61 protein-coding genes and 1 tRNA gene (1 of these 62 only partly in view) are annotated in these 55,212 nt (G+C 64.3%); 21 read left to right on the forward strand and 41 right to left on the reverse strand.

Annotated elements, in window-relative coordinates; translation table 11 throughout:
• Positions 1-400: 400 nt before the first annotated feature.
• Positions 401-1,444 (reverse strand): IS110-like element ISKpn4 family transposase, encoded by a 1,044-nt coding sequence (locus PA6_RS06445; protein WP_021700089.1) that lies wholly within the window; start codon positions 1,442-1,444, stop codon positions 401-403.
• A gap of 163 nt (positions 1,445-1,607) precedes the next feature.
• Complete coding sequence (locus PA6_RS22425) at positions 1,608-2,474, reverse strand: AraC family transcriptional regulator (RefSeq protein ID WP_021700090.1); 867 nt, start codon at positions 2,472-2,474, stop codon at positions 1,608-1,610.
• 415 nt (positions 2,475-2,889) lie between these two features.
• On the opposite strand from PA6_RS22425, the gene PA6_RS06455 reads away from it, so the two are divergent.
• Entirely contained in the window at positions 2,890-3,750 is an 861-nt protein-coding gene (locus tag PA6_RS06455) for a poly(ethylene terephthalate) hydrolase family protein (protein WP_043216370.1), read from the forward strand.
• A gap of 58 nt (positions 3,751-3,808) precedes the next feature.
• On the opposite strand, the gene PA6_RS06460 is transcribed toward PA6_RS06455, so the two are convergent.
• Positions 3,809-5,014, reverse strand: coding sequence for a PilT/PilU family type 4a pilus ATPase (locus PA6_RS06460; RefSeq protein WP_021700092.1), 1,206 nt, complete (start codon positions 5,012-5,014; stop codon positions 3,809-3,811).
• A 135-nt stretch (positions 5,015-5,149) separates the two neighbouring features.
• Here PA6_RS06460 and PA6_RS06465 point away from each other — a divergent pair, with 135 nt between their 5' ends.
• A complete protein-coding gene (locus PA6_RS06465; protein WP_021700093.1) occupies positions 5,150-5,428 on the forward strand; it encodes a peptidylprolyl isomerase in 279 nt (92 codons plus the stop codon).
• A gap of 9 nt (positions 5,429-5,437) precedes the next feature.
• Here PA6_RS06465 and PA6_RS06470 read toward each other — a convergent pair whose 3' ends face one another.
• A complete protein-coding gene (locus PA6_RS06470) occupies positions 5,438-5,878 on the reverse strand; it encodes a YqaA family protein (RefSeq protein ID WP_043216371.1) in 441 nt (146 codons plus the stop codon).
• A 235-nt stretch (positions 5,879-6,113) separates the two neighbouring features.
• Here PA6_RS06470 and sph point away from each other — a divergent pair, with 235 nt between their 5' ends.
• The 5 genes from sph to PA6_RS22715 all read left to right on the forward strand — a co-directional run bounded on the left by sph (position 6,114) and on the right by PA6_RS22715 (position 10,135).
• On the forward strand, positions 6,114-7,625 hold the full coding sequence (sph, locus tag PA6_RS06475) for a sphingomyelin phosphodiesterase (protein WP_021700095.1): 1,512 nt from the start codon (positions 6,114-6,116) through the stop codon (positions 7,623-7,625).
• A gap of 372 nt (positions 7,626-7,997) precedes the next feature.
• A complete protein-coding gene (locus PA6_RS06480) occupies positions 7,998-8,849 on the forward strand; it encodes a hypothetical protein (protein ID WP_021700096.1) in 852 nt (283 codons plus the stop codon).
• A 68-nt stretch (positions 8,850-8,917) separates the two neighbouring features.
• Positions 8,918-9,268, forward strand: a complete 351-nt coding sequence (locus PA6_RS06485) for a hypothetical protein (RefSeq protein ID WP_021700097.1) — start codon at positions 8,918-8,920, stop codon at positions 9,266-9,268.
• Positions 9,269-9,505, forward strand: a complete 237-nt coding sequence (locus PA6_RS06490; RefSeq protein ID WP_021700098.1) for a hypothetical protein — start codon at positions 9,269-9,271, stop codon at positions 9,503-9,505. It begins immediately after the preceding gene.
• Between the two features lie 54 nt (positions 9,506-9,559).
• The gene (locus PA6_RS22715; RefSeq protein WP_021700099.1) at positions 9,560-10,135 is read left to right on the forward strand and encodes a DNA translocase FtsK; all 576 of its coding nucleotides are present in this window, start codon (positions 9,560-9,562) and stop codon (positions 10,133-10,135) included.
• 22 nt (positions 10,136-10,157) lie between these two features.
• Here the strand turns inward: PA6_RS22715 and PA6_RS22430 are convergent, their stop codons facing one another.
• From PA6_RS22430 to PA6_RS06635, 28 genes are all read right to left on the reverse strand, one after another.
• Complete coding sequence (locus tag PA6_RS22430) at positions 10,158-19,289, reverse strand: LPD38 domain-containing protein (RefSeq protein WP_021700100.1); 9,132 nt, start codon at positions 19,287-19,289, stop codon at positions 10,158-10,160.
• A gap of 36 nt (positions 19,290-19,325) precedes the next feature.
• Entirely contained in the window at positions 19,326-20,558 is a 1,233-nt protein-coding gene (locus PA6_RS06510; RefSeq protein WP_021700101.1) for a hypothetical protein, read from the reverse strand.
• Between the two features lie 10 nt (positions 20,559-20,568).
• The gene (locus tag PA6_RS06515) at positions 20,569-20,820 is read right to left on the reverse strand and encodes a hypothetical protein (protein ID WP_021700102.1); all 252 of its coding nucleotides are present in this window, start codon (positions 20,818-20,820) and stop codon (positions 20,569-20,571) included.
• Between the two features lie 3 nt (positions 20,821-20,823).
• On the reverse strand, positions 20,824-21,258 hold the full coding sequence (locus PA6_RS06520) for a hypothetical protein (protein WP_021700103.1): 435 nt from the start codon (positions 21,256-21,258) through the stop codon (positions 20,824-20,826).
• Positions 21,258-21,920 carry a hypothetical protein gene (locus tag PA6_RS06525; RefSeq protein ID WP_021700104.1) on the reverse strand — a complete coding sequence of 221 codons (663 nt, stop codon included), beginning with the start codon at positions 21,918-21,920 and terminating at the stop codon, positions 21,258-21,260. The genes PA6_RS06520 and PA6_RS06525 overlap by 1 nt, the downstream gene beginning before the upstream one ends.
• Positions 21,917-22,387 carry a hypothetical protein gene (locus PA6_RS06530; RefSeq protein WP_021700105.1) on the reverse strand — a complete coding sequence of 157 codons (471 nt, stop codon included), beginning with the start codon at positions 22,385-22,387 and terminating at the stop codon, positions 21,917-21,919. Before PA6_RS06530 ends, PA6_RS06525 begins: the two co-directional genes overlap by 4 nt.
• 40 nt (positions 22,388-22,427) lie before the next feature.
• The gene (locus tag PA6_RS22435) at positions 22,428-23,330 is read right to left on the reverse strand and encodes a hypothetical protein (RefSeq protein WP_021700106.1); all 903 of its coding nucleotides are present in this window, start codon (positions 23,328-23,330) and stop codon (positions 22,428-22,430) included.
• A 349-nt stretch (positions 23,331-23,679) separates the two neighbouring features.
• Positions 23,680-24,891, reverse strand: a complete 1,212-nt coding sequence (locus tag PA6_RS06545; RefSeq protein WP_021700108.1) for a phage tail tip fiber protein — start codon at positions 24,889-24,891, stop codon at positions 23,680-23,682.
• A 20-nt stretch (positions 24,892-24,911) separates the two neighbouring features.
• A complete protein-coding gene (locus PA6_RS06550; RefSeq protein WP_021700109.1) occupies positions 24,912-26,537 on the reverse strand; it encodes a hypothetical protein in 1,626 nt (541 codons plus the stop codon).
• Between the two features lie 210 nt (positions 26,538-26,747).
• Complete coding sequence (locus tag PA6_RS06555) at positions 26,748-28,232, reverse strand: hypothetical protein (protein ID WP_021700110.1); 1,485 nt, start codon at positions 28,230-28,232, stop codon at positions 26,748-26,750.
• Entirely contained in the window at positions 28,229-28,510 is a 282-nt protein-coding gene (locus PA6_RS06560) for a phage fiber-tail adaptor protein (RefSeq protein ID WP_021700111.1), read from the reverse strand. Before PA6_RS06560 ends, PA6_RS06555 begins: the two co-directional genes overlap by 4 nt.
• The gene (locus PA6_RS06565; protein WP_021700112.1) at positions 28,511-29,656 is read right to left on the reverse strand and encodes a hypothetical protein; all 1,146 of its coding nucleotides are present in this window, start codon (positions 29,654-29,656) and stop codon (positions 28,511-28,513) included.
• Between the two features lie 10 nt (positions 29,657-29,666).
• A complete protein-coding gene (locus tag PA6_RS06570) occupies positions 29,667-30,095 on the reverse strand; it encodes a phage tail fiber protein (RefSeq protein WP_021700113.1) in 429 nt (142 codons plus the stop codon).
• Positions 30,096-30,137: 42 nt separating this feature from the next.
• On the reverse strand, positions 30,138-30,698 hold the full coding sequence (locus tag PA6_RS06575) for a hypothetical protein (protein WP_021700114.1): 561 nt from the start codon (positions 30,696-30,698) through the stop codon (positions 30,138-30,140).
• On the reverse strand, positions 30,695-31,366 hold the full coding sequence (locus PA6_RS06580) for a phage adaptor protein (protein WP_021700115.1): 672 nt from the start codon (positions 31,364-31,366) through the stop codon (positions 30,695-30,697). The genes PA6_RS06575 and PA6_RS06580 overlap by 4 nt, the downstream gene beginning before the upstream one ends.
• Positions 31,367-31,369: 3 nt before the next feature.
• Positions 31,370-31,960, reverse strand: coding sequence for a hypothetical protein (locus PA6_RS06585; RefSeq protein ID WP_021700116.1), 591 nt, complete (start codon positions 31,958-31,960; stop codon positions 31,370-31,372).
• 54 nt (positions 31,961-32,014) lie between these two features.
• Positions 32,015-32,959, reverse strand: coding sequence for a phage major capsid protein (locus PA6_RS06590; RefSeq protein WP_021700117.1), 945 nt, complete (start codon positions 32,957-32,959; stop codon positions 32,015-32,017).
• Between the two features lie 44 nt (positions 32,960-33,003).
• Positions 33,004-33,969: a hypothetical protein gene (locus PA6_RS06595; protein ID WP_021700118.1), complete on the reverse strand. Its 966-nt coding sequence runs from the start codon at positions 33,967-33,969 to the stop codon at positions 33,004-33,006.
• A 149-nt stretch (positions 33,970-34,118) separates the two neighbouring features.
• The gene (locus PA6_RS23730; RefSeq protein ID WP_162149674.1) at positions 34,119-34,268 is read right to left on the reverse strand and encodes a hypothetical protein; all 150 of its coding nucleotides are present in this window, start codon (positions 34,266-34,268) and stop codon (positions 34,119-34,121) included.
• The gene (locus PA6_RS06600) at positions 34,231-36,408 is read right to left on the reverse strand and encodes a portal protein (protein ID WP_021700119.1); all 2,178 of its coding nucleotides are present in this window, start codon (positions 36,406-36,408) and stop codon (positions 34,231-34,233) included. The genes PA6_RS23730 and PA6_RS06600 overlap by 38 nt, the downstream gene beginning before the upstream one ends.
• A complete protein-coding gene (locus tag PA6_RS06605; protein ID WP_021700120.1) occupies positions 36,401-36,754 on the reverse strand; it encodes a hypothetical protein in 354 nt (117 codons plus the stop codon). Before PA6_RS06605 ends, PA6_RS06600 begins: the two co-directional genes overlap by 8 nt.
• Positions 36,751-38,364, reverse strand: coding sequence for a terminase (locus PA6_RS06610; protein ID WP_081693956.1), 1,614 nt, complete (start codon positions 38,362-38,364; stop codon positions 36,751-36,753). Before PA6_RS06610 ends, PA6_RS06605 begins: the two co-directional genes overlap by 4 nt.
• A 53-nt stretch (positions 38,365-38,417) precedes the next feature.
• The gene (locus tag PA6_RS06615) at positions 38,418-38,984 is read right to left on the reverse strand and encodes a hypothetical protein (RefSeq protein ID WP_021700122.1); all 567 of its coding nucleotides are present in this window, start codon (positions 38,982-38,984) and stop codon (positions 38,418-38,420) included.
• Between the two features lie 232 nt (positions 38,985-39,216).
• The gene (locus PA6_RS23350; RefSeq protein ID WP_162149675.1) at positions 39,217-39,360 is read right to left on the reverse strand and encodes a hypothetical protein; all 144 of its coding nucleotides are present in this window, start codon (positions 39,358-39,360) and stop codon (positions 39,217-39,219) included.
• Positions 39,347-39,724, reverse strand: a complete 378-nt coding sequence (locus PA6_RS06620; protein WP_021700123.1) for a hypothetical protein — start codon at positions 39,722-39,724, stop codon at positions 39,347-39,349. Before PA6_RS06620 ends, PA6_RS23350 begins: the two co-directional genes overlap by 14 nt.
• On the reverse strand, positions 39,721-40,143 hold the full coding sequence (locus PA6_RS06625) for a M15 family metallopeptidase (RefSeq protein WP_021700124.1): 423 nt from the start codon (positions 40,141-40,143) through the stop codon (positions 39,721-39,723). The genes PA6_RS06620 and PA6_RS06625 overlap by 4 nt, the downstream gene beginning before the upstream one ends.
• A complete protein-coding gene (locus PA6_RS06630) occupies positions 40,140-40,514 on the reverse strand; it encodes a hypothetical protein (RefSeq protein WP_021700125.1) in 375 nt (124 codons plus the stop codon). The genes PA6_RS06625 and PA6_RS06630 overlap by 4 nt, the downstream gene beginning before the upstream one ends.
• A gap of 510 nt (positions 40,515-41,024) precedes the next feature.
• A complete protein-coding gene (locus PA6_RS06635) occupies positions 41,025-41,462 on the reverse strand; it encodes a YfbU family protein (protein ID WP_081693953.1) in 438 nt (145 codons plus the stop codon).
• Positions 41,463-41,524: 62 nt separating this feature from the next.
• Here PA6_RS06635 and PA6_RS23830 point away from each other — a divergent pair, with 62 nt between their 5' ends.
• A complete protein-coding gene (locus tag PA6_RS23830; RefSeq protein WP_021700127.1) occupies positions 41,525-42,181 on the forward strand; it encodes a hypothetical protein in 657 nt (218 codons plus the stop codon).
• On the forward strand, positions 42,174-43,514 hold the full coding sequence (locus PA6_RS06645; RefSeq protein ID WP_021700128.1) for an ISL3 family transposase: 1,341 nt from the start codon (positions 42,174-42,176) through the stop codon (positions 43,512-43,514). Before PA6_RS23830 ends, PA6_RS06645 begins: the two co-directional genes overlap by 8 nt.
• A 17-nt stretch (positions 43,515-43,531) precedes the next feature.
• On the opposite strand, the gene PA6_RS06650 is transcribed toward PA6_RS06645, so the two are convergent.
• The 9 genes from PA6_RS06650 to PA6_RS06690 form a co-directional block, all read right to left on the reverse strand.
• The gene (locus PA6_RS06650) at positions 43,532-43,756 is read right to left on the reverse strand and encodes a hypothetical protein (protein ID WP_021700129.1); all 225 of its coding nucleotides are present in this window, start codon (positions 43,754-43,756) and stop codon (positions 43,532-43,534) included.
• 57 nt (positions 43,757-43,813) lie between these two features.
• Positions 43,814-44,236: a phage protein NinX family protein gene (locus PA6_RS06655; protein WP_043216381.1), complete on the reverse strand. Its 423-nt coding sequence runs from the start codon at positions 44,234-44,236 to the stop codon at positions 43,814-43,816.
• Positions 44,233-44,835 (reverse strand): hypothetical protein, encoded by a 603-nt coding sequence (locus PA6_RS06660; RefSeq protein ID WP_043216382.1) that lies wholly within the window; start codon positions 44,833-44,835, stop codon positions 44,233-44,235. Before PA6_RS06660 ends, PA6_RS06655 begins: the two co-directional genes overlap by 4 nt.
• A 123-nt stretch (positions 44,836-44,958) precedes the next feature.
• Positions 44,959-45,399, reverse strand: a complete 441-nt coding sequence (locus PA6_RS06665; protein ID WP_021700132.1) for a RusA family crossover junction endodeoxyribonuclease — start codon at positions 45,397-45,399, stop codon at positions 44,959-44,961.
• Positions 45,392-46,114, reverse strand: coding sequence for a replication protein P (locus PA6_RS06670; protein WP_021700133.1), 723 nt, complete (start codon positions 46,112-46,114; stop codon positions 45,392-45,394). The genes PA6_RS06665 and PA6_RS06670 overlap by 8 nt, the downstream gene beginning before the upstream one ends.
• Positions 46,062-46,871 (reverse strand): DnaT-like ssDNA-binding domain-containing protein, encoded by an 810-nt coding sequence (locus tag PA6_RS23735; RefSeq protein WP_021700134.1) that lies wholly within the window; start codon positions 46,869-46,871, stop codon positions 46,062-46,064. Before PA6_RS23735 ends, PA6_RS06670 begins: the two co-directional genes overlap by 53 nt.
• Positions 46,872-47,055: 184 nt before the next feature.
• The gene (locus PA6_RS06680; protein ID WP_043216384.1) at positions 47,056-47,253 is read right to left on the reverse strand and encodes a hypothetical protein; all 198 of its coding nucleotides are present in this window, start codon (positions 47,251-47,253) and stop codon (positions 47,056-47,058) included.
• A gap of 28 nt (positions 47,254-47,281) precedes the next feature.
• The gene (locus PA6_RS06685) at positions 47,282-47,635 is read right to left on the reverse strand and encodes a hypothetical protein (protein WP_021700136.1); all 354 of its coding nucleotides are present in this window, start codon (positions 47,633-47,635) and stop codon (positions 47,282-47,284) included.
• Between the two features lie 52 nt (positions 47,636-47,687).
• On the reverse strand, positions 47,688-47,933 hold the full coding sequence (locus PA6_RS06690) for a helix-turn-helix transcriptional regulator (RefSeq protein WP_021700137.1): 246 nt from the start codon (positions 47,931-47,933) through the stop codon (positions 47,688-47,690).
• Positions 47,934-48,045: 112 nt separating this feature from the next.
• Between PA6_RS06690 and PA6_RS06695 the strand changes: the two genes are divergently transcribed.
• The 12 genes from PA6_RS06695 to PA6_RS06740 form a co-directional block, all read left to right on the forward strand.
• Positions 48,046-48,684: a LexA family protein gene (locus tag PA6_RS06695; RefSeq protein ID WP_052520140.1), complete on the forward strand. Its 639-nt coding sequence runs from the start codon at positions 48,046-48,048 to the stop codon at positions 48,682-48,684.
• A gap of 27 nt (positions 48,685-48,711) precedes the next feature.
• A complete protein-coding gene (locus tag PA6_RS06700) occupies positions 48,712-48,903 on the forward strand; it encodes a hypothetical protein (RefSeq protein WP_021700139.1) in 192 nt (63 codons plus the stop codon).
• Positions 48,904-49,038: 135 nt separating this feature from the next.
• Positions 49,039-49,293 carry a DUF1654 domain-containing protein gene (locus tag PA6_RS22725; RefSeq protein WP_021700140.1) on the forward strand — a complete coding sequence of 85 codons (255 nt, stop codon included), beginning with the start codon at positions 49,039-49,041 and terminating at the stop codon, positions 49,291-49,293.
• A gap of 517 nt (positions 49,294-49,810) precedes the next feature.
• Positions 49,811-49,996 (forward strand): carbon storage regulator CsrA, encoded by a 186-nt coding sequence (gene csrA / locus PA6_RS06705; protein WP_021700141.1) that lies wholly within the window; start codon positions 49,811-49,813, stop codon positions 49,994-49,996.
• A gap of 341 nt (positions 49,997-50,337) precedes the next feature.
• A tRNA-Thr gene (locus PA6_RS06710) sits at positions 50,338-50,413 on the forward strand.
• A gap of 82 nt (positions 50,414-50,495) precedes the next feature.
• The gene (locus tag PA6_RS06715) at positions 50,496-50,831 is read left to right on the forward strand and encodes a hypothetical protein (RefSeq protein ID WP_021700142.1); all 336 of its coding nucleotides are present in this window, start codon (positions 50,496-50,498) and stop codon (positions 50,829-50,831) included.
• Between the two features lie 210 nt (positions 50,832-51,041).
• Positions 51,042-51,185: a hypothetical protein gene (locus tag PA6_RS23355; protein ID WP_155948007.1), complete on the forward strand. Its 144-nt coding sequence runs from the start codon at positions 51,042-51,044 to the stop codon at positions 51,183-51,185.
• A 3-nt stretch (positions 51,186-51,188) separates the two neighbouring features.
• On the forward strand, positions 51,189-51,998 hold the full coding sequence (locus PA6_RS06720; RefSeq protein ID WP_021700144.1) for a RecB family exonuclease: 810 nt from the start codon (positions 51,189-51,191) through the stop codon (positions 51,996-51,998).
• An 18-nt stretch (positions 51,999-52,016) separates the two neighbouring features.
• Complete coding sequence (locus PA6_RS06725; RefSeq protein WP_021700145.1) at positions 52,017-52,829, forward strand: hypothetical protein; 813 nt, start codon at positions 52,017-52,019, stop codon at positions 52,827-52,829.
• 6 nt (positions 52,830-52,835) lie between these two features.
• On the forward strand, positions 52,836-53,036 hold the full coding sequence (locus tag PA6_RS06730; protein WP_021700146.1) for a hypothetical protein: 201 nt from the start codon (positions 52,836-52,838) through the stop codon (positions 53,034-53,036).
• A gap of 9 nt (positions 53,037-53,045) precedes the next feature.
• On the forward strand, positions 53,046-54,098 hold the full coding sequence (locus PA6_RS06735; RefSeq protein ID WP_021700147.1) for a DNA translocase FtsK: 1,053 nt from the start codon (positions 53,046-53,048) through the stop codon (positions 54,096-54,098).
• 5 nt (positions 54,099-54,103) lie between these two features.
• On the forward strand, positions 54,104-55,212 hold the 5' portion of the coding sequence (locus PA6_RS06740; protein ID WP_021700148.1) for an AAA family ATPase. It continues 631 nt past the right edge of the window; only the first 1,109 of its 1,740 coding nucleotides appear in the window; it begins with the start codon at positions 54,104-54,106; its stop codon lies beyond the right edge, outside the window.

A 55,212-nucleotide genomic window follows, 5' to 3' on the forward strand; every position in this document is an offset into this window, starting at 1 on the left:
TTTCCCTAGACACACCCTATTCATATTGCTATGCGTGGGAATGTTCGGAGTGGGGAGATATTTTGGCGTTGTAAAGCCAATACCGCACTACTGGAACCGAGTCAAAAACGCTCTTGGTTGAGCAAGCCCTAACAAGTGGCATATGGACTCTCCCCACAAGCAGTGAGGAAAGCTTTTTTCGATCCTGTCGTCAGCGCGGTTGCAGTCGCATATCCGGCCTTGCGTGGGCTAGTGCCCGGGCCATTCTGTAGTTCGCGCAGCGGGGGCCAAGCGTTCAAACGATCCCGAGGATCATGATTGTTATCGGCCTTGTTCCGCTGCAGGACTCGCCTGTTCCGACAGTCTCGCTTCTCACCACAACCGCAGGAAGATCACCTCGTCTTGCTGATTACCCCCGCCGTCAGGCGGGCCTGGCACTCTGCCAGTCGCCGCTGAAGCGGCGTTCATGACACCACACCGCCCAGCAGATCCTCACCAGTTTGTTCGCCAGGGCCACCGCGGCTTTGTTGTGGCCGATACGTTCGGCCGTTTGCAGAGCCCAGCGCTGCAGCTGGGTCAGGCGCTCGGGCGTTCGCGTCTGGCAGCGCTTGGCGGCCAGCAGCGCCGCGCGGGCGCCGTGGATCAGCAGGGTGCGCACGTAGGTGTTGCCTTTGCAGCTGATGCACCCGAGTCTGCGCCGTTCGCCGCTGCTGTATTCGTTGGGGGTCATGCCGAGCCAGGCGCTCAGGTGCCGGCCGCTGGCGAAGCGTTCGGGTTTGCCGACGGCAGTTTTCAGGGCGCTGGCGGTGAGCAGCCCGATACCGCTGACTTCGTCGAGTTTGTGCACGATGTCATCGTCGGCATGCCAGCGCGCCAGTTGTTCTTCGCTGTCGCGCATCGCCTGTTCGCACAGGCTGATTTCGCCCAGCACCATCTGCAGCGCGCCGCGCAGGGCGCAGACTTCGGGACGCTCGATCAGCTCGCAGGCCTGGCGTAGAAAGGCCTGGGTGCTACTCGGCGCCGTCACGCCCAGTTCGCGCAGGATGCCGCGCAGCAGGTTGATGTGCTGCACCCGGGTCTTTTTCCAGGCTTCGCGCAGGTTGTGCAGCTGCTGCACTTGCTGCTGCTCATGACTTTTCACCGGCACCGGGTGCATGTCGGCACAACGCGCCGCTTCGAGGATGGCATCGCAGTCGTTGCGGTCGGTCTTGTTGCGCCGGCGATACGGCCGCACGTAGCGCGGGTGCAACAGCACCACCCGATGACCCTGAACCTGCGCCACCCGCCCCCAGTAATGCGCCGTACCGCAGGCTTCCATCACCCACTCGACAGGCTCCGGTTGCTCCTGTACATATCGCCGGAATGCCTCCGGATCGAGCCGTCTGCGACGATCCACCCGGCCGACATGGATACTTTCGGCAACCTGGTAAACGGACTTGGCCAAATCGACTGCTATGCGCTTCATTGCCACTCTCCCAGCAAACAGACACCTCGGTCTTATAGAAGAAACGCGGTGCGGGGAGAGTCCATTACAGCCTTCAAGCCGCTCGCTTCGCTCACTCGGGACCGGCTAAAGCCGGCCCCCTAACCAAACGTTATGTTCAAGCGCAAGAGATCGCTCACCACCATCAAACCGGGCTTCTTAACCGCACTGTAGTTACCGGCAGAAGTCGATGACATGGCGAATCGCCTGCGTCGCGTTCGGCAGGCGTGATGTAGCGGACATGTGTCTTGTGCGAGAAGGCGTAGGAATGATGGACGCCGAAGAACCCGCTGTAGCAGCGGGACAGATGTGCCGCATCGCTGAATCCCGCAAGCCTGATTGCCTCCGCGACGGGAACCCCAGCCAGGCTGAGCCTGACGAAATCGAGCAGTCGGTACCAGAGCCGGTGCCGGCGTAGCGGTACCCCCACCTGCAGGGCGAATAGCTTGGTCAGCCCGGACTCGGAGAGCCCCACCTCTGCTGCCAACGCGCCGACCGATGTGTTGAGCGCAGCATTGCCACGCAGGCGCTCGACCACTCGAACCACCCTTAGGTCGACCTGGGGCAGCGCCGCGCCAGCGCCCCGATAGATCATGGTCTCGACACGCTGCTGGGCCTCGGTGTGGCCCGGCGCGTCGTCACGCAGGTTGGTCAGGGTCTCCACCAGGTAGCGAGCCTGTCGGTGGTGATAGTGAATGCCCTGGCAGGTCGCCGCCATCTGTCGGCGCAACACTGCGAAGTCGGGCCTGGCCGCGTCCAGATAGCAGGCCGCCAGCACGGCGTCGCGGTTGTCGATGGCAATGCGGCTGCCTGCGGGAATCAGAACGCTGGCGCTGCTGAGCCACAACTCATCTCCCGGCGTGCGAAAGCGCACCTCCCCCTCCAGACAGACAAGCAAGGACGCCGCTCCCGAATGCAGGTCGCGGATAGGTAGGCGGCCGCGCCCCAGATACAGGTAGCGTCGGTTCGAGACATACACCAGTGCAGGCAATGAGTTTCGCTCGACGGGCATTCGAGAGTGCTCTTTTAACGAGTAGAAACATGCGACCAGATTCCAGATGGCAAGTTTGTTTTATTACTGAAAGCTGTCAACGAGACGATTACCGGACACTCTTGCAACACATATAAATGCAGCCTAAAGAGTGACAAACAGAGCTGCACTAATACTCAGGAGCTACACAGCTCTACTGACGCGCGCCATCCCTAGGCACCGAGGCAACCAGCGCACATACGACACAGCGCCATCAATTTCTCAACACTGCATTTCTTGTATGAATCGGGACGACTCGATTGTTGTTGCGCAACTTCCTCGTTGTTAGTTTCCAGCCGCGCTTGCAAATAAGCCGAAACCAATCGTCATGACGTAACAACAAAACCAACGAGGTAATGACATGGGAATCAAAGTAACGACTGCCAAGGCAATAGTGATGGCCGCCACGCTATTGGCGAGCACTTATGCCTTTTCCGCCCCCGGCCCCTCCGCGCCCTGCAGCAACTGCACCCGGGGCCCGGCACCAACGGCTAACGCGCTGAAGGCCTCAACCGGCCCCTTCAGCACGGCCAGGTTCTCGGTGTCCGGCTTCCTCAAGGGCTTCGGCGACAGCACCGTGTACTACCCGACCAACACCACCGGGAAAATGGGCGCCATCGCCGTCATCCCCGGCTATCTCTCCTATGAGAGCAGCATCGAATGGTGGGGCCCGCGCCTCGCCTCCCACGGTTTCGTGGTGATGACCATGAACACCGAGACCATCTACGACCAGCCGGACAGCCGCGCGAGCCAGCTCAGCGAGGCGCTGGACTACCTGATCGCCCAGAGCAAAAGCTCCTCCAGCCCGCTCTACAACAAGATCGACAGCACCCGCCTGGGCGCCATCGGCTGGTCCATGGGCGGCGGCGGCTCGCTCAAGCTGTCCACCCAGCGCTCGATCAACGCCATCATTCCCCAGGCTCCCTGGTACTTCGGCAGCAACAGCTTCAACACCATCAAGACTCCGGCGCTGATCCTTGCCTGCAGCGCCGACACCGTCGCTCCGGTCGCCGCGCATGCATCGCCGTTCTACAATCGGATCCCGGCCAGCACGCCGAAGGCCTTCCTGGAGATCTACGGCGGTTCGCATTTCTGCGCGAACTCCGGCTATCCCAACGAAGACCTGCTGGGCATGTACGGCATCGCCTGGATGAAGCGCTTCATCGATTTCGATAGCCGCTACAGCCAGTTCCTCTGCGGCCCGAACCATGAGGGCGACCTGGCCATCTCCGAGTATCGTGAGAACTGCCCGTACTGATCCTCGCCCATGAAAAAGGGCAGACCTAGGTCTGCCCTTTTTTATTGCCCTGCAGCCGTCAAAGACCCTGGCGCCCCGGGTCCTCCGGTGGGGCCTCTTCCTCGATATCTTCCAGCTTGAGCTCCATTGCCCAGTTGGCTGGCGCTGCGGCCGGTACGGCCTCGGGAGTAGGAGTTGGTGCGGCAGCCTGCGGGGCGGCGGGGTTGTCCTTGTACAGCTTAAGCTTGAGGCGCACGTTGTTGGCTGAGTCGGCGTTCTTCACTGCCTCCTCCTCGTCGATGACGCCTTCATGGACGAGGTCGATCAGCGCCTGGTCGAAGGTCTGCATACCTAGGTTCTTCGACTTCTCCATGATCTCCTTGAGCTCGGAAAACTCGTTGCGCTTGATCAGGTCGCGCACGGTCGGCGTGCCGAGCATCACCTCCACGGCGGCGCGGCGCTTGCCATCGACGGTCTTGACCAGGCGTTGGGAGACGAAGGCGCGCAGGTTGTTGCCGAGGTCGTTGAGCAGCTGCGGGCGGCGCTCTTCGGGGAAGAAGTTGATGATGCGGTCCAGCGCCTGGTTGGCGTTGTTGGCATGCAGGGTGGAGATCGCCAGGTGGCCGGTGTCAGCGAAGGCCAGGGCGTGCTCCATGGTTTCGCGGTCGCGGATCTCGCCGATCAGGATCACGTCCGGCGCCTGGCGCAGGGTGTTCTTCAACGCAGCGTGGAAGCTGCGCGTGTCCACGCCGACTTCGCGCTGGTTGATGATCGACTTCTTGTGCCGGTGTACGTACTCCACCGGGTCCTCGATGGTGATGATGTGGCCGCCGCTGTTGCGGTTGCGGTAATCGATCAGCGCCGCCAGGGAGGTCGACTTGCCCGAGCCGGTACCACCGACGAACAGCACCAGGCCGCGCTTCTCCATCACCGTCTGCAGCAGCACCTCGGGCAGCTTGAGGTCCTCGAACTTGGGAATGTCCATCTTGATGTTGCGCGCGACGATGGACACCTCATTGCGCTGCTTGAAGATGTTGATGCGGAAGCGGCCGACATTGGGCACCGAGATGGCCAGGTTCATCTCCAGCTCCTTCTCGAACTCGGCGCGCTGCTCGGCGTCCATCACACTATTGGCGATGGCGGCGACGTCACCCGGCTTGAGCGGCTCCTGGCTGAGTGGCTTGAGCACGCCGTTGAACTTGGCGCAGGGCGGTGCCCCGGTGGACAGGTAGAGGTCGGATCCGTCCTGGCTGGACAGGATTTTCAGCATCTGGGAAAGGTCCATCGCACGCGCTTCCATCTGGGTGGAGTTAACAAGGTAGGCCAGCTTTGCCCGGCCGATCAGCCTGAAAAATGGCGCCATTCTGATGGCGCAACGAATGCTGGCACAATAGCGCCATCGCAAAATGAGGACCCCGTCATGCCCAAAGCCATGGCCCGCCACATCCTGGTGAAAACCGAAGCCGAAGCCGCCGCCCTGAAAAAACGTATCGCCGCCGGCGAAGCCTTCGATGTGCTGGCAAAGAAGTACTCCACCTGCCCCTCCGGCAAGAAAGGAGGCGACCTGGGCGAGGTGCGCCCGGGGCAGATGGTGCGCGCCGTGGACCAGGTGATCTTCAAGAAGCCCCTGCGCGAGGTGCACGGCCCGGTGAAGACCCAGTTCGGCTACCACCTGATCCAGGTGTTCTACCGCGAGTGATCCCGCGGCTTAGCCGGCCCAGCCGAGGGTGATGGCCGCCAGCACCAGGTAGCGGCCGGTCTTGGCCAGGGTCACCAGCAGCAGGAAGCTCCACCAGGGCTCGCGCATCACCCCAGCCATCAGCGTCAGCGGATCGCCGATCACCGGCACCCAGCTCAGCAACAGCGACCAGCGCCCATAGCGCCGATAGGTGTGTTTGGCCTGCTCCAGGCGTTGCGCGCTCACCGGGAACCAGCGGCGCTCATGAAAGCGCTCGATGCCACGGCCCAGCGCCGCATTCAGCACCGAGCCCAGCACATTGCCGACACTGGCCACCACCACCAGCACGGCCGCAGGCTGAGCGCCGCCCAGCAACAGGCCGACCAGCAGCGCCTCCGACTGCAGGGGCAGCAGGCTGGCGGCACCGAAGGCAGAGAGAAACAGGCCGAGGTAGACGGAAAAGTCGAACACAGGTGCCATCCGGCAAAGGTCGGGCCTGCGTTATAGCCTGTTCCGCCGCGCAGGCGAAGCCCGCACCTGGCCTAGTCCAATCCGCCTGCATGCCGCCATGGCTCTGTCATGGGCCTATCCGTGCTGCCTTGCAAAACTGTAACAGTGCTCCAGGATTCTTCTGGCGTCTGGTCTATTCCACAGACCGGGAATGCCCACCACAAGAGGCCGTCAAGGCCACCCAGGAGCCTTCAGGATGAAGTTCACCCCGCTCGCCTGCTGCACCCTCGCCCTACTCCCCTTCGCCATGCCGGCCCCGGCGGCCGCCAGTGACCAGTTCAAGCTGCTGGCCCACAACGTGTTCTTCCTGCCCAGCACGCTCAAGCCGGGCTGGGGCCAGGAGACCCGCGCTCGGCTGATCGCCCAGGCCGATTACATGAAGGGTCAGGACGCGGTGATCCTCAACGAGCTGTTCGATAACCCGGCGGCGGCCATCCTGCTCGACGGCCTGAAGCACGAGTACCCGCACCAGACGCCGGTTCTCGGCCGCTCGCGCAACGGCTGGGACGCGACCCTGGGGGCTTACGCCGAGACCACGCCGGAAGACGGCGGCGTGGCCATCGTCAGCCGCTGGCCCATCGTCGAGCGCATCCAGTACGTCTACGCCCAGGGCTGCGGTGCCGACTACCTGTCCAACAAGGGCTTCGTCTACGTCCGCCTGGATCGCAACGGCCAGCCGCTGCACGTGATCGGCACGCATGCCCAGGCCGCCGACACCGGCTGCCCGGATGGCAAGGGCACGGCCGTGCGCGCCAGCCAGTTCGACGAGATGCGCACCTTCATCGAGGCCAAGGGCATCGCGCCGGACCAGATCCTGTTCATCGGCGGCGACTTCAACGTGATCCGCGACAGCGCCGAATACCGCGACCTGCTCGAACGCCTGCAGGTGAATGCCCCGGACAGCTACGCCGGCAGCGACACCACCTTCGACACGCGGCGCAACGGCATCGCCCACTACCAGTACCCGAACCACGCGCCCGAGTACCTGGACTACATCTTTGTCTCGCGCAATCACGCTCAACCGCCGTTCTGGCACAACCAGGCGCTGGATACCCCCTCGCCACGCTGGAGCGTCAACCTGGCAGGCGCCACCTGGCAGTTCCAGGACTACTCCGACCACTCGCCGGTGGCCGCCTTCACCCGCGCCGACGCCGCCACCCCGACCCGCGCGGCCAAACCGACGGCCAACCGCTATGGCCAGGTCACCCTGCGCAGCAAGAGCAATGGCAAGACCCTGCGCACCGGCGCCAGCAAGGCCAACGACTGGCTGCGCGTCAACGGCAACGGCAGTGAGCCGGAAAGCCTGTTCAGCCTGCGCAACTGGCACTACCCGGTGAGCTTCTGCATCCGCAGCGGCGACTACCTGGAAATCGAGTCCGTGCGCCATCCCGGTCACTGGCTGAACTGGTGGCTGGGCGGTGGTGGCGGCAACTATGCCTACTACCCCAAGGCGGGCGACTCCTCCAACCAGTTGCGCATCGAGCTGCCGAACAAGCCCGACGGCTGCCTGGCCGACGGCGATCTGGTGCGCCTGCTGGACCGCGACACGGTGCGCGGCAGCGACTATTACCTGCTGCGCTGGCCCTCCGGCAGCTGGAAGGACCACCTCTACTTGTGGACCGGCAACCCCGCCGAGGCCGAGCAGTTCCGCGTGCAGCTTAAGCAACCGGCCGAGTATGCCGACTGGAGCGACCAGCTGCGCTACTGAGACACCCCGGCCGATCGGATACGATCGGCCGGCCGGCCAACGGACGAATCACGGCTGCCTTGCCTGGCGGAAACCGCTACAATCGCGCCCTTTTGCGCGCAAGCGCCCGCCTTTCAGGAATTCCGCCGTGATCTCCACCGCCAACATCACCATGCAGTTTTTCATGGTGTTTCTTGGTGGCTCCTGCGTGGATTTATAAGGCCTCCGGCCCACTCGCCCCACCAGAAACACCCCGCAAAACGCAGCTTTGCCCCAAAAAATGCCCCAAGCTGCTGCCCCTCCTCGCCCGTTCTGGGCAGCTCTCCACTCTCGCCTCCCACGCTCACGACCAGCTACTCTGCAGCATCCTCATTGCCTGCCCAGGATGGCCCCATGCACGACCTGCGATTCAGTCGAACGTTTTCCCTGCTGCAACAAGAAGGACACCTAGCCAGAACGTCTCTATTGTCAGGAATTGATTTGCTTTTAAAGGCGAACCTCGACGAGAAGAACGTTGGAAAGTTCTACTCGGCATTCTTCCAACTCACAATTGGAATCGAGCGAATACTAAAGCTCGTCGTGATCACCAATCACATGCTCGAAAACAGTTACAAGCCCCCAACTGATGACGAACTGAAAAAGAAGTACGGACACAATATCAAGGCGACCTATTTTCATGCGCTATCTGTGCATGACAAATGGGCACATCAGAAAGCCTCTACCCCAGCGACTGGAAGCATTGAAGAAAAGATACTGGACTTTCTTCAAGACTTTGCAAACAAGGCTCGCTACTACAACCTGCGGGAGCTGAGTAACACCACAGCAGCCCGCGGCCCTCTGGGTGACTGGTACTCAATCTGCAAGAAGATCGCCGGAACAGAGATAGGGCATGTGAAGCTAAACAAGCATGCTGAGCGCCTTATGCACCAAATGGATCAAGCCGGGATGGTTGGTTACTCCCCGAGATTTGATTTTGACGGGCACCCAATGACGCTATTCGACGACTATTGGAGGATGCACTTAATCCAGATGTCCGCCCCACATCTGGTTTGGAAACTCGTCCAGCTCATTACCCCACTATATAACTCCCTGAGATATATCACTTATGAAGCAATGAACTACGAGGACACCGAGCAATTCAAGCTGCCGGTCATTCCCCACCTGTATGAGTTCTTTGTTTTCGCGCTGGCAACGAAGTCTGACACTCTGCGGAGAAAGTCATGGACTCGTATTTTCCTTGATTAACTAGGCCCTGGCAGATGGCCATGATCCGCCCTATTCTCAGCAGCTCCACCACCAGCAAGGAGCACCCCATGAAACGAATCCTCGCCGGCCTGGCCATCTGCTTCGCGACCGCCACGCCCGCCTTTGCCGCCTGTTACGGCTCCGACAGCTTCAGCACCTGCACCGATAACGCCGGCAACACCTACAACGTCCAGCGCTTCGGCAACACTACGAACGTGCAGGGGTACGGCGCCAACGGCTCGACCTGGAACCAGACCAGCAACACCATCGGCAACACGACTTACCACAACGGGACCGCGGCCGACGGCGGGAGCTGGAACGGCACCAGCACCAACATCGGCGGCACCACTTACAACAGCGGCACCGACTCGGATGGCAACGCCTACCAGTCGACGTGCAACCAATTCGGCTGCTACTGAATGACCTTGATCGACTTCGGGGCCGGGGTAACCGGCCTCCTGTTTCTGGGCGGCCTGGTGATGGGCCAGATGCCCAGACACTGGCAGACCACCCGCGGCTGGCTGCTGATCAGCCTGGCCGGAATCCCCCTCTTCTGCATGGCCATCGCCATCATGGTGAAGGTGCCGATTCTCCTGTTCGGCGTCATGGCCATGGTCTGCTTCCATGCAGGCCGCAGCAGCCGCTGGGGGCGCTAGTTCTCACCCGAGCGCTCACGGATTACTATCGAGGCCTAATCCAAGGAGGGAAGTATGTCTTGGTGGAAAAACCTCTTTTCAGCGCCCGCCCTGGTGGTGCCTCCCCTCAGCCCAAACGATGATCCGCTCTACCGCGATGCGGCTATCTACGTGATCGCGTCAGGAAGATGCAGCGCTATCGCGATTCAGAGACAGCTCTCTGTCGGATACAACAGAGCATGCTCCTTGATTGAAGCGCTCGAGGCCGACCTCATCGTTTCTGAACTTCATTCAGATGGAACGAGGCGCCTCATCACGGAGGGGGAGCGAGCAGAGCTGCGGCTTCGACCCTCGAAGGCAGAGCTAGCCCAACAAGCAGAAGCTGCAAGGCAGGCAGACCGCTACAGCTACCTTTTCGGGAAGTACCTCGACGAGGACATTGCTCGCCGCATCATCACTCAAACCGTGTGGGAAGGCATGACAGCCGGTCAAGTGCATGATGCGTTTGGGGAGCCTGAAGCCATCGACCAGAAGTATCTGAAAAGAACCTCGCGTGAAGTCTGGAAGTACCATGCGATGGGGGCAAATAGGTATGCCTCTAAGATCATCTTGGAAAATGGATTGGTCGTAGGCTGGGACTTCAAAGGCTGATTGAAGCCAGCCCCAACCTGGCTCAATGAGTGCTCGCTCTCACCGTCTCGATTCGCTTCCCTGCTATCTCCGTCAGCCGGTTCTTAATCACCTGCAGACGATCCAGCTCCCTCCGCTTCCTATCCCCGTCCCAGGCACTTAGTCGCACGATGTCCATCCGGGCCGTGATCGCGCTCAGCTGTCGCTGCACCTGGCCCAGCGGCTTGCGCATGGCCAGGATGTCGCGCTTCTCGCCTACCAGCTCCCTTGCCTCGTCCATACGGCCCAGCTCCTGCAGGCGCTTCACGTCGGCATAGACCCGGCCGGACTCCTTCAATCCCTCGTAGAACAGCGTGCTGTAGCGGTCATACGGTGCCGGCGCGCCCAGGTCCTTGTAGAAACGCCGGATCGGCTGGTACTCGTGCCAGCGCTTGGCCGGCTCGTCCTCGCCTTTGGCCGTGCGCCAGATGGTGTCGATGATGCCGGCGCCCCAGCCGCCGACCTGGCCCAGGTAGCCCTGGATCAGGTGGTCGGCCTGCAGTGGCGACAGCGTGAAGTCGTCACCCAGTGCCGAGGTGGCCTCTGAAATCAGGCGGGCGGGCGCCGTCGTGCTGGCCCGGGCGCGTAGCGTCGGGCTGACTTTCTCCATCCCCGCGCTCTCGATAGGGCGGCCGGTGAAGGCGTCCTTGTTCGAGTACACGTCAAGAGCCGGCTGGAAGGCCTGCGGGACCGGCGAGAACGCGAAGGTCTGGGTCACCATCGCCCAGAGCCGGTCGCGGAACAGCTTGCCGCTGGCCTTGTCGTCGATGGCCTGCTCGGCCAGGCGCTCGGCCAGGGTGCTGACGGCGCCCACCTCGAATGGCTTGGGCACGAAGAACGCCTGATCACCGATGCGGAAGAACCAGTAGCTGTCCTTCTGCCAGTCCTCGAGCTTCCGGTACTCCTCGTCGTCGTGGTTCGACAGGTACAGCATGACACTGGCCAGAGCCAGAGCGCCGGTCACAACCCCGAAGCGGGCGGCAGCCTGGCGGTCGCTGTCGGTTCCCTTACCGAATGCCACCAGCACGGCCGGCTTGCCGCCGGCGCGGTAGAGCTTGTCCAGGCCCTGCAGACGAGCATTCAAGAACGGCACAACGCGGATCAGGAAGCGCACCGCTGGCCAGGCTCCCTCCTGGCTGAAGTCCATCAGGTCCCTCGCCTCGTAGGCCGCGCGGAGCGTGCCCTGCTCCTGGTTCTGCAGGAAGGCCGCGGCGCGGTTCGCGTTCTCCGCCGTGTTGGCGAAGGAGTTGTAGGCGTCCCACCCGGCGACCAGCAACTGCGGCACCAGCTTCGGGCCGTCCACCAACTTGGCGCCACGCAGCCCGCGGCGCAGGCCAGCTTTCACCTCTTCAGGATCCGCGCCGTAGATATGGCCGAAGCTGAAGGCGCCGCCGCTGGCAAGCATCTGGGCGCGGGTCTTCTCGTCGCGGAAAGCCTTGATGCCCTGGAACATGTTGGCGGCGACGTTCTTACTCACCGGCGTTGTCGCCGCGGCTTGCATCGAATCGCGCAGGAAGTTGGCCAGGATGAACTGGGGTGTAATGGTGGTCATGTTCGTGAAGACCCGCTTGAACATGGCCATCGCGCGCACCGCGAAGTTGTTCAAGCCTGGGTCTGCCAGCGAGGTCAGCGCCTCGAAGACCAGGGCGTCATCCACCTGGTAGAACACCCGCTCGCCAGCCTTGAGCACGAAGGTCGACGACTTCGGGTCGCGGGCCGCCTCCGGTACCTGCTTGGCGATACCCAGCTGCTCGGCGTTGGTGATCGCCTGCTGGGCGGCCTGGTTCTTCAGGCTGGCGGTCAGCAGGTGGTGGAAGTTCATCAGGGTGTTTTCCAGCAGATCGTTCAGATTCTGCTTGCCGCCCTTCAGCTTCTTGTACGCCTCCTGCCGGCTCAGGCCCTTGGCGGCGCGCGGGCCGGCTGCCTTGGCCTCCTCGTCCATCACCCGGTAGAACGGGACATAGAACTCGTCCCGCCACATGGCGCGGTTCTCCGAGCTGATGATGCCGGTCTGCTCGGCGATGGCCAGCACGTCGTCCCGGTACTGCTGGAACTCGCGGAACACCTCGTCGTAGACCTTGGCACGCACACGGCCGTCGGCGGTGGTGCCGCGGTTGATGCCCTTCAGTGCGGCGATGTCCTTGGCGTCGAACAGATTCTCGCGGCCCTCGGCGGCCAGCTTGGCGGCGCGGTTGCCCGCGATCCAGCCCATGAAGCGCTCGATCTCCGCGGCATCGCCGAGGCGCGAGAACACCTCGCCCAGGCCCATGCTGCCGTCGTCGCGCATGCCGATTACCTTCTGCTGCTGGTCCAGCACGATACGACCGTTGTGCATCATGGCGTTGAGCGCGCCCGCGGCGGCCGGCGCCATACGGGCCAGTACCCAGGCGCTGGACGTGATCGAGGATTGCAGGAAGTCGGCGCCGTGCAGCTCCTCGTCCAGCTCTTTGAGCGCCGCGTACTTGTCGACCAGCCCCCGGCGGAGCTTGGTCATCAGCCGGTCGGTGTGCTCGCGGTACCAGTCGATGGCGCGTTGGCGAACGGTGCGCGGCGCGATCTTGCGCAGTGCATCCTGCTCGTCGGCATTCAGGTCGGGGTGGGCATCAGCAACGTGCGGCCGGCGGGCGCCGGCCAACGAGTAAAGATTCTCGTCGGGGTCTACAGATGCTTCAGTTCCGGATCGATCTGCAGCTGCTGCTTGGCCCACTCGGAAGAGGCCTGCATCTCGCGCCGCAGCGATTCGATCTCGGAGTTGCTCAGGCGATAGCTGTCCCTTGTCGAACGTGAGGAGTGTTCGAGCTTCAGATTGGGTGAGGCCTTCGAGGCCGTAGCCGAAGGTGTCACGCCACCAAGGTTCGATGCTGCCGTATTTGCCACGGACTTCCGCCAGAGTGGATGGGTCAAGCGATAGCTTGCGGGAGTAGTTCTTACCGGTCAAGGCGACCGCTCCGACTACCCGACCGCCGTTGTCCTCGATGTGGGTCTTCAGCTGGGCCAGGGTGCCGCCCTGGGTCAGGGTGTCATCCAGGATCAGGTAGTCGCCCACCGCCACCTTACCTGCGAAGGTCGGCTGGTTGGCGATGCGCTCCAGGGCGCTGGACTGGGTGCGGCCGACCTTCTCGGCCTGCACCGGCGCCGTATCGGTCTCCAGTCCGAGGCGCTGGGCGAGGACCTCGGCCGCCATCAGCGGGATTCGGTTCTTCCCTGCCCCCTCGACGGCCAGCACCGGCACGATGCGCGGCTGGCTGCCTTCCGGAATCAACGCCCGCACCTGCTCCACGAACTCCGGGGTCACGGCGTCGCGGGCCAAGCGCAGCGCGGCGCCGTCGTCGCCGGCCTTAGCCGCCTCGTAGTCCGGGTGCTTGTTCAGGAAGCTGAGCGGGTGCGCCAGCACAGTATCCGGAAACTCCTTGGACCAGCCGCGGCGGGAGTACAGCACCGCCTGGTCTGCGCCCTGCTGGCCGTTCTGCCGGCGCAACCAGGCCCGCGACTGCTCGCCCAGGGCCAGGATGTCGGTATAGGTCCAAGGCACCTGGGGGAACAGCTGGCGCAGCAGCTCGCGAATCTTCGAGAGCACCCGCTGCAGCATGGTCGGGCGGTCGCCGTCCTCGAGGAGATGCGCGACCATCTCCTGCGCAACGAGCACGCGCTGCTGCTTGGCGTCGAGGCGCTCCAGCACAGAGGCATAGGCGTCGCGAATCTGACCGATGCGCTGCCGGCCCTTGGCTGTGGCCTGCTGGCTGGAGTAGAGCCGCTCCATGACGGTATCCAGCTCCTCGCCGAGCAGGCCTCGAATGCCGCGATGCCCAACCTCCTCATGCACCGCGGTGTAGATCGCATCGGCCAGGCTGCTGTGGTTGCCGGCGACGACGTAGGTTTTCCCCGAGCTGCGCACACCGCGCAGGTCCTGCGGGGCCACGCCATCACGCTTCGCACGGGTGCGGGTCGACAGCGGCAGGTCCTCGAAGTCCTGAACCACCTCGACGCCGGCCAGCTCCGGCGAAGCCTTCAGGGCCTCGCGCAGCTGATCGGCCGACACCTGCACACCTTGCTCGGCGCCCTCCTGCTGTTCGCCGCCCTGGCGATACAGCTGGACACCAGCGTCGGTCTCGCGGGTCTCGATGGCATCCACGAGCTTGTCGAAGGCCTGGTTGATTGCCTTGCGCTCTGCACCAGTCGGGAACGGGCGTTTCCAGCCCCAGGGTGTAGGGATGGCAGCCTGCTCGGGGCCGTAGTTCAGGAACGGGCTGCTGCCGCCCTGCTCGGCAACCTTGTCCTCGACGTAGCCCTGGAAGGCGCGCGCCGCCATCTCGTGCGGCGTGGTCCAGTAGTCGGTACCGCGGCCCTGGTCCAGCTCCTTGGCGTCCATGGCAAACTGAGTCGGCACGCGCCTGGTCTTCTGCTCGCCGTCTTGAGCCTCTGCCAGCATCTTCAGGCGAGACGAGTAGTGACCCATGACGCCGCGCAGGCGGTCCAGCTCGCCGTTGCTGTCGGCGCTGAAGCCGCTCCGGCCGCGCACGGCCTTGTAGATCGCGCTGATTTGCTCCAGTGCGTCGTTGGTCCAGCGCATACCGCTGAAGGCATTACGGCGCGACAGCTTGGCGTCCGGCTTCGTAGAGCGAAGCTCGGTATCAAGCTGCACGCCTTCGAGGATCTGCTGGGCCACGGTATCGAACGCGGCCAGTTGTTCCGCGGTCGCCGGCTTGTTGTAGCGCTTCCAGTACTTCGGGTCTTTCTGCTCCGCCAGGTCGGTACGCAGGCGGTCCAGGCGCTCGGCGACCTCCTTGCGGGAGCGGGCCACGAAGTTGTCGGCGCGGGCGGTGTCCTCCACGTACTGCTCGGCCTTGTGCTGCATGGTGTCCATCAGCTCCTTGTAGGCCAGGCGCACCTCCGACCGAACACCGGAGCCGGTCCGCCTGAATCCCGAGCTGACAGCCTCGCGCTCGAAGTTGCCGGAGGTCTTGAGCGAGCGGGTACCGTCCTCGTCGGTCACCCACTCGGCCGAGGCCTTCCCGTCCTGACGACCGAAATAGTGGTCAAGGGCATGGAACCATTCGTGCGCCAGGGAGCCGGCGCCGTTCATCTTGGTCAGGTTGATCGCCACCTTCCCCGGCTCATAGTGCGCGCGGGCGCCGCTAAGGCCGTGGCCACGAGCACCGAAGGCCAGGGCCAGCTCGCCGTTCAGGCTGATCGCCTTGGGCGGAATGTCCATCACCTCGGCCAGGTCGAGCAGGCCGTCGTAGGCGTCGTCGAGCAGTTGCTGCCGCTCTTCCTGGTTGTTCCAGTTGCCGAACTCGACCCCTCGGAAGCCGAAGGTCTCGATAAAGGCGCTGTCCCTGACCGGACCATCACGGCGCGCGGCGCCGATGCGCTGGGCATTCGCCGGCCGCGGCAGGTCCGCCTCGCCAAAGGTGGTGTTGGTCTCGATGATCTGCTGCGCGTTGACGGCCATGTATTCCATAGCCGCCTCACGGCTCGGGAACACCTGGTCAACGACCTTCACGCGCTTGTAATCGCTGATGGACCGCCAAATCTCGAAGCCATCACCATCGCCCTGACGCTGCGACACGACGCGATGCTTCAGAGCAACCGCGATCAGCGGGATGGCCTGCTCGGCTTCCTCGCGTGTGGCGTAGCTGCCGACCTTCTTGGGCTGCTTCTTCCAGTCCTTGAGCCGGCTATCGCGCACTTCCCAGCGCCCGACGTCGGCAGGGTTGGTGCTGCTGACCACCTCGGAAATCTCGAACCGACGCGCCCAAGCCGGTCGCGTGTCGCTTTCAGCTGTGCGACCAGTGCGGGGGCCGGTGGATACAGCACGATCCTTGCGCGCACCTCCGATCTTCTCGCCGAAGTCCTCGATCTTCGCCTTCGCCTCGCCACGGGTGCGCGGCGCAAACATATCGTTCTGCCCACGAGCCTCGGCCACGTCGGCTGGACGATCAGATCCGGTAAGGGTGAAGTCGGCGCGGTCGCGGTCTGCTTGCGCCTTCTGCTCGGCCTGGCGTCGTGCCTCGGCCTCTGCCTGCTCGGCCGCCCGCTGCTGGGCGGCCTGCTCCGTCAGGCTTCGTTCGGTCTGCTGCTCGAGTCCGAATGGTTCGACTTTGCCAGCTTCTCGCGGGCCAGGTCGCGCAGGCGCTCGCTGCTGGCGATCTTGTCCGCCATCAGCTTGCCGTAGGGGCTCTCCTGCCACAGCTTCTCGGCCAGCTGCTCCTGCTCCGTACTCAAGGCTTTCGGCTCGGCTTTCTTCTCGCTCGTCATACTCGTCCTCGTAGCGCTGGGCCTCTGCCAGCAGCTGCTCGTCGTGGGCCTTAGCGGCCTCCAGGTGCTCGCGCACCCTGTTCGCTACATCGACACCATGCTCTTCTTCGACCTGAGCAATATAGGCTTCAAACCGCTGCTGCTCACGCTCAATCTCGTCAGCATAACGCTGTTGCAGTTCACGCTCCATCTGCTCCTGCTGCGCCTTCGAGCCAGCAGCGAAATGCGTGGTGCCATTCAGCTCGTCACGCAGGGCCTGCTGCAGCCACGGGACGCCGCCCAGGTTGTCCATCTCGCCGGCGGGAATGTAGCCGTGCTGGTCCAGCAGCGACGCCATGTCGTCGACGCTGGTTCCGGTCTTGTCGCTCCAGAGCGCACCCACCCCGGGCACATGCTTGTTGCCTTTGCTGTCGCCCGTAGTGTCCTCGCGCCACTCGGTCTTGAGCCAGCCCAGGCGGATGGTTGCTTGCAGCAGCGAATCGCGGTCCCGATCCACGTTGCGGCGCGGTCCCTTACTCGCAACCGGCTTGGCGCGGCGGGGCTCTTGCTGGGCAGGCGCAGCCGGCTTCGCCAGGTCGCCGCCCTTCAGCCACTGCTTGAACTCCGCCACCGGCATCGCCGAGACCTTGCCCATCTGCCAGTCGGCGTCGAAGTTGCTGCGGTACGCGGCCACGGCCGACTCCTGGTCGGGGAAGCCGATCATCACCTTGTGCTCGTCGAAACTGCCGTCCTGCTGATTCAGCTGATCGACGACGAACACCTGGCCGCTCTCCTCCTGCGGCCCCAGGTAGACGTCCACCTGCTCGCCGTCGGCGCCGGTGGTGCGACGGATGTAGCCGTAGTGGTCGCTCATTGTGTGGCGCCATTCGCTGCCGTCCGGTCGCCGGCCACTGCGCTCGGAGCCCCGCGGGTTCTCGATGGACAACTCCAGGCCGTGCACGCGCACCTTGCCTTTCTTGTAGTTGCCCGCCTCGATCTGGGCGGCGGTCGGCGCCGGCAGCTCGTTGGTCGGCGAAGTGGCCGCCTCGTTGGCCTTCATGTCGAGCGGCCGCATCTCGTGCCGTACCTGTTCCGGCTGCACCTGGATGGCATAGCCGCCCTGCACGCGAATGACGCGCGGCTCTCGGCCGGCGGCGCGGGCGTCACGGAATGCCTTGCTCGCCTCGGCACCCTTGGGCGCATCGAACGGCTTGCCATTGGGCTTGCGCAGCAGCTCGCCGCGGGAGCGGTCGCGCGGCTGGGCGGTCGGGGCCTGCTGGTCCATACCGCGGCCACCCTGCACCTGATCGCTCGGGACCTGTGGCGCCACCGGGCCGCGCTGAGCGTTGCCCTGGCCGTCCACCACGATGGTCTCCGGCGCCGGCAGCGCAGCGCGCTCCGGCTCGGCGTCGATCGTCAGCGGGTCTCGCTGCTGCTCGGCCTGCTGCTGGCGGGCGCCGAGCTGCAGCTGGCCCTCCAGCGGCGCGGGCTCTCCGCGCGGGCTCTGCTGATCCATGCCCGGGCCGCCGCCCAGGTTGGCCGGGTCGTTCTGCGGGTTGACCCAGTTGCGGGCCTGCTGGGCCGGCTGCTGCTCGCCGTCCACGTTGCGCACCGGGCCGGTGTCCTGCACGTTGCCCTGGCTGTCGCCGTAGAACACCTGCTCCGGTGGCGGCAGGCCAGCCAGGCCTGGCGCTGGCAGCGCCGCAGGCTCGGGCGTGTTCTCGAAATCGGCATCTGCCTCGCCCTGCTGGCGCGCCGGGGCCTTGCCTTCGCCCAGGGCCGCACCGAGAGAAGCATGGCCAGCGCCGCCAAGGGCACCCAGCACGGCATCGCCGAAGGTGTTTTCTGTCAGGCTGCGCTGCTCGCCGAGCGCGTCGTTGGTCGAGGCCCTGGCCGCCACCGTCTCGGCAACCTCCTGCAGGCCTTCGGCTGGAGCATCGAACACCAGGCCGGCAGCCAGGCGCTGCCCGACACCACCGCCCACCATCTTCTGCAGCGGGCCCAGGGTGAACTGGGTGGCCAGGCCGCCGAGCGCGCCCACAGGCGCGGCACCGCTGAACGCTGCATCGCGCCCCATCAGCGCCAGCTCCGCACGGGCCTCTGGCTCGGCCAGCTTCTCGCGCAGGGCGCGGTAGACCTCCGACGACTTCTGCAGCTCGGCGTCAGGGGTCTCCTGGATGCGCTGCTCCACCTCATTGGCAGCAGCGCCGCCGGCCTGGAGGCCTCCGGTTGCCATCATGGCGGTGGACTGCGCCTGGCCCGACTTACCGCGGGTTGCGATCAGCACGCCGGCTTGTGGAGCAAACTGGCCCACCAGGCCAGCCATCTGCAGGCCGTAGCCCGCAGCGCTCGGGTCCTCGCCGAAATCCCAGGTTTCAGGGGCCAGAACGTCGCCGGTCGGCGTGCTCTGGGCAAGCGCGTCCTTGGCGGCCTGGCTCTTGCTGTCTGCGACAGCCTGGCCCTTCTCGTCCAGCCAGCCGCCGGCCGCACGCGCGGCCGGGTCTATGGCGTCGGCGGCCAGCTCACGCAGAGACCTGATCTTGGGCAGCTCGGTGCCGTCAGGCAGGGTATTCGACAGCCCCCGGTCCTCCGGTCGGATCATATCGCCGACGCCACTGACGATAGCCCCGGTGCCCTTCAGCAGGCCGGCACCGGCCTCCTTCACGAAGTCCATAGCCCCGACCTCGCCCTGATCGGCTGTCGGCTGCGAGAGAGTTCCGAGCGTGTCCTGGTCGTACAGTTCGCGGGCACGAGTCTCCCGGCCGGCAGGAACGCGCGGCAGTACTACCTGCTCGAAATAGAGTTGGCGGGCACGCTCTTGGCGCTCGGGGGCCAGCGCGCGGAATTGCTCGCTGGCTGCCACGTCCGCCCAAGGGCGGGGTTGGCCGTTGTTCTGCATCGATGCCTCCCGGCAGTGATGGGATTGTGTCAGCGGTTACCAGAGGCCCTGCAGGTCGCTATCAGCGTCCTGCTTCTCTGCGCTCGGCGCGCCGCTCTGTGGCTGTGGAGTTGGAGCCGGTGCGCCCTGCTGCTGGCCGCCATTCAGCCGGTCGAACATCTCTAGACCAGCCTGGAACGCCTGATCGCTCGAAACTCGCGTTTCGGCCATGGGGTCCTGGTTGCCGCTGATCATCTTCGCATAGTCCAGAGCGAAGTCCTGGCGGCTCTTACCGCGCGCGCCGCGCACCATCGACCAGGCCGACTGCACATCAGGTGCCGCGCCGGAGTTGACCAGCCACTTCGCCGTCTGCACGTCGGCCGGAGCGTCCTTGTCGTCGAACTGGTTGACGAAGCCCAGGCGCTGGCCGAGGGCCACGGCACGCTCGCGCCCGCCGGACGACTGCAGCACGCCCTGCAGGGACTTGTAGCCGGCCACGCGGTTGACCAGATCCTCGATCGGCACCTGCATAACCTCGTCGTCCTCGGCGGTACCGCGATTCTTGGTCATCGGTGCGTTGTAGGCCTTGCCGTCCTCGCCGACGACCTCCAGCTCGAAAGCCAGCGTGCCCGGCTTCTGGCCCGGGTAGACGCCAACGATGCGCTTCTTGCCGCCATCGCCGCGCTGGATGTTCGGGCCGAACATGTAGTTGATGGCCTCAAGGGACTGGGGGTCGTTGGCATCAGCCGGGTTCTTCGGGTCCAGCACCTCGGCGGCGCGCTTCACTGCCGCGTCCATGCGTGGATCGGCGACATGGTTGGGCGCCAGCCAGGGGTATCGCTTGAAGGTCTCGATCTCGTCGTCGCCCAGCTCCTGGCCTTCGGCGATCTTGCCGTATCCGGCGCGCAGGATCTGCATGTCGCGCTCCTCGTCGCGCTCCTGACGGCGCATGCCCAGTTCCTGCTGCTGCAGACTGAACCGGCGGTCATCGGCACGCATTTGCCGCTCGAACTGCTTGCTGGAGATGTCCAGTTGCCGCTCGTCCAGCGCATGGCGCTGCTCGAACTGGTGCTGCTGCTGGCCAAACTGTTTCTCGTCGAGGCCGAAACGGCGCTCTGCCAGGTCCCGCTGCTGCACCATCTCGCGCTCGCGCATATCCAGGCCGCGCTGCTGCATGGCGATCTGCTCGTCGGCGTTCTGCTGGGCAGCCTGTCGTGCCTGGTAGTTGTCCATCAGCTGGAAGCCTTCGCGGAAGCCGTCCCAGGCACCGCGCGTATCAAGTCCGCTCATCATCCCCCCCTTACATGAACGAGCCGGCCAGCAGGCCGACAGCGCCGCCGATGGCCGCGCCCCACGGGCCGCCGACCTGCGCGCCCATCATTGCGCCGGTGGTGGCCATGCCGACCTGTGACTGCCGGCGCTGGGTCTTCTGCGCCTGCTGCTGCTGATCCTCGAAAGCCCTGTTCTGTTGCTGCTGCTGGTTCAGCTCCTTCAAGCCCTGCAGCGCCTCGCCTTCCATCTGGCTCTTCAAGCCGAGTAGTCCGTAGGACATGCGTTACCCCTGCTGTACTTGCCCGGTGTTCGGGATATTGGAAAGCCCCATGCCGCCGGCGAGGATCTTGTCCTGCAGGTCGCGGGCCGAGATGGATGCCTGGTTGTAGGCGGCGGCCGAGTCTGCCGCACGACCCAGCGAGAGCTTGCGCTGCTCGGCCTGCTGTTGCGCTGGCGTCAGGTTCAAGCCCATGCCCTGCCGCTGCAGCTTCAGTGCTTCGCCGGTGTTGGCATAGCTGGTGTTCACCGCAGCAGAGGCCGCGTCTCCCTGCTGTCGTGCGAAAGTCGGAGACTTCGCCATGTCCGCCAGCCGGTCGATGTAGGGGCGGAACCGGGTTTTCCAGTCCTCCCACTGTGCACGGTAGAGCTGGCCGAGGACATCCGAGGCGCCCTGGTCTCCAGAGAACGCCTTGTTCGGATCAATCAAAAAGCCTGCCATCACATATTCCTCACATAGGCCGGGTTATTGGTCAGCGGCTGGGTCTGCCCCTGCAGGCTGAGCCCGGCGCCGCTGCTGCTCGGCGTGGTCAGCTTGCCCATGGCGAAGTTGGCGCCAGCGCCGGCGATGCCGCCGAGCAGCTGCAGGTTGGCCGAGCGCCGGTTAAAGGCGGTCGCCGACTGCTGACGCGCATCGGCAGCGGACTGCGAGGCGATGTCGCTGAGCCCGTTCTGCGCCTGGCCGGACTGGCCGGAACCGATAGCCACCACGTTCTGCAGGCCGCGGACCTTCTCGGTGGTCTGCTGGAACTGGGCCCGCCCCATAGTCTCGCCACCCTGCTGGGCGCTCTCGCCGGCATAGTCGGCCATGGTGCCGTTCCAGCGGCCGCTGTTCGGGTTGATCCCACCCTGTCCCAGCTGGTCACCGACATCGGCCAGTCCCTTGCTGAGCTGCGCCTGCGACGCCTGGGTGGTAACACCTCGGAGGTAGCTCATGCGCCCCTTGGAATCGAGATCGTCGACTCGGGCCATGTACTCGCTCTCAAGCGGCGCCAGCACCTGCTGGGCATAGTTCCATTTCTCGGCCGCTACCTTCGCTGCGTAGCGCTGCTCCGGGGTGTCCTTGATGGTGTTGTCAGGCTCGTCGCCGCCGCCTCCGCTCATGCGTTGGCCCTCCCTTGGTCGAGGTCATCGATGTAGCCCTGTAGGCTGTCTTCGTGGAAGTGCATACGCACCTCCTCGGAAACCTGCTGCATCCAGGCCATGCCGCCCACCAGGTACGCGCACTGCACCACCAGGCTGGTCAGCTGGTCACGCAGCACGAACGCAAGGGTCCGGCCGTGGTAGTCGCCGCGCCGCTCCAGCTTCACGCTGTCGCGCCAGTCCTGCAGCGCAGCCGCCATCAGCGGGCGCAGATATGGCTCGTGGGTTCGGTAGAAAGGATTCGCCGGCAGTTCGATCAGCGCCTGCCAGAAGGCGTCGTAGACCTTCTCGTCGGATACGAGACGGTCCTTGTCGATCAGATCGTCAAGGGTCTGAGAGATGCGAAACAGGGTCTCGCAAAAGAGAATTGGCGCGGTCTGCTCCTGCAGCACATGCTGCAGAAACTCGCGCTCGTTCGAGCGTGGCATCGTTGTCTCCCGACAATGAATGGGCCAAGGATAGCAAGGCTCAGATGCGGCTGAAATCCGCAGTTAGCAGGCCGTAGCCATTGAGCGCTTGGCCGGCGGTTGCTGATTTATGTTGCGGGTAGCCGAACTCGACCATGCAGCGAAGCAGGCTGCGGTCATCTCCACGGAAGCCGAAGAACGGAACGGCTCTAACCTCCAGAAAATCGCCGAAGTCCACCCACTGCGACATCGCGCAAACCGAGGAAATCATAATCCCAAGGTCACCGTCTCTCGCGCCCCAGGGGTGTGCGTAGTATTCGGTCACCGGATCGACATCGACATTGGGGTCCGTGCGCGCACCCGTGGAGAAGTTGAAGCCCCACTGATACCGGTCAATTTCCTGCCCGCCCACTCTTGGATAGGAAGAGCCCGGCCACCCCGTCTCGTACCACCCAGTAAGCAGGCGGCGAAATGGCGCAATGGGCCAGTTGCTATCGAAGATAACAAGGCCGTCCGCGTTGAACACCCGCAAGCCATAGCCGCTCTGGATCGGCGCGGCGGGATGGCATACGCAGGCGTGGTACCTCCAGCCCGTGAAGGCACCGATCCTGACCTGGCGCCCAATGTGTGCAGAAAAGTTGCTGGCACCCTCCCCGAACCCCCACATGCGATATTCCATGCGTTGGGCGAAGATGACGCGAAAGCCGGTCCAGCGCCCGGGCGCGCCCAGATGACAGAACAAGCCGAGCCCGACATCGCCGGCCTGGTGTGTGGGAACCCCAAAAACCATTGGCGGATTCGGCGTGGTGATGGCGCTCGGGTAGGTGACAGTGCATGCCGAGTAGGCCTGATTGGACACCTGCGAGACCTTGATGTCGCCGGAGTGAACCACCCGCAGAACAGGGTTGTTTTCGTCGATGATCAGGTGCCCGCCGTTCCCGCGGGCGAAGAATCCGAAGCTCATACGTTGGTCAGCACGTAGATCAGTAGAGGGCCCTTGAAGACGGTTCTGCTCCTGGGCGGAGAACAAACGACTGCGCCGTTCTCAACGGTCACGATTGGCATCGGCGTGCACGACGCAGCGAGCTTCGCACCCGGAGAGGTCCGCTCCCAGGGCTCGACCTGCGGAAACGACCAAACAGCCAATGGGGTAGTCGCCGCAAACATGCCAGCCCGGGCAGCCGGGCATGGTAGTCGTACAGGGCCAGCGAACTGACCTGCGCCCAGGCTGACGGTAGCCACCAAACGCACGGTAAAGGTGTCAGCGTCGAGAATGACGTTGCCATCCTCGTCGCGTATCAGGAGGCCGAAGCTCATGCCGAAAGGTCCCCCAGCTGGACCCGTAGCGTGCCGTTGCCGTCGAACACCTTTACGAAATTCTCTCGCACTTCCATCCGGCCGCTGTTGCCAGCGCTGTTCAACTCCAGCCCACCCGCCTTGTCCAGTTGCCAGCGAGGCCGCCCATTGGCGCCTGACTGCGACGACTTAAGCACACCGGCGATGTTGGCGTCAGTGACACGCAACTGATCGACGTCGAGCATGTCGGCCCGCAGCAGGCCGGCGAGCGTGGTGACGGGCTCGCCGGCTCCGTCCACCAGCTTGCCGAAGGTGATCGGCCCCAGGTGGCCCTCCTGAATCGAGGCCTGCCGGATAAACGCGGAGTCGATGTAGACCTTCCCGTCCACCACCATGAATGGCTTCACCGCCGACTTGGCGGCGCCAGGCCGGGCAATCCAGAAACGGTCGGCGAGCACGGCGAAGTCGGCGGTCTTGCCGTCGTTGTAGGCGCCGAAGCCGGAGACATAGCCGTTCACGTCCAGCTTGAGGGTGAACTGGGCGGACAGTCCCTGCACCACCTTGGCCTGCTCCTGGATGCTCGTGCCAAAGCCGTCGAGACGCCCGCGCAGAGCGTCTTCCAGCTCGGACTCCCCGAGCTGGCCGGAGAGCTGCCCCAGCAGGTAGTCCGCATCCGGTAGCGGCCTAGCAAAGGTGCCGCCCGGTGAGTTGGGCGGCCCCTCCACCGCCGAGGTGCTGGTGAAGGTGACCCAGTAATAGAAGCCCGGAAGCTCCAGGGGGTTCTCGACGCTGGCCGCGTCGTCGCGCACCTTGTCGCTGTAGAACATCCCCGCCTCTCGGCCGATCAGCTCGGCCTTGCCGAAGTCGTCCACCGCGGCGCGGTAGAGGTTCGTGTAGGCGTGGTTGTTATAGGCCTCGTGTGGCGGGTCCCAGCTCAGGTGTACCAGGCCGAAGAAACTGCCATCGGCGAGAAACCCGGTCGGTGCCGGCGGGACGGACATATCCGGGTTCGGAGTGACCGGAACGAGACCGCCATCGGGGTTGCCCGGCACTCGCAGGCCGGCCACGCCGCCGTCCAGCAGGTCGCGAAAGGTCAGCTTGCGGTCCAGCTTATTGCCGCGCACACCCTCGCCGGTCTCGATGATCTCCATCATCGCCTGCATCAGCGGGCGCAGCTCGCCCGGCACCTTCGCCGAAAGCGCCGGCAGCGTAATTCTCTTCGTTGTCATCGGTGCCTCACGGCAAGCGGTTACACGATCTCGGCGGCCGAGGTCGCCACTTGGACCGACTGCACCTCGTGGGTGCCCTCGATCTCGATTTCCCAGTCGCGGGCATCAGCATACCCCGGCGGCAGGCGCACCAGGCGCCTGTCCTCCATCTCCAACTCGGCGGCGATCTCGCCGTCGGCCAACAGGCGCAGGGTTACCGGGTAGTCGCGGGCGATCACCTTGGCGCAGGAGAACGCCCCGACGCCTGGCGGCACCTCGAACACCTTGGAGCGCCAGCGCATCGGCATGGCCGCGCCCTTCCCCCAGCCGACAACGCTGTTTCCCTGAATCAGACACAGCGTGTCCTTGTCCAGATCGAAGTAGCCGCCGCTGGCGCTGATGTCGTAGAACTCGAAGCCGTCGCTCGGAGTGAAGGAGAAGCAGCCGCCCTGATAGAACGCCAGGTAGCGGCCGTCGTAGCGGTAGGCATGGATGGTGGCCGGCTGCAGGGCCTGCCATTGCTCCTTCGAGATGGCCGGCTCGGTCAGCAGCTTGGCCTCGCCGCCACCCACGGCGACCAAGCCATTCGGCGAGGCATAGAGCGCGTAGTCGCCCATGTCGACCAGGGAGCGCCGGGCCACGCACGGCAGCAGCTCGTCCAGCAGCGAGTCGGCCATGCCGGCCGGCGACGAGCCGGTGATCAGGTGCGGGCGGCCGTTGGTGGCCACCACCAGCCCGCCGGCCACCGCGGCGATGCCGACCACCTTCTCGGGCATGGCCACCTGGTAGGACACCGGCCAGGCGTGGGGGCGGAAAGCCTCGCTGAAGCACACCGTGTTGTCGAAGAAGCCAGCCAGGTAGCCGCCCGGCAGCGCGGTGAGTCCGACCATACGCTCGTCCGGCATGTCCCACTCCAGCGAAGACAGGGACACGCCCATCTGCTCGCTGAGCACGGTGTCGGTGTAGCTGCCTGTCGCCGCCGGCACCGTGGCCACCTCCTGGAAGACGCCGGCGGACTCGGCGCGATAGATTCGTTTGCTGATGATGTCGTGCGGCCCGCTCGGCACCGCCGGCAGGGCCAGCACCAGATTGCCGCCGGCCGGCGCGCCGGAAACCATGTCCCAGCGCAGCATCGCGGTGCTCGGCGGACTGGGCGGCCCCTCCTCGCCGAAGCGAGTAATCAGGGTCACCACGTAGACCGTCTGCACCGCAGTGATCGGCTGGTCCTTCACCGGCACCCGGTTGCCTGGCGCGGATGCGACCGGCGCGCTGGCGGGTGCCGGTACCCCCAGGCGGAAGCTGCTGCTCGGGTACGGCGGTGACCCGGCGGTGATCTGGGCGATGCCGCCCATCTTGGGATAGCCGTCGCCGGTCCAGTAGACGCGGCTCCAGGCGTCGTCCGCCAAGAGCGACTTCACCACGTCCACCAGCTTGCCGCCTCCCCACACCATCCAGAAGCCCGCGCCGTTGTTGCCGTGCGGGTAGCGGTAGAGGCTCGACGGCGCGATAACGCTGGGCAGGCCGGCCACCGGAGCTGGTGCACGCTCCGGTTTCAAGGTCCCGCGGCGCAAGTACACGTTGCGCGCCGCCTGGGCGTTCTGCTCCGGCAGCAGGCGCTCATCGACGATTGGTAGCTCGCCGCGAAATGCGGCTAAGGCCAACTTCATGCCGTATCTCCAGACAGAAAAATGCCCGCACGTGACGGGCTGGTTGGATTGATGCCGCTACCGACGCCTAAACCTGACATCAGGGCTGGGTCCGCAGATGAATCATCGACTACATCAGCTCGACCGCGCCGGCGACAAGCTGATAATCCGTAGCCTGCCGTTGACCGATAGCCTCATCGCAGCCGAACGTTCCGTATTTCGTGTTCAGATTCATGACGCCAAGTCGAACCAGATTTGATCTAGAGGGAAGTGCCCCTCAGTAAACGGATACGGTTGATCGGGGGCTATGACGAACACGATGTTGCCATCTGGGTTTACGAAAATCAGGCAATGGTTGAAGTAGAGGGGCGTGCCGGTGTCCCAGAAGATCGAGAATGCTTTTCTCTTTGCCGGGCGAAAGCCCACCGGGAGAGTGGCGATAACTTTGGACAAGGTAGAGCCGATGTCGGTGTGAGTCCCTGAAACCGTTACCTTGCCCCGCAGACGCACCACGTCGCCGACCTTGGCGTAGGAGGGCCGGCTGTAATCGGCTGCGTCCCCGGCCGAATCCCAAGTAAATGGGGAAACCAGAGTCAGGTTGGTGTAACTGGCTGCGCTCAGGCCGTTGATCTGCGCCTGCAGCTTGCCGATGGCAGCCAGCACCGTGTCGGTGGCCAAAACTGCAGCAGCTGACACAGTGCTAAGCCCGGTGAGCACCGCAGCACGAACCGCCTCCGCCAAGTCTTGCCAGGTCTTGTCGCCGCGCCAGAACTGGGCAGTGGTGCCGGCTGCTATCGCGTTTTCCTTGGTGGCAGGACTGAAGTTTCCATCGTGGTAAACCTGCTGCCAAGTTACCGTTCCGCTGTTGTTCTGCCCGAGCCAGAACTTACGCGCGGCCGGGCTGCCGCCGTTCTCGAACACGTAGTAGTAGCAGGTAGTGCTCAAGATTCGAACGCACAGCACGCCAAGCTGGCTATTGCCTGATCCTGCGGGGCCGTTTGCCGTGGCCCCGGCCGCTGCAGCACCAAGTCCTCGGTAGAACCCAGACGGCCTGATCGTCGCAAAGTCGGCTATCACTGGCTCGGAGGAGAGGACACTACCGAGTCCGTGCGCGCCGTTCAGCATAACCGACCCAGAGGTCGTGTCGGTCTGCGAGGTCTGCTTTACCAGATCGTTGGTCCGCCACAGCCGTTCGCTGGTCGTGTCCGTTGCGGATGTGGTGGCGGCCCGAGTAGCCGCGGTACTCAACCCCAGCAGCGTCCGGCCAGCAGCCTGGTCGGCGGCAGCTGCGAACGCTCTGCCGAAAACCGTCAGATCGTAGACCGACATGGCCCCGTCAGCAGTGAAGTACGGCGCCTTGTTGGCCGCACCGATAAGCTCCGCCAGTGCGCTCAAATTGATCGCGGCATCTTGCTTCCCATCCATACTGCCAGCGGTCAGCCTTGCCTCAACCAATGTGCCGTCCGGCCAATTGCGTGCAGCCCCTTCCTGTCCGCGCGCAACTGTCAGTGTCGTTCCGGACCTACTCGTCACCTTAACGACTTCCCAGAACGCCTCATTGCCATTGGCATCCACGCCGATCAATGTCAGCAGTAGGTGTTGCCCAGCACCGGGCGTCGGCATCCCGGCGGCGCTAGCCACATTCAGGATGCTATCCCCCGCAGCCACGGCGCCAACAAGTGCGGTGGCGAAGTTGTTCACAAAAAGCTGCTTCATACGTCGCGCACCCGGCAGGTCAGTTCATCTTCGAAGATCTCGCCGCCAGCCGTCTGAACCTTGACGGTGATTTTGTAGGCCGCACCGTCGAAGCCCTCGCTGACCCACAGTCGCACGCGGCTTCCATCAACGAGGGTTGGCACTACAAGCAGGCCAGGTTGGTCAACGGTGCAGGACATCACCGAGGCAATCTCGTCCCCGTCATCCAAGGCATCGCTGTAGATGATCGACTTACTCAGCCGCTCCGCGGGCTGTTTGGGAAATGTCCCCAGCTTCATTCATCGTCTCCATTCCCGTGCTTCTGCCGGCCGCGCAAAGTCGCGCGGCACGGCTAGCCGGGAGAAGTTTTCTTCGGTGGGATCTTCAGCGTTGGGATTGAGGTAGCTGTCGGACTCGCCAAGCACCTCGATGACCGCAGCCCCTTTGCCGAGTCGGTGTCGGGCGCCCTGGCCCGATAGTTGGAGCCCTACAACAGCAGAGCCGCTGCAGTGGACGATACGAGCGGCGCGCAGGCTGCTACCGACACTGACAATCGTCGCCTCCAGTCCTGGATACGTTCGCTTGTAGCCGGTTAGCGTCGCGCGCAACGACTGGGCGGCTTCACCCTCGCCTCTTACAACCACGGCGCCGGTGCACGCGACACTGGCCTTCAAGACAGCTTCTCCGCGGACATGCCGAGCAACGCGGAAGCCGCCCAGCAATCGCAGCCCCAACACAGCGTCGCCAGCCAGTGCTGGCTTGATAAGCGAGCCGCTTCCGGAACCATTCAGTTCGAAGTCCAGAGACCCTATGAAGGCCTGGCGCAGCATGCCCGCGTCTTGTGCTTCCAGCCCTAGCGGGGCAACGCCGGAGAAGCCGATGTGCCGCACGCCGCCTGCATCAATGTGGGAGCCCTCCAGGCCTCCATCCATTTTCATCGGCATCAGCTCACCGGAGATCCGCCGAATCGCAGACGGTGCCAGCAAGCCAGCCATAACGGATGCAGCGGCGCCCTGCCCCATCACTCGCTTCGTCGGAGCCAGTTCAGCATGCATGGGGCGAATGACCGCCTGGCCGTCGATGAAGACCACGCCCACATGACCCTGCAGCTCAAGCTCGACGACAGCTGTGCCGAACCCCAGCACTGCTCGCGTGTAATACAGGTCGGCGGCGACCTCGAGCACGGCTTGGCCAGCGCCGCTTCGCGAAACGGTCTGAGCCAGCGTTGCATCCACGGTGCACGACCAGGCCCCGCCAGCCATTCGGATGGAGCTGGCGAGGAATTGACCGGCCAGCTGCTGCAGCGCATCGCCTGCGCCATGGACGATTCTGGTCGCTACGAGGTCGGCTGTGACCATGGCCACGGCCTGGCCCGATCCGCGGACAGGCAAGCGCTTACCTGCGTTGAGCCTGCGCCTATTGAGCGCGGAATCGTTCAGGCGCACGGGCTACCCCTTAGCGGGAGATCAGGCGCAGCGCGCCAGGAATCGCCGAGAAGATGTCGGTCGGATCGATGGTCTTGGGCGCAGTCAGCGGAGCATGAGCCCACATGTTGCCGCCGTTGCCCGAGTCCCAGATCGAGAAGTGGGTGACCTGAACCGAGGCGGCGCCATTGTTCGCGGGGAAATTCAGGGTATTGGCGTTGGTGATTTGCTTGCCGCCACCGGCTTCGTCGGCTGAAGCGGTCCAGGCCGAAGACAGCGGCGAGCCGACCGTCTGGCGCGCATAGGACGGCCACGCGGCGGCACTCACTTCAGTGCCGAGCGCCGCATCGGCAGGGTCGGCCGTATGGAGCGCGACGAAGAAGTTGGACGGGAGCGGCAGCTGAGTGCCGCGGAAATGCTCAAGCAGTGCAGATTCGAGGTAGTTGGATGCAGCGGACATAATCGGCCCTCCCGGGCTGGATTGGGATGTTTGGTGAAGCGGTTACAGGAAGCGCGGCACCTGCATGCGCACGCAGCCTTGTTGATGGCCGGTCAGAGCCAGGTGCCTGGCATCAGCCTGAGCACTCAGGAATTGGCGGCTGTGATAGTCGCTCAGCGCCAGGTCACGCCACGGCTGCGGCATGCTGAACAGTCGGTACTTGGCGCCGTGGATCAGGGCCTCCGACCAGCGCGACAGCAGGTCTGCGGGCATATCGCGCCCAAGGGTCGGCCGGCAGACCAGCGCCCCGTCTAGCTCGTCGCTCGTCGGCGGGAGGCGAAACTCCACGGTGCTGGCGGTCGGCTGCCAGAACGCATCGCCCGGCACCAGGTCCCGGCCGGCGTCCTTGAGCCAGAAGATGCGCAGCACCTCGGCACCTGGCGGAACTTCAATCGCCGGCGCGTCGGACTGGGCAGCCACGACAGCAAGTCCATCGTTGTGCACCCACACATTGCCCTCGGTGCACAGCTCGCGCTGCGCCCAGCGCAGCATGTCCCGCAGGGTTGCCCGTGGGCAGCCAGGGAAGTCCGGCTGCAGCAGGTCGACAAGATCGTTGATGGTCATTGCGCGCTCTCAGCGTTGGGGCTGGCCGAGCCATCGCCCTGGATCTTGAGCCCGAGCGCGCCTTGGGCCGCCTGCAGGTGGGAGGTTGCGCGCGCCTGGTTGACGCCACCCTCTGCGTCCTTGGTGAACGCTCGCGCCAGCACCAGGTCCAGCAGGATCGGCGCATAGGTATCGGGCAGACGGATAGCCTCGGTCGAGTCCGGTGTTGCCTGGGCGACGGCATGTGGAGTCGGCACTGCCGAACAACTGACCAGCACCTTCGCGCCCGGGGCTGCCGGCGGGTAAACGTAGAACACCCGCGGCTCGTCTTCCTCGAACACGTAGTGCTCGACGGCCAGGCTGGCGGCCTCGCCGTGCCAGCGCGGGCGCATGGCGTTCAGCTCGGCGCGCAGCATCGACGTGACGATCAGACCTTTCGCCTGCGGCGCGGTGTTGTGCAGAACCTCCAGCAGGCGCTCGCACCCGGCCGGTATGGCTTGCCGGGTCCCTGCAACGCAGGCGACCTCGGCGGTCACGGTGTTCGCACCAGGGCGAATGCCGATCACCACGCCGTAGGCCTCGTTCAGCCAGTCGAGCAGCTCCTTGTTGGTCCAGCGCGTACCGTCCTTGGTGCGCTCCTGCAGGATGGTTCGTGCGCGCCGCAGCACGTCGCCCACGGTGACAGCCATCCCTTAGACCTCTTCCATGTGGGCGAGCTGGGCCAGCTCCGGTGTCCAGACGAACTCCCGGCCGTTCTCGCGGTTGCGCAGCAGACGATTGACCGGCGCCGTCGGCTCCAGCTCACCCTCTTCTTCCTCCAGCTCGGGCAGCTCCAGGCCGGCCAGTGCCAGAGGATCGGCGGGCGGCAGCTCACCACCCACAGCAGGCTCGGCCGGCGAAGTGGGCTCGTCGATCGCCAGCTGTGCGACCGGCTCTTTGGGCGCGATTTCGCCCTGGCCATCCAAGCCGGAGGGCTGTTGCAGCGGCTCGCTGGTGTTTCCACCCTGCTCCTGCTGCTCCTGCTGCTCCTGCTGCTCCTGCTGCTCCTGCTGCTCCTGCTCTTCGAGCTCTTTCTGCTCGCCGTCCTGGCCCTGCTCCTGCTCGGTGCCACCACCTTCCAGCGGCTGGCCATCCGGGCCAACGCCCAGGCCGGCAAGGATGTCCTTGCGGAGGGTTTCGAGGCCGCGGCGCTTGTCCAGCTCGATACCCAGCTCGTCACGCACCAGCGTCTCCAGCTCGTCCTTGTCCTTGGCGGCCAGCACTGCAGCGATCAATTCGTTCATGGATGCTCTCCAGGTGAACGAGAGCCGCCCCGGGGAGCGGCTCCCGAGGCGGGCTTAGCCCTTGGTGGCGTAGACGTGACCCAGTGCCTTCGGATCGATGCACTTGGAGCCGTAGACGTTAAGGCCGCGCACCAGCTTCCCGAAGTCCTGCGGGTTGGGCAGGGTCTCCATCTGGGTCATCTGGCTGGCGAAGGTCAGAGCCTTCTTGTGGCCGAACTGGATGTGGGTGCACTTCTTATTGCCGGCGGCAACGTCGTTCACCACCGACAGGTTGTTGCTGTTGTAGACCGTGAAGCGGTCCAGCATGCCCAGCTTGCCGTTGCGGATCACCGACTGAGCGTCGCCCATGATGCCCGCATCGCGCAGGTCGGACTTCTTCAGCATGCCGGACATCCAGGCCGGCAGGATGATCCAGCGACCGGTCTCCGGCACGTTCTGCTCGTCCAGCACGGTGGCGCAGTCGACGATCAGGTCCAGCACGTTGGCCTTGGTCACGACCACCGGCACACCAGCCTTGCCGAGGTTGATGCCGCCGGACTTCGCGCCAGCGTTGTCGCCGGAGTTCTCGGCATGCGCATCGGCGTAGTGCTTGGCCAGCAAGCTGGTGTCGATGGCGATCTTCATCTGCTCGCCGCCGTCGTTGGAGAACTCGTCCATGAGCTTGATGTCGGCCTGGTAGGCGTCGACGTCGTTGACCTCGAAAGCGAAATACTTCGCCTGGTCGATCTGCAGGGTCACCTTGTCGGAGGTCGGTTTCTCATAGGTGAGGCCGCCGCCGATCTGGTAGTCCTTGATGACGATGTTGGGCACCGTGCGAATCTCGACGGTATCGCCCTTTTGTTTGATCTCGCCCTCGTAGTCGGTGTTGGCGATCTCGCCGAACACGGTGGCGGCATACAGCTTCTCGACCAGCTTGCCCGACCAGATGGCCGGGATGAAGCCAGCAGTGCTGGTGGAACTTACGTTGGGGTGACCTGCAGCACGGGTAGGACCGGCCATGGTGTTTCTCCTGTGTTACGCCTCCCGGCGTTACTGGGTCGCGGTTATTGAGTGATGCGACCCTGGGCTTGGGCGGCGAAGATGTCGGCTTCGAGAGCCGCCGCGTCCGCCTGCGAGTACTTGCCCGCGGCCTTGTCCTTGTAGAACTGGCTGATGTCGGACGAACTCCAGATGCGCTGCTGCGAGGCGGGTAAGGCCTCGGAGCCAACGCGGCTGGCTGCCGGCTGAACCTGTTCCGGGGGGATTTGGGGCGGTTGGGCACCGGCCGGCTTGGCGGCGGCTGGATTGGTTTGCGTGTAGGCCTTGAAGAGCGCTGCCACGCGATGTGCACTCAGTTCCTTCTGGGCGCTGATCAGCAGCTGCTGCCGCGGCACTCCACTGAACTGGTCGATCTCGCCGAGCCAGGCGTGGAACTGCTCGTCGCTGTTGATCTGCCGGTAGTTCGGGACTGCTTGCTCCAGGTCGGTCCAGAAGCGCGCGGTAGCGTCTTGCTGCCGCTCGTCTCGGAACTGGCCGACTTCCTGGCGCAGGGTTTCCAGCTCGGCGGCATCGGCCGTGACGGCCGGGGCTACTGCCTTGCTGGCGATGCGCTGGATGACGGCGATCAGGTCGGGGCCGAACTGCTCCAGTTCTTCCTTGGTCAGGTCGGCAATGGCGTCTTGCGCACGCTGCGGAGCGCTTGCAGCAGGCGCTGCCTGCTTGGCCTCCTGCAGTTGGCGTGTCAGCTCATTGACCTGGCGCTGGAGCGTTGGCACTTCCGCGTCGTACTTGCCCTTCAATACGCTGAAGCGGTGCTGCCAGTAGGTGGCGTCCCGGGTTTCAGTCGGCTGCTGGGCAGGCTCTTGCGGTGCCGGGGCTGCGGCGGGCTGCGCCGGCTCAGCAGCGGCAGGTTCAACAGGAGCCGCGGCTGCGGGGTTCCCTTGCTGCTCGGGCTGATTGAGTGCGGCGATGGCGGCGTCGGCGGCCTCGGCTTGGGCCTGGATGCTGCGGGGTAGCGTGTTGCTGTTCATGCGTTTCTCCGTGGTGGTGAGCCGGCACTTGCCGGGGTTCACAGGTCGTGGGGTGTTGCGGGTTCTCCAGCCATGGCCAGGGCCGGGAGCGCGCCCACAAAAAAGCCCCCGGGACGAATCCAAGGGGCTTTGTTGTGAGGGCTGATAGATCAGGTGAAGCGCAGGGCGTTCTCGCGGGCCTGCTCGATGTCCTGCAGCAGCTCGGCGTAGGCCTGCGCCCGGCCCTGTAGCCGAGCGATGCCTTCAACGCCAGCGGCGACCTCAAGGTCCGAACGTGCCGACTCCCTGCGATCTCGCATCAGCTGGAGGAATGTCTGCCAGTCCGGAGTGGCGTCCGACTGCAGGCGCGCCAGCGCCTTGGTTTGCTGCTCGGTCAGTTGCATTGCTTGGTCCTTTTAGGCGCGCGGCCTGCGCGCCCAGCTCGAACAGAATTTCCTTGGTCTCCGCGCGGGTCTTCTCGGCTTCGGCCTGGGTGTTGTCGACGTCGGCGGCGACACGCTGCTGCTCCAGCTGAGCCGCCTGCTCCATCTGCTGGCCCTGCTGGGCGTTCTCCTGGGCGATGCGGGAGGTGATCTCCTCGTCGCTGGGCACAAGGCCTGGCATGTCGAGAATCTCGGCCACGGCGCGCAGTAGCTTCGCCCTGCCCTCCACGCCGAGGATCTGCATATCCATCGGGTTGGCCGTTCCCTGCAGGAACTGCTGCCGCAGCATTTGCGTCTGCTCACGCTGCAGCATGGCGCTGGAGCCACGCGCCACCACCCGGCAGTCGCCCTTGATGGCCTGGTTGTTCGAGTAGCGCATGTTGAACAGCCAGAGCGCATGGATGACCCGGCGCACCAGGCCACGGTCGATGTGGCGGATCGCGTCCTTGATGCCCTTGTTGGCCGACTCCATCAGCATCGACAGACCACTGGCGGTGTTACCGGCGCCGCCGACCTTCTCGCTGCCGTAGATGTAGCGCGGGATGTTGGTGGCGTCGTCCGCGCGGCGCTCCCACTCGCTGTATACGCCCATCAGCTCGCCCGCCATGCTGGCCGGCTGGAAGAAGCGAATGGCCGGCGACGGCGTGGTCTGGCCGACGGTGGACTTGGTGCGCCAGCGCTTGAGCGGGAACATGACGTTCGGGTTCTCGCCTGGCATCAGGCGCGTCTCGTCGATCTCAACCTGCGGACCCGACGAGAACGCCATGTTGTTGGCTTGGGCCCGGGCGACCGCGCAGCACATATCCTGCACGTCGTTCATCAGCTCGGGGATACCCATGCCCCAGAACGAACCCGGCACCGCCTGAAAGCTGGCGATGTTGTACGGCCTGGCCCCCAGCGGGTTGCGGTTGATCACGCAGCGGATGACGTGCTGGCCGATCAGGATGGCATCGATCTCGTACTCGGCCAGCGGGTCCGGCACCTGCTCGGCCGGCATTCCCCACTGCAGCAGCATCAGGCCCTGGGCGCTGCCCCAGTAGATCAGGCCCTCAATGGTCTCGCCGTGGTTGTTGAGCCAGTCGCCACTGCGGTCCTCGATTGCCGCGCGCTGGCCATCTACGGCCAGCCAGTTCCGCAGGCCACCGCGTCCATGCTCCAGCAGCACGTGCTGGATAGCCTCGTCGGAATAGCCGGGCACGCCGCGGAGCTTGTTCAGGCCGCGCCGGGTGAAGCGCTCGCGCTCGATCAGGTAGGCGCCATCGTCGACGTCGGCGGAGTCAGCCGACGGGTAGATGTCGTAGGGGCTGACTCGCTTGAAGTGCGACTTGATGGCCTCGGTTTCGATCAGCTGCCAGCCCTGCCCCCACGCCAGGTCTGGCGTGTTCTGCAGAAAAGGCCCCTTGAGAATGGCTGTCGGGTAGGTCGCGAAGTCGTCGATGAACATCTCGAGCGCTTCGTCCCAGCCACCCTCGGCGAGCTGGTCGGCGATGAGGTCCTCGTGGGCGTCGGCAGCGGCGCGAGCGCGCTTGTCGATCTCCTCCAGCAGCATCTGCTCCAGGGTTTCGCGGGTCAGCGACTGGGCGGCCTGCGGGTCCTGCTGCAGGCGTCCCATCAGCGTTTGCTTGAACGCCTGCAGCACCTCCGGCGGGATGTCGGACACCGGCGTCGGGTCCAGCCCCCAAGGGCGGCCGGTGGTCGGCATCAGGATGTCGCGGATCCAGGCAGCGGCTGCGCGGCATTTGGTGGTGGTCAGCTTCGGATACAGCTCGCTACCGCCCTGGGCGCGAATTGCCGCCAGCTTGTCGGCCGGGTAGATGCCCTTCTGCCGCTGCGCACAGTCGATCAGACGGCGCTCGATCTCCTGCTTCGCGGTCTTGGCCGCCTCGAAGCAGCGGCGAATGTGGCTGGCCAGCGAGCTTTCGAGGGCAGCGCGCTGACGCTGTGCATCCTGGCGCGCCTGCTCCTGGGCAATCAGCGTGCTGGCCGGGGTGAAGCCCAGCAGTCCCATATCACGCATGCTGCATGGCCTCATAGACGGCGGCGACTTCGGCCTGACGGCCCTGGCGGCGCATCCATGCCGCGTGACGGATGCCCTGCAGGTTGTCGAACAGGTCGGTCATGTAGCCGCCCGGGCTGGCAGCGAACTCGCGCAGCTTCACCAGCAGCTCCACGCCGAAGGCCTCCGGCATATCGAAGGACAGGCGCACGGCCGGCTCCTGGCCGTTGGGCTCTCGCACCAGTACCTTGTCGATCTGCACAGCGCCGACGTCGGCACGTAGGCGCGCCGAGGGCACGGCGAAGCCGGAGACCTTGGTAGCGATGAAGGCGGCGACCTGGTTGGCGTCGACGTAAATCTGGCTCATGTGTATGCGCTCCAGTTGCCCTGGCCCTGGTGTGTGGTTGGGATGCTGCTGCTCGGCAGCGGTGTGCCGGCGATGCCGACCAGCTCGAACGCGCCACAGCGCGCCATCGTCTCGAAGGCCTTGGCACCGTGGCTGGCCCAGTCGTGTCGCGGGTAGTCCTTGTGGCAGCCCAGCTTGGCGTCCCACTCCTTGCGGTAGTTGTCGAGGCAGTCGATAAGCCGGTCCACGCCGGTGCTTGCAGCATCGTCCGGCGCGCCGTCGTCCAAAGTGGTCTCGGCGAACCAGCAGAACGGCAGGAACGAGCGGACGGCCTGGATGCCCTCGGCGTGGCTGCTGATGCGCGGTATCGGGTCCTCGAAGCGGATGCCGTGCTGGGCGGCAACCTCGTAACGCGACTTGCCGGTGCCGATCTCGCGGACAGCCAGGTCATGCGGCCCGAAGTGCTTGCCGTAGCTGTAGCCCTTCTTTTTGAGCTCGCCAGCGTAGTACTCGATGCCCTCGCCGCTGTCCTCGAGGTAGTCGATGACGTGGACCTCACGGCCGATGACCTGGAAGAAGACGATCGACATCGCGTCGTTCATGCCCAGGTCCCAGGCGGTGTGCACTGGCAGCGCCGGGGTGTGCTTGCACTTCGTGGTGATCCGGCCGTTCTTCCGCAGCCAGATCATCTGCTGCATGTAGTAGGCGCCCTCGACGCTCTGCGCGAAGGCCTCTGCCGGCGTGGACGGGTACTCCCGCTTCATGTCGTCGTGAAGCGTCTCGGCCTTCTTCGCGTACCAGGCCTGCTGGGCGGGTGATGTGCGGATGCCGTGCTTGGTTTCCAGCTCGGTGAAGTACACGCGCAGCCATTGCGGGACCGCTATGTCGGTCGGGTCCAGCTCGTATTCCGGAGCCTGCCACCACGGGAAGAAGTGGAACTGCCAGTCCATCAGCGTCGGGAACTTGCCGCTGGCCAGCAGGCGCTGCGCTACCTGGCAATAGTCGAAGAAGTACCCTTCCCGCCCCTCTGCCGTGCTCTCCAGGGTCAGCTGGTTACCGATGCCGACTGCCTCGAATGCACCGGTGACGATCTCCTTGGCCTTGTCCGGGTACTTGCGGCAAATCTTGCCGAACTCGGACACGTGCAGGCGCTGCAGCGTGCCGCCGCGGTAGCTGGTCGACACCTGGATGCTCGACCCGTTGTCGAAAATGTAGCCCTGGTCCTTGTCGCTCTTCGGCTTCGGCAGGCGCAGCCCGAGCAGCTTGAAGATGGCCTGCCAGGCTGTGTCCTGGGCCAGCTTCTCGTAGGCATACCGGATCTTGTTGCGGTAGATGTCCTTCGCGTTCGGCAGCGTGTCGGCGATGCAGCCGGCGCTGTAGTCGACGGTGAACAGACAGCTGTCCAGCGAGTCGATCATCTCGAAAGTGGTGAACCCCAACTGCCGCGCCTTCAGGATGATGTCCCGGCAATGGCCATCGAGGAACCGCTGTCGCTGCTGCGCATTCGGCCGGAACCGGCGCACCTTCCCGTCCTTGTCCTTGATCTGGTACAGCGCATTGAGCCGATACCACTTGTTGGCCAAGGCGCTGAGCAGCAGGGCTTTGCCCTTCAGCGTGCCGGCACGGTGCATCTCCAGCAGCCCGTCGCCCTTGCGGACAAGCTCTACCCGCTCCTCGCGGGTCATCATTTCGGCGCCACCTCGGCCAGCAGCTCGTCCAGGGACTTGCCGGGGTCCTTGCTGCCCTCTTCATCCAGCCCGTAGGCCTGGCGCTCCAGGCGAATGGCGCGATCCATAGAGGTGGTGGCGTTGCCGAGCGTCTTGCCCACGTAGTCCAGCGGCAGGTCGATCTCGACCACGGCACCTCCGGCCACCTTCACCTTGATCTTGCCGGCAGTCATCTGCCCTTCGAGCAAGTCCAGAAGCTTCTCGGTCAGGTCCTTGGCGCGCCGGATCAGGCGCTGGTGGCTCTTCACCACAGCGGCGCCGACCTCCGCAGCGTTCTCGACGATCTCGGCATCGGTGATCGACTGAACGATTTCAGCTGCGGCGGCGCGGTTCGTCTTCTCGCGGACGCGCTGGCGGATCTGCTCGGACAGGTCGCGGGACCAGCCACCGTCGGCAGCGCGCTTGCGGATTGCAGCCTCTGACGGGCCATGCGTGCGGCTCAGCTCGCGGTTGCTGTACGCACCGGTGCGGTAGTCGCGCTCGACCGCGGCCCAGTCGTAGCGCTGGCGGTCGTTGTTGGCCATGGTTCTCGTGGCGCCTCCCGGCGCGCGGATAGTTCAGACCCTCTGGAGGGGCCGAATAGGCCCTTGAGCAGGGCCCGATCTATGTAAAAAAGGGCTGCCCCAATTCATCCCCCGAGGAACAGCCCATGGAAAACTTCGTTCTCGCCATCCTGATCGCCGCCTGCTTCAACCTCGACCCGCTCGATTGGCGGACCTGGGTGATCGGCTGGGGCATCTGGGGCTGCCTGGTGAGCTAGCGCCCCGCTGCTTCGCGCGCCTTGATGGCGTCGACCAGGCCGTCGTGCCGGCGCTGGCATTCGAGGTACAGGCCAGAGGCCGACACGTCCGCCAGGGTCAGCTCGGCCGGGTCACCGGTGCCGTCTTCAGCGACTGGCACCTGCTGCAGGTCCGGGCAACGCTCCAGCAGGCTCTGGTCGTAGCTCTCCGGCACGGGCGGCATTGACTTGGTGCATCCAGCTAGCAGGAATGCGGCAATCAGGGTCCATCGGTTCACGGATGATCTCCTGGCGGGTGCGCTGGTAGATGGTGGTGTTGGTGACCTTGATGCCGGCGATTGCCTCGACAGTCTGCTCGGCGACCTGGGCTACCAGTTGGCGCGCCAGCTTCTCCTGGTCCTGCTGGGCCTTCAGCTCGGCGGCTTCGTCGTAGCCCACTTTCCATGCGTGCATCTGCCAGCCGAAGGCGCTGCAGAGCGCAGCCAGGCCGATCAGCACCAGGGCGCGCAGCAGTTCAATGTTCACGGGTAGGCCTTCCGGTCCAGCTCGAAGTGCGGGCCGTCCTTGAAGCTGGTCCAGTCGCCACCCCACGCGATGGGCACCTTCAGCTTGAAGGCCGCCGTCTTCATCGCATCGGCGAGCTTGTGATAGAGCGGCCAGTCCCAGCGCACTTCGGCGCCGATCATGGCTGCCAGGTCTACGGCATGCGAGACGGGGCCAAGCTCGGGCCGAGCAGCAGGCTTCTTGGGAATGTGGCGGCTGTTCGTGGTCGTGCTGGCCCCCTTGGCGACCAGCTCACGCTGGCGCTCGGCGGTGCGGACACCCTCGGTGACGCAGAAATCGACCTCGGTCAGGGTGATGGCCAGGCGAACGACGTTCTGCAGGTCGGGGTGCACGCCCATCAAGCGCTGCTCACTGCGCTTGCTCAGCTGGAACTGGCTCATAGCCCGGCGCTCTCCTTGATCTCGCGCACGATGTCCGGCAGCGAGGCCTCGCGGCGCTTCTCGGCGAAGACGAACCAGCCACGGACCAGGACCCAGCCTGGCAGGCCACACACGAACGCCAAGCCAAGCAGTGCGATCAGTCCGAAAAGGTCATTCGCCCAAGCCATCAGCTCGAACCAGCGGACCACGAAAGCGCCGCCGCCCAGGCTAAACATCAGGGTGCTGATCAGCGCCACAGCGAACTCGCGGGCCGTTCGAGGCACAGTCATGGCCATAACGACTATCGCGGTGATCAGAGCGCCGAACAGGCCGAGCAGGCCCAGCTTGTACAGGGCGATGCCGCCGGCTGCAGTCGAGGCGGGCTCGGTCATGGTGGGGAACCTCATAGGGGCATCTCCCGGGCCTGCTAGGCCCTGGTGATGAACCCGCGCGTAGCGGGTTTCAGGGAAAGGGTGCCGGCCGAAGCCGGCGGGGTTGGCAACGTCTCTCGACGTGACCGCGGCATCGCCTCCCGGCGGGACCGCAATCTGGTGGCGCGCGGTGCTACCGCGTCGCCGGAATGTAGTGCTGTCTTTCCAGCTGTCCGCCAAAGGACCTTCGGACGCCGACACCCTGCTGCATCGGTCTCGCCCTGAGCCCTCGCGCCCGAACCGGAGGAATCCGTGGTAGCCAATCTGCGCGAGCTGCCAGTGTTTTTGCTGAGCACCCCACCGCTGGCTGGGGGTGTCCAGGCCTCCCCCGTAGGGCCGCCCTGGCTACGGGTACCAAATACCGGACAATAAAAAACCCGGCGCGCTGGCCGGGTTTCAAGAGGGGCGGTGTGTAGTCGCAACTTCACACCTTGGAAACATCGTGCCGAAAGTGGCACAGACTCGTCAAGTCTATCGGTTGTCCGGATGTATCTGCTCGTTAAGCAGCGCCGCGAACTTCTCGATGCTGGGATTGAACTCATACCCCTCGCCCAGGATTTCCTCGTAGACCTTGCGCATGCGTGCGTAGGCGTCGGAAAGGCGAACATGCGAGTTGGTATCACGCCCCTTGAAGTGCTCCCAGCGATCAAGATCATTGACGAAGATGCTGACGATGCTTCGCTCCACCGACTCACTGTTGCCATCGAAGCCGCGGAATGCTGGCGCCTTGCCGAAGTTCGGCGCGAGCTGCTCGAGTCGCTCGCGCTGCTCGGCGTCCAGTTCCTCGTAGTGACGCTCGATGACCTCCCACATATCCAGCACGTCAGCAACGAACAAGACATTCGCGGGCGTTTCTTGGGTTATCGGGTTTTCGTGTTGTTTCAGGCAAAGTCCAGCCTTAAAGCACATTGGTATTATCTTCGGCTTTACGTGTTGTTATAATGAGACCTCCAGCCACATTGGAGAACGACATGGAACAGCTGAGTAAATGCGAGCAGGGTCAAACCGTTCAGGCTAATACCGCACAGAAGCACCCAACCGAGAGTGAGCTTGTGGCTGCCGGCCTCAGCTATCCGGTGTCGAAAGAGCAAGCTGTGCTGCTCTGGTACGAGGGCTTCCGATCAGAGCCGATTCCTGTGCTTGAGGCATGGGAGGCAATCGGTCACGACATTGGCTGCAATCCCTCGAAACAGGAGCTACTTGATTCGTTGCGCAATATGGCCGCTATCTGTGAAGCGCATGGCAATGACATGCCCAAACCGGCCCAGCACGCAGAGCGGCAGCAGGCAGTGCATTGGCGTGCTGTTCTGGACCCGGCTGAGGTGCCGATGCAGCTAAACCCGCACGAGCACATAGCCGGCTTCACCGATAGACGGAAGGCTGAGGATTGGATCGCAGCCAGACTCTGCATGGACGGATGGCACTACACGCTGGAGCCGCTCTACGCCTCCCAGCCACCCGCCCAGGACGTTAGCGGGCTGGTGGAGGCGCTGGAAGCAATCGTGCGGCAATACCCGAACCCTGATATCACGCACGTCGACTACCGTGTCCAAGCCTGCAAGCAAGCTGAACATGCACTAGAAGCCTACCGCGCCACCCTGGCCGCTCAGGGGACGGCCGGTGCCTGAATCGCTCTCCCTTCTGCATCCACTGAAAATTGAGATCGTGGAATTCCTGGAGGATGAACACGATCTGCAATTCAAGGTTGAGTTTCCGGCTCCAGAGTTCTGCACCGCCTGTGGCGCTATTGGCCAGTCGATCCGCTTTTCTAAGAAGCTGACCAAGTACGTTGACCTGCCAATCAGGGGCAAGCGCACGGTGCTCTGGGGTATGCGTCGGCGCTACAAGTGCAAGACCTGTGGCAAGGTCTTCTCGCCGGCCCTGCTGGACTTCTACGAGAAGCACCGCATGACGAAGCGCTGCCATGCCTACGTAATCAAGCACGCCATGACCAGCACGAACTCAGCGGTAGCCCGCGATCTTGGCGTTGATGAGTCGGTGGTGCGCCGGGCTTTGCGCGACTACTGCGCCGAGCAGGAGGAGGGCTACAGGCCAATGCTTCCGCGTGTTCTTGGGATTGACGAACTGCTTGTTGGTGGCGAGTACCGGTGCGTCCTGATCAACCTGGAAGAAAGGACGATCATCGACGTTCTGCCCAACCGCAAGAAGATCGTGATCCACAACTACATCTCCAATATGCGCGGCCGGGACAGGGTCCAGATCGTTTGCCAGGACATGTTCCACCCGTACAAAGACGTGTCGCTAGAGCTGTTCCCTAACGCCACAGTCATCGTCGATAAGTTCCACGTTGTCCGGTACGCCAACGATGCGATGGACCAGATACGAAAGCGGATCAAGCGAGGCCTCACTGTTCCGCAAAAGCGCACCCTGAAAGGCGACCGCAAGCTAATGCTGATGCGCCGGCGTGACCTGGATGTTTGGGCGCACCTTAAGATCAAGACGTGGTTCGATCAGTTCCCCGAGCTAGGCGCCGCCTACAACCTCAAGGAGGGCTTTTACAACATCTGGAATAGCAAGACCCATCATGCAGCCAGGCAAGCCTATGACGAGTGGCGGCGGCGTATCCCTGTAGAGCAGGAGAAGGACTGGAAAGTCGTCACAACCATGATGACCAACTGGGGCGAGTATATTTTCAACTACTTCAAGTTCATCCCCCAGCGGTACACAAACGCGCTAACCGAGTCGATCAACCGCTACCTACGGGATGTGAACCGTAACGCGCGCGGGCTGAGCTTCGAGATGTTCCGCGCCAAGATCATGTTCACCCTGGAGCACAAAGTGAAGCCGCCTGAGACCAAGCGGCTAGCGCCGTTCCTGGCCAGGGAAATCATGGCGGTCGAGCCAATCGAGGACGAGCTGGTGGATTACGGCGTTCCGATTTTCAGCATCTTGCAGCTGTACTCAGAACCAGAAACGGGAGCTTTCCAAGAGGAAGGCTAACAACACAACCAACCACCTCACCTAGGGGTATTCAGAAAGGGAATAACAACACCCTTTCCCGAATACCCCGTTTCTTCCCCGGTCTCGAAAATTCCCGGGTACTGCCAGGCCAGAGCCCAGCCGTTGTCACTTACCACCATGCGCTGGACAAAGTCCGGGTCCACGCTGTCCTGAATTTTCAGCGCCGAGTGGATGTCGGTCAGCAGCGTAATGATCATCTTCTGCGCGTTCGAGAATTCCATATCTACCTCGTATCCGTTGATGGAGCACTGGGTATACCAGCTTGGACCGCCGGGCTGCTAGCCAATCAGCTCGGCAGGAACCGCCACCGTGGTGCCAAGCTTCACCCGCACGATGGCACGACAGCAGGCAATCAGCGGAGTAGGACCCTCGCAGCTCTCCCCCTGGCGCAGCTGCGCATAGGCAAGCCAGCCCAACTGATGCGGCCCGAGGTCGATGCGGAAGCGCTCGATCAGCGGGCCGCCGTCGCTCCAGCAGGTGGACCAGCGCCGAAGGAAGAAACCCGGCCCAACCACACCGCGCTGGGGAAACTTGAAGTCATGGGTGAAATCCGGCGGTGCCAGGACGGTACCGGAGTTGTTGCCGTCGATGTCGGGCGGCACGCTGACCATCTGCCACCCCATCGCCTTCGCCAGGGCCCAGTCCAACGCCGGGCCAGTGAGCGCGGAGACCTCAACCTCCGCCATGCCGATCATCATCATGCTGCCCTCACCCCGCCGCGCTCCTCCATCAGAACGGCCGCCAGCGGCGCGAGCGCCTGCCGGTCCAGCCTGTCGCACGCCTTGAACAGCGCCTGCACGATCCAGCCCCACTCTCTCGACCAGTTGCGCCGGTCAAGAATCACGCCGTGCCGATCACGCAGCCAGCCGCGGAATAGCCTCGGCTCCTCCAGGGGGTCTGGATTGCCCATGCCGCCCTGCACCATGAAGCGGTAGCGGTACAGCACGCCGTAGGCGACCCAGTACGCCTGGCGCTGCTTCTCCTCGGCCAGCTCCGCATGCTTCGGCCAGGACTCCCAGAGCAGCGCATGCGCCACTTCGAGCCAGTGGTTGGACTGCGGCGTGCTCAGCTCCGGCGCGTACAGGTTGTGCCCGAAGCACTGCAGCTCCAGCGGCAGGCTGGCGATGGCATGCTGGAACCGGCCGGCCAGCGCCTGGTGCGCGATGCAGTGCAGGCTGTTGTCGATCTCGCTGAACTGGACCTGCCCCCAGACCGAGCGGTCCACCAGGTTCTCCAGTATGGTCGAGCCGCCCTGGTACATGCAGTCGTGCCACGCCTGACGCGCACTGATCAATCTCATTCATCCCCCAAACCGCGCGCAATTCGCGCAGCAACTGAAATTCGGTACTACCGCGCCCGCTTACTCCTTCGCCTGTTTGCCGGCGTTCGCGGGGGCGCACCGCGGTGTTGCGCACTGTGCGCACTAGCCCCCGTCGTAAAGCGGCACGATGCGGACCTTCACGCCTGGCGTTTCCGAGTAGCGGCGGCGGTAGGCGCCGTCGGTGTTCTGCACGTCGTCGCGCCACACCACGCCGTTGCAGCCGTCGCAGATGGCCTTGAGCACGTTGTCGGTGTCGGGCTTCTTCATGGGCTTGATCTCCCCTGCCAGAGCGAGCGCCTTCCGCTTTTTCGACATGGACTGCGGCACCCCGTGGAGGATCTCCAGCTCGATCAGCACAGGGCCGGTGATCAGCTCTCGGCCTGCCATGGCCTCCTGAGCGGCGAACGCTACGAGGCCCTCGTAGGCCACCGTCTTGGCGGGGGTGAACATGCGGGCGTGCTGCCCGACGCGACCGATGCGCGGGCGTCCTTTGCCCTGGGGCTCGCCTGGTACGGTGAACTCGACGGGGAGATGGTCAGACATGCTTCGCCCCCCGCTTGATGCCCAGCGACGCGAGCAGATGCTGGCGAGCGTCAGCACCACCAGGAATGCCCTGCTGCAGCATGCGCTCCTGCAGGCGCTGTTCCTGGGTGGCGTCGACAGCCGCAACCTCGGCGCACATGCCGCCGCCCTTCCCCGTCAGCAGCTTCGGTGCTGCTGGGAAGTGCTCACCGGCGAGCACAGCCTTCATCGCGCGCTTGTAGGCGCTGGCAAAGGACTTCTCGTGCCGATCAGCCGACAGCTTGCGCCAGATGGAGTGGTTGAGCTGGCGCCATGCCCAGTAGGTGGCCGGGTGCATCACCGACAGGTCGCGCAGATCAGCCGGCGCCGTCTCGTAGCGCAGCACCTGGGCATAGGCCTCGTCCAGGGACGGGGCACCTATGGCCTCCGGCTCGGGGTCACGACACAAGGCGAGAAACTCGGACGGCGCTGCCGGGTACTTCATGGTGGCGCGCAGCCGGTCCAAGCCATAGCGGAACTGCGCGTCGGTGAGCTGGCGAAACTCTCGGATTGCCAGGTACTGAGCCTTGGCTGCTTCCTGTCGCTCCTTGGTCGGCCAGCTGCTGCGGAACATCAGTGGCTTGATCAGCTGCATCTCCGCGAACAGCACGTTGACGCGCTGAGCGAGTGCCTGCTTGCGCTCTTCAGCCTGTGGGGAGCTGGATGCGGTCTGCCCACCTGGTGTCGTGGAGTTCATCTGCGAGGCTACCTGTCCCGCTACTCGGCCCGCCTTGGCCAGTCCTTCCTGGGTTCGATTCTGCATGGCGCACCTGTCGCTTGAGTGATTGGGCCAGTTCGTGTTCCCACTGGCCTTGGGATTGGTACTTGTCGGGGCGGTTGATCCAGTAGCTGCGGAACTCCTGCAGCAGGTCGGTTGTGAGCGCCTCGGGCCTCAGCCCGTTGCGCAGGCAGGTTGCTTTCCAGCCCCTGGCCGAAGGCCCCCAGTCGTCGTGCATCGGGAAGCGAGAAGAAGCAGTAGGAAGATCGGATACCGGAGGTGTGCCCACTTTTCCGGATTCGCCCCCTGCCAGTTGTCCGCCCTCTTCTTCCGGCAAAGCCCCGTGGCTGCTGGCTTCAGCACTGCCCGCTTCACTGCCCGCTTCATCTGCCCACTTACTGCCCACTTTTTTCGAGACGGATTTATCCCGTGTCGCCAGCAGCAGCTCGAAAACCAGTCGCCTCTCGGCCTGGTTAGGGCCTAGTAGTCCTTCTTTTTGCAGCCAGGTAAGCGCGCGGCGCAGCTCCTTCTCGGTGGGCTCTCCGCCCTTGATGCCCTGGTGCGGCTCCACGTAGAGCTCCTCGGCAATGCTCTTCCAGGAGATCCCGCGCTTCACGCCGACCACGCCGCTGGCGTAGTCCATGAACGGGCGCAGGCCGAAGACGTAGATTTCCCGCGCCAGCATGGGCAGGCCGCGGAGTGCCTCGCGCTCGTCCTCGTTGATCTGAAACGGCATGCGTCACCACCCCAGGTCCAGGCCGATAGCCCCGGCCGGCTGGTAGCGGATCAGCGCGTTGTCGATGTGGTCCATGAATCCCCCTGGGGAAAAGTCGTTTCCCCAAATGGTGGGCGTGCAGTGCCCTAAATCGGCCCTATCGGGCTGGCCCGGGTTTCCGCATGCAGAAACTCCGGGCCGTGGCTCAGTGGCCTTTAACCAGCTCCAATCGCCGCCCACCCTGGGCAAGCGCATACAGCTGTTGCTGCAGGTTCTCCAGCGCTACCGCCGCCAGAGCCTGCTGTACGGTGCAGCCACGTCGTGCGGCCTCCCGCTGCAGCTCCTGTCGCTCACCGGGGCTGAGCTGGGCCAGGGCCGCGTCACATACCTGAGTCGGGAACATCTCTGTCCGCCTCCTTCGCTAGGGCCTGTTAGGCCGTTTTCTGATCGTCGACACTGCTGGCCAGGGCTTGCTGTGCCAGGCCTGCCAGTACGTCGCTGAGTTGATCGGGCGTCAGCTGCTCGCCGCGGAACAGCGCGGTCAGCATCTGCGCGCGCTGTTGGAGCAACGCAGCAGCAAGCGCCTGAGCGTGCTGGCCGCCCTGCAGCAGCCGGTGGCCGATGAACATGCAGTCGCGGGCGTAGCCCGTCAGGTTGTCCGCATGGCTGAGTCTCGCGGCTTGGATCAGCTCGTCGCGGTCTGCCTCGCACACCCGGACCTTGATCGGCTCGGTGACGTGGGTACCCGGCGCCTTTCGCCGGCGGTCTTCTTGCAGTTTCGCCATGGGGATTCCTCGGGGGTTGGGGATGGGGAATGCAGCAGCGCCAGGCGCGCGGTTAGCTCGCCTGGGCGTAGTCGGGGTCAGTTGTGCTCGCAGCAGGAGGCTCGGGAAAAATGTCGTCCAGGCTGCACGCGACGCCTTCGGCGTTCAGGACGGCAACGATGCGTCGCGCTTCATGCAGCGACGGGGTGCGGCGGCCGGTCTCGTAGTGACCGATTGCTGCCTGGGTCATCTCGAGCCGCTCCGCGAGCTGTGTTTGTGTCAGCTTCGCCTTCTTGCGAGCCAATTTGAGAGCGCTCATGTCGGGGGTCTCCTCGTGTCTCTTTTTAAAAATACGTTTTGTATTTTCCAAAGGCAAGCAGGAGCACGTTATGTGCGTTGTCTCGCTTAATACGGCCTGTACTATTTCCGGCATGGACGAATGGATCAAAGCCATCCGGGCTGAGCTCGCGAGGCAAAACATCACGCAGGACCAACTAGCAGAGCGCTTGGGCTACACCCAGGGCGCCGTTGGTCATTGGCTCAATGGCAGGCGCGAGCCGAAGCTGGCCGACATCAACCGCATGCTGAACGAGCTGGGGCTGCCAGGCCTGTCCATCGGCGGCGGCAACGTCGAGCCTGCAAACATCTCCCCAGCACAGGCACCTGACACCTACCCCTACCCAGTGATCAGCAGCGTTGTGGCTGGGAACTGGGCCGAGGCAGAAGAGCCCTGGCCACTGGGCGAGGCCGACGAGTTTGAGTACAGCAGCTACCGCGGTGCCGGCCTCTGCTTCTGGCTTCTCGTGAAAGGCGACTCTATGACCGCCCCGTTCGGCGACAGCTTCCCAGACGGCACCCTGGTCCTGGTCGATACCGGCCTGGAGGCCCTGCCCGGCCGGCTGGTTGTTGCAAAGCGGGTACAGGACAACGAGGCGACGTTCAAACAGCTGGTGTCCGATGCCGGCCAGCTGTTCCTCAAGCCGCTGAATCCGGCCTACCAGATGCTGCCGATAGACCAGGAAACCAAATTCATCGGCGTGATCAGAGAGTCTCGCCGCCGCTACTACTGATGACGTAGGCAAGGAAGCGTGAAATCAATGAGCAACCTCAAGAGCTACCTGGGCGGCGGCGCATTCGTTCTGCTGGTCCTCGGCTTCGGCATCAGCATGGGTTCCAAATGCTCGGACGGCACCATGTTTAACACCTACCTCGCAGTTGGATTGGCGTTCGAGATCAGCGGCGCTGACATCTGCGACCACCGATCAGCGCTCCTGCATTACGGCAGGTAACCGCTCTGCCTGGCGGCTCTAAGCCAAGACCATAAGCTCTGAAGCTGACTCGCCATTCAGTAATATTTCCGACTTGAAACGTGCTCCCCGTCACAAGATACTGTATATGCAAACAGTATAAAGGAGCCTGTTTTAATGCCGCACAAGCACGTCCCCCGCCGATCTAGCCGCCCTTCTCCCAGCTACGAAAAGCTGTTCAGTAGAGTCCGCCGGATCGTCACTACCCCTCGTGCCCTCCTCGAAAAACAAGTCGACATCGCACCCTGCGAAGGCGAAGCCCCGGAAGACTGGCAGCGCCTGATCGACCATCTCCACGAATACGAAACCGTATCCCTCATACGCCAGCTAGACGGCTCTATTCGCCTTCGCTGGCGCGCGCAGCACCAGTAACTCCATTCCGTATTTCTCAAACGAATACATATTGTATTGACAGGCAAAAATACAAAATGTACTTTTCTCACCAAGCCGAACACGGCGAGCAGCGAAACCGCTGCACCGTTCTTTAAGAATCCAGAACCCCACAGCAGTCCCGACAGGCGCCGCGCAAGCGGTGTGCTGAGCGACGTGGTTAAACGACTGCTGATCGCTGGGTGAGCCCCAGCCCATGCCCGGCTCTGGTTACCGGCCAGCTCGACGCTTCGAGTCACGCGCTCCCTCTCCGAAAGCGCGCCACGGATCGCCGGCTGCTTCGCTCCCCCTTGGACTAGCAGGGCCTCAGACCGGCCGCTACTGCAAGACCAGGGGGCGAGTTGAGAAGACATCGCCAAGCCAACCGTGGCGAGTAACGGAGGAGTGAACCGCATCACTGAAGCGCCTTGGCGACAGGGCGCTTTGGGATGCACCACTGCTATACCTACCTGCGCCGCGCAACGCGGCCAGGACTTCAACCGAGAAAAGGAGATTCACCATGCTGATCCTCACCCGCCGTATTTCCGAGACCCTGATCATTGGCGAAGGCGACGACGCCATCCGCGTCCAGATCCTGGGCGTGAATGGCAGCCAGGTCCGCGTCGGTATCGATGCACCCAAGCACATAGCTGTGCATCGCGAAGAGGTCTACGACCGCATCCAGGCCGAGAAGAAATCGGCCTGATCGGAACCCCGCCTAGTCGGTTCGGGGTCGCCGCCCGGGCAGCTGGAGCCGCCCGGCCTGCAAGGGGTTGGCCACCCCGGCGATTCGGCCACTGAACATGGGGTAATAGCCTGCGAGGGCCGAATCAGCCCCATCAGCGCCACCAGCTCAAGCGTGGGACAGCCGGAGAGACGGCCCGATAGACCTGGCAAATCGTGCAGCTGCGGTGCCAGGCCGTATCGGAGAGCGGCCAGGCTGGCGGTGCGGCATGGGTGTCCAGCCGCTGGCCAGGCCGTTCTCCGATGCGTTCCCCGCATCGACTCCTTCATCAGCACTTGCCCCGCTCACACCGGGGCCTTTTTGCCGGCATAGCTCAGTTGGCAGAGCGCCTGACTTGTAATCAGGAGGCCGCAGGTTCGACCCCTGCTGCCGGCACCACCGCCCCCTTCCCCTGCCTTCATACGTCGCGTACTTGCTGCCCCACCTTGCGGAAGAGCTGGGGGCGGCAGGTGCGCGACCTATGCACGCGCACCGCGAGGACATCGCCATGAAGACCCTGCACGAAATCGAGCAGCTGGTACACGCCGCGCTCGACAACAAAGACCCGGAGACGCTGGAGCAGTACGCCGATCACGCCGCCGACAACATGGACCATGACCACCTGCGCGACCTCGCCCTGGCCATGATCGAGGGTGACGATGCCGGCAAAGCCCTGGCCCTGGTCAAGATCGAGGGGCGCATCGACCGCCAGCGTGCCGAGTTCATGGAGCTGGAAGCCATGCGCCGGTCGCGACTGGCAGACGAGGACGAGGCCGCCCGCGCCGAACTGGACGCTTCGTTCCGAGGTGCTGCATGAGCAACCTGCACGAGCTGTACGCCCGCATCCAGCGCCTGGCAGCCCTGGGCATCCACACCAACCGCGAACTGCTGGCGCACCTGGAGCGCGCCAAGGAGGCAGCAGCATGCTGACCACCACCGACGTCGCAATCCTCGCACTATTCCTCCTCGCCCTGTCGTTGCTCGACGGCGACCCGACGCCTGCAGCCGCATTCGCGGGGTGCAGGCCATGACCCGTGCCCAGCAGCGGCGCCGCTACATCTGGGCCGGCTCGTTTCTCGTCTTCCTGGGCTGGCTGGCGGTGCTGATCGTTCCGGCAGCAATCGCCGGGCACATCACTGCCGAGCAGCCGGCCATCACATTCGATAGGTAACCGATGAACACGATCACTACGGTGCGGGCCTCCTCGTGGGGCTCGCTGTTCGACTGCGCCTATCGCTGGGAGGGCGTGCACCTGCTGGGCATCAAGTCGCCGAGCAGTCCGCGCGCTCTACTGGGAACAGCCATCCACGCCGGTACCGCCGTTTTCGACTCGGCGCGCATCGCCGGCCAAGACGTGTCGCCGGATGACGCAGCAGACGTGCTGGTCCAGACCCTGAGGCATCCCGACTTCGACGTCGACTGGCGCGGCGCCGACATCAGCCTGCGCGAGGCCGAGGCCACCGGCCTGGCCCTGCACATCCGCTATTGCACCGAGATCAGCCCCCGCTACGAGTTCGTGGCGGTGGAGATGGAAACGGCGCCGCTGGAAATCAACTGCGGCGGCGGCCAGATAGTGCGCCTGACCGGCACGCTCGACCGGGCGCGCATTCGGCGCTACGGCGAAGGCGTCGGCATCGCCGACGTGAAGACCGGTACCGCAGCTGTCACGACCGAAGGCGTGGCCAAGACCAAGGGCCACAAGCCACAGATCGGGACCTACGAGTTGCTCTACGAGCACACCACCGGCCAGCGCTGCACGGCGCCGGCCGAGATCATCGGGCTGAAGACCAAGGGCAAGGCCGAGGCCGCCACCGGCGAAATTATCGGTGCCCGCGAGCTGATGGTCGGCAGCGAGGACTTCCCCGGCCTGATCCAGTTTGCCGCGGACATGTTCCGCAGCGGCCACTTCCCCCCGAACGCGCAGAGCACGCTCTGCAGCGCCAGGTACTGCCCGCGTTGGGCGACCTGCCCCTATCACGACTGACCCCACCAGGAGACGCCAATGTCCCAAGCCCAAACGCTGCAGCAGCTGCAGCAAACACCCGCCGCCGCGCAACAGAGCGCTGTTGCTGTGAGCATGACCAACCTGCAGGGCTTCGAGCTGGCGCAGCGCGCCGCCAAGCTGCTGGCCGCCTCGACCCTGGTGCCGAAGGAGTACCAGGGCAACATGCCCAACTGCGTCATCGCGCTGAACATGTCGCAGCGCATCGGCGCCGACCCGCTGATGGTGATGCAGAACCTGGTCATCGTGCACGGTCGGCCCACCTGGTCGAGCCAGTTCCTGATCGCCACCGTGAACACCTGCGGGCGCTTCACCGCGCTGCGCTTCGAGTTCTTCGGCGAACAAGGCACCGATACCTGGGGCTGCCGAGCCTGGGCCATCGAGAAGGCCACCGGCGAGAAGCTGGTCGGCGCCGACATCACCATCGCCATCGCCAAGTCCGAGGGCTGGTACAGCAAGAACGGCAGCAAGTGGAAAACCATGCCACAGCAGATGCTCATGTATCGCGCTGGCAGCTGGTGGACCCGCGCCTTTGCGCCGGAGCTGTCGATGGGCCTTCACACCGCCGAGGAAGTGGGCGACGTGTACGACGCCAGGTCCGATGGCAGCGGCGGCTACAGCGTCGATCTGGAATCGCTGCAGCCCCAGGCGCCGGCCAACGTGAACGCCGAAACCGGCGAGATCATCGACGTGGAGCCGGAAGCCAGCCCGCAGCCGCAGACCGAGCAGCAGCAAGATCCCGCGCCGGCCACCGGCCAGCAGCAGGCCGAGCCGCAGCAGCCCAACGAAACCGACGAGCTGGACATGGGCTAACCGCCCATGGCCTCGCGCACCGTCGCCGAGCAGTTCGACCGCCTGGACGAGTTCACCTCGCTCCTGGCGGCGGCCGAGCTCAACGCCTCCAACGACTGGGAAATCAAGTTCACCGCCGACGTCAGCGCCAACTACCAGCGCTGGCGCGGCGACATGTACCTGAGCGAGTCCCAGCTGGAAAACCTCGAACGCATCGCCAACCAGTGAGACCTACCGATGACACAAGCAGCAGCTGCAGTACAAACCGCGCCCCAGGCCGCCCAGGAGATCGCCGAGCAGGTAGTCGAGTCCCTCGCCGACTCCGCTGAAATCGTCGAGCTTCCCAAGCCTTCCCCGATTGAGCTGGCCAGCGAGACGCTGGGCCACGACCTGCTGCAGGTTCTCCTGCAGGAAGTACGCGCCCTGCCCGACGTCTGGCCGAAGCTGAACGAGAAGAAGCAGGCGGCCGTGATCGAACGCTTCACCTCCGTGGTTACGCGCGCCACGACCCACGCCGTGAAGCTGATCGCCGCCGGCGGCAACCCCACCATCAGCGGCATTCTCGAATCCGTCGCAATCAAGGAGGGCATCAAGGCCACCTTCAAGGTCAGCCAGTTCGATCCGATGCGCCACGAGCTGATCGACAGCCAGGGCAAGGTCTGCTTGCTGGTGGTGGCCAACGCCGCCGACCACCTGGGCGGCATGGACCAGGTGAAACCTGATCCCGACCAGGGCGAGCTGCTCGAGGACGGCGGCAACTTCGAGGACGACGTGGCGAACGCCGAAGCCGAGACCGGCCCGGGTAACCAGGACCCGCTCTACACCGAGGCCGTCCAGTACGTGGTGCGCACCCGCCGGCCAGCAATCTCCGCCATCCAGCGCGAGCTGAAGGTCGGCTACAACCGTGCCGCCCGCATGCTGGAAGCGATGGAGGCTGACCGCGTTGTCGGTCCGGCCGACGAGCACGGCATGCGCCAGGTGCTGGCCGCCGCCGCGCCGAGCAGCGACGGCGAGCAGGCCGCCCCACTCGACCCGGTGAACAACCCCCCGGCGAAGTACGGCACTTACAGCTACAGCGACGTGCAGGCTCTGCTGGCCAAGGCTGAGCCCGAAGTCACCCAGGCCTACCTGCAGCACCGCCTGGCCATCGACCAGGCCACGTCTCAGGGCCTACTAATCCGCCTGCTTGACGACAAAACCATCGTCCTGCAGAGCGAGGCCGAGGTCCCCACCAACAACACCTACCGGGTCGCCGTCTCCCTGGATGACCTGGAACTCAAAATGGAGTGATCGCCATGCGCGTCGCATCTATCACCGCTTCCAACTTCCAAGGGCTGCGTCACGCGGCCCTTGTTGTTTCTGAGCCTGTGCTGCTGGTCTCCGGCGATAACGGCGCCGGCAAGTCCTCTCTGCTGGACGCCATCGCCATGGCCTTCACCGGCGAGCCGCGCCGCGTCGCCCTGAAGAAGGAAATCGGGCAGCTCGTCACCGAGGGCCAGACCAAGGGCGAGGCCCATGTGGTCTGGCTCGACCAGGAAGGCGAAGAGCAGACCTCGTGGGTGATGCTTCCGAAAGGCAAGACAGCCCCGCTGCTCGACGAACCCTACCTGCCCTACGTGCTGGATGCGTCGCGCTTCACCAGCATCGACAGCAAGGAGCGCCGCCGGGTCCTGTTCGACCTGGCCGGCGCCACCGCTAGCCCCAACGAGGTTGCCAAGCGCCTGCTCGCCCGCGGCGCTGACGCGGCCCTCGTGGAGAAGATCAAGCCCATGATGCGCGCTGGCTTCCCGGCCGCAGTCGACCAGGCCAAGGAGTACGCGAGCGAAGAGCGCGGCGCCTGGAGGACCATCACCGGCGAGACCTACGGCAGCGAGAAGGCCGAGAACTGGGAGCCGGAAGCCCTGCAGGCCGAGGTCACCCAGGCCCAGGTCGACGAGGCAAAGGCGCGCGCCGATACCCTGCAGGCCGATCTGGACGAGGCCAACCAGGTGCTCGGCGGCCACAAAGCAGCCGCACAAGCTGCTGACCAGCGGCAGCAGACCCTGGCCAACCTGCGAGGCATCGCCGGCCTGCTGCAACGCCGCCGCGACAAGCTGGCCGCGGACCAGTCCCGCGTCGACGAGTGGGCGCCGAAGGTGGCCGAGGCCCAACGCGCCGCTTCCGGCGAGCCAGCACACGATCCGCTGGAATGCCCGCACTGTGCCGGCCTGCTGCAGCTGAACGGCACCGAGCTGGTTGCATACGTGCAGCCGGAACTGGTCGCCGACCCGGAAGCAGGCAAGCGCCTGATCGAGTACAGCGGCTATCTGGAGAGCGCGCAGCGCGCTGTAGCGAACAGCCAGCGAGACGTCGCCGAATCGGAGCAGGCCGTTGCGCGTGTCGCCGAGATGGAAGCGGAAGCCGC

Origin of the sequence: Aquipseudomonas alcaligenes NBRC 14159, assembly GCF_000467105.1 — a bacterium.
GTDB lineage: Bacteria > Pseudomonadota > Gammaproteobacteria > Pseudomonadales > Pseudomonadaceae > Aquipseudomonas > Aquipseudomonas alcaligenes.

Coding starts and splice junctions, on each gene's coding strand:
- PA6_RS06445 (WP_021700089.1), bottom strand. CDS start 1,444: ATGAAGCGCATAGCAGTCGATTTGGCCAAGTCCGTTTACCAGGTTGCC.
- PA6_RS22425 (WP_021700090.1), bottom strand. CDS start 2,474: ATGCCCGTCGAGCGAAACTCATTGCCTGCACTGGTGTATGTCTCGAAC.
- PA6_RS06455 (WP_043216370.1), top strand. CDS start 2,890: ATGGCCGCCACGCTATTGGCGAGCACTTATGCCTTTTCCGCCCCCGGC.
- PA6_RS06460 (WP_021700092.1), bottom strand. CDS start 5,014: ATGGACCTTTCCCAGATGCTGAAAATCCTGTCCAGCCAGGACGGATCC.
- PA6_RS06465 (WP_021700093.1), top strand. CDS start 5,150: ATGCCCAAAGCCATGGCCCGCCACATCCTGGTGAAAACCGAAGCCGAA.
- sph (WP_021700095.1), top strand. CDS start 6,114: ATGAAGTTCACCCCGCTCGCCTGCTGCACCCTCGCCCTACTCCCCTTC.
- PA6_RS06480 (WP_021700096.1), top strand. CDS start 7,998: ATGCACGACCTGCGATTCAGTCGAACGTTTTCCCTGCTGCAACAAGAA.
- PA6_RS06485 (WP_021700097.1), top strand. CDS start 8,918: ATGAAACGAATCCTCGCCGGCCTGGCCATCTGCTTCGCGACCGCCACG.
- PA6_RS06490 (WP_021700098.1), top strand. CDS start 9,269: ATGACCTTGATCGACTTCGGGGCCGGGGTAACCGGCCTCCTGTTTCTG.
- PA6_RS22715 (WP_021700099.1), top strand. CDS start 9,560: ATGTCTTGGTGGAAAAACCTCTTTTCAGCGCCCGCCCTGGTGGTGCCT.
- PA6_RS22430 (WP_021700100.1), bottom strand. CDS start 19,289: ATGCAGAACAACGGCCAACCCCGCCCTTGGGCGGACGTGGCAGCCAGC.
- PA6_RS06510 (WP_021700101.1), bottom strand. CDS start 20,558: ATGAGCGGACTTGATACGCGCGGTGCCTGGGACGGCTTCCGCGAAGGC.
- PA6_RS06515 (WP_021700102.1), bottom strand. CDS start 20,820: ATGTCCTACGGACTACTCGGCTTGAAGAGCCAGATGGAAGGCGAGGCG.
- PA6_RS06520 (WP_021700103.1), bottom strand. CDS start 21,258: ATGGCAGGCTTTTTGATTGATCCGAACAAGGCGTTCTCTGGAGACCAG.
- PA6_RS06525 (WP_021700104.1), bottom strand. CDS start 21,920: ATGAGCGGAGGCGGCGGCGACGAGCCTGACAACACCATCAAGGACACC.
- PA6_RS06530 (WP_021700105.1), bottom strand. CDS start 22,387: ATGCCACGCTCGAACGAGCGCGAGTTTCTGCAGCATGTGCTGCAGGAG.
- PA6_RS22435 (WP_021700106.1), bottom strand. CDS start 23,330: ATGAGCTTCGGATTCTTCGCCCGCGGGAACGGCGGGCACCTGATCATC.
- PA6_RS06545 (WP_021700108.1), bottom strand. CDS start 24,891: ATGACAACGAAGAGAATTACGCTGCCGGCGCTTTCGGCGAAGGTGCCG.
- PA6_RS06550 (WP_021700109.1), bottom strand. CDS start 26,537: ATGAAGTTGGCCTTAGCCGCATTTCGCGGCGAGCTACCAATCGTCGAT.
- PA6_RS06555 (WP_021700110.1), bottom strand. CDS start 28,232: ATGAAGCAGCTTTTTGTGAACAACTTCGCCACCGCACTTGTTGGCGCC.
- PA6_RS06560 (WP_021700111.1), bottom strand. CDS start 28,510: ATGAAGCTGGGGACATTTCCCAAACAGCCCGCGGAGCGGCTGAGTAAG.
- PA6_RS06570 (WP_021700113.1), bottom strand. CDS start 30,095: ATGTCCGCTGCATCCAACTACCTCGAATCTGCACTGCTTGAGCATTTC.
- PA6_RS06575 (WP_021700114.1), bottom strand. CDS start 30,698: ATGACCATCAACGATCTTGTCGACCTGCTGCAGCCGGACTTCCCTGGC.
- PA6_RS06580 (WP_021700115.1), bottom strand. CDS start 31,366: ATGGCTGTCACCGTGGGCGACGTGCTGCGGCGCGCACGAACCATCCTG.
- PA6_RS06585 (WP_021700116.1), bottom strand. CDS start 31,960: ATGAACGAATTGATCGCTGCAGTGCTGGCCGCCAAGGACAAGGACGAG.
- PA6_RS06590 (WP_021700117.1), bottom strand. CDS start 32,959: ATGGCCGGTCCTACCCGTGCTGCAGGTCACCCCAACGTAAGTTCCACC.
- PA6_RS06595 (WP_021700118.1), bottom strand. CDS start 33,969: ATGAACAGCAACACGCTACCCCGCAGCATCCAGGCCCAAGCCGAGGCC.
- PA6_RS23730 (WP_162149674.1), bottom strand. CDS start 34,268: ATGCGAGATCGCAGGGAGTCGGCACGTTCGGACCTTGAGGTCGCCGCT.
- PA6_RS06600 (WP_021700119.1), bottom strand. CDS start 36,408: ATGCGTGATATGGGACTGCTGGGCTTCACCCCGGCCAGCACGCTGATT.
- PA6_RS06605 (WP_021700120.1), bottom strand. CDS start 36,754: ATGAGCCAGATTTACGTCGACGCCAACCAGGTCGCCGCCTTCATCGCT.
- PA6_RS06610 (WP_081693956.1), bottom strand. CDS start 38,364: ATGCACCGTGCCGGCACGCTGAAGGGCAAAGCCCTGCTGCTCAGCGCC.
- PA6_RS06615 (WP_021700122.1), bottom strand. CDS start 38,984: ATGGCCAACAACGACCGCCAGCGCTACGACTGGGCCGCGGTCGAGCGC.
- PA6_RS06625 (WP_021700124.1), bottom strand. CDS start 40,143: ATGAGCCAGTTCCAGCTGAGCAAGCGCAGTGAGCAGCGCTTGATGGGC.
- PA6_RS06630 (WP_021700125.1), bottom strand. CDS start 40,514: ATGACCGAGCCCGCCTCGACTGCAGCCGGCGGCATCGCCCTGTACAAG.
- PA6_RS06635 (WP_081693953.1), bottom strand. CDS start 41,462: ATGTGCTTTAAGGCTGGACTTTGCCTGAAACAACACGAAAACCCGATA.
- PA6_RS23830 (WP_021700127.1), top strand. CDS start 41,525: ATGGAACAGCTGAGTAAATGCGAGCAGGGTCAAACCGTTCAGGCTAAT.
- PA6_RS06650 (WP_021700129.1), bottom strand. CDS start 43,756: ATGGAATTCTCGAACGCGCAGAAGATGATCATTACGCTGCTGACCGAC.
- PA6_RS06655 (WP_043216381.1), bottom strand. CDS start 44,236: ATGATGATGATCGGCATGGCGGAGGTTGAGGTCTCCGCGCTCACTGGC.
- PA6_RS06660 (WP_043216382.1), bottom strand. CDS start 44,835: ATGAGATTGATCAGTGCGCGTCAGGCGTGGCACGACTGCATGTACCAG.
- PA6_RS06665 (WP_021700132.1), bottom strand. CDS start 45,399: ATGTCTGACCATCTCCCCGTCGAGTTCACCGTACCAGGCGAGCCCCAG.
- PA6_RS06670 (WP_021700133.1), bottom strand. CDS start 46,114: ATGAACTCCACGACACCAGGTGGGCAGACCGCATCCAGCTCCCCACAG.
- PA6_RS23735 (WP_021700134.1), bottom strand. CDS start 46,871: ATGCCGTTTCAGATCAACGAGGACGAGCGCGAGGCACTCCGCGGCCTG.
- PA6_RS06680 (WP_043216384.1), bottom strand. CDS start 47,253: ATGTTCCCGACTCAGGTATGTGACGCGGCCCTGGCCCAGCTCAGCCCC.
- PA6_RS06685 (WP_021700136.1), bottom strand. CDS start 47,635: ATGGCGAAACTGCAAGAAGACCGCCGGCGAAAGGCGCCGGGTACCCAC.
- PA6_RS06690 (WP_021700137.1), bottom strand. CDS start 47,933: ATGAGCGCTCTCAAATTGGCTCGCAAGAAGGCGAAGCTGACACAAACA.
- PA6_RS06695 (WP_052520140.1), top strand. CDS start 48,046: ATGGACGAATGGATCAAAGCCATCCGGGCTGAGCTCGCGAGGCAAAAC.
- PA6_RS06700 (WP_021700139.1), top strand. CDS start 48,712: ATGAGCAACCTCAAGAGCTACCTGGGCGGCGGCGCATTCGTTCTGCTG.
- PA6_RS22725 (WP_021700140.1), top strand. CDS start 49,039: ATGCCGCACAAGCACGTCCCCCGCCGATCTAGCCGCCCTTCTCCCAGC.
- csrA (WP_021700141.1), top strand. CDS start 49,811: ATGCTGATCCTCACCCGCCGTATTTCCGAGACCCTGATCATTGGCGAA.
- PA6_RS06715 (WP_021700142.1), top strand. CDS start 50,496: ATGCACGCGCACCGCGAGGACATCGCCATGAAGACCCTGCACGAAATC.
- PA6_RS23355 (WP_155948007.1), top strand. CDS start 51,042: ATGACCCGTGCCCAGCAGCGGCGCCGCTACATCTGGGCCGGCTCGTTT.
- PA6_RS06720 (WP_021700144.1), top strand. CDS start 51,189: ATGAACACGATCACTACGGTGCGGGCCTCCTCGTGGGGCTCGCTGTTC.
- PA6_RS06725 (WP_021700145.1), top strand. CDS start 52,017: ATGTCCCAAGCCCAAACGCTGCAGCAGCTGCAGCAAACACCCGCCGCC.
- PA6_RS06730 (WP_021700146.1), top strand. CDS start 52,836: ATGGCCTCGCGCACCGTCGCCGAGCAGTTCGACCGCCTGGACGAGTTC.
- PA6_RS06735 (WP_021700147.1), top strand. CDS start 53,046: ATGACACAAGCAGCAGCTGCAGTACAAACCGCGCCCCAGGCCGCCCAG.